The organism is Kitasatospora sp. NPDC092039, assembly GCF_044756065.1.
In the GTDB taxonomy this organism is placed as follows: Bacteria; Actinomycetota; Actinomycetes; order Streptomycetales; family Streptomycetaceae; genus Kitasatospora.
Map to the genome: position 1 here is coordinate 189,598 of NZ_JBIVSD010000009.1, position 57,671 is coordinate 247,268.

Genomic DNA, 57,671 nt, shown 5'->3' on the forward strand with positions numbered 1-57,671 from the left:
AACAACCGCCCCCCCGCACACCCCCCCCCGCCGGCGCCGCCCCCCCCCCCCCCGCCCGCCCCCCCCCCCCCCCGCCCCCCCCGGGGGCCCGCCGGGCCCCCCCCCCCCCCCGGCGCCCCCCCCCACCGGCGGTTGGCGCTTCACAGACCGGGCAACCCCGAGGTCTCCACGCCCTGGCACCGCATGCCCTGCGGCGCTGAGGATATTCTTCGCGGCATTCACATCAGCGTGTTCGGCATGTCCGCAGGCAGCGCATCGGAAGTCGGCTTGGCTCTTGCGCGACTTCCGGTCCAGATGCCCGCACACATTGCATTGCTGGGATGTGTACGCCGGGTTCACCAGCACGACGAGTGTGCCGGTGGTGCGCCCTTTGTTGCGAAGCGCGAGTTCGAACAGCTTCCACCCCTTGTCAAGGATGGACCGATTGAGGCCGGCTTTCTGCCTGACGTTTCGGCCCGGTTCTTCGACTGTTCCGGATGCGCTGGCGGTCATGGACTTGATGCGCAGATCCTCCAGAGCCACCAGTGCGTTCCGGTTCGCGATCGTGTTCGCCGTCCAGGCGCAGAAGTCCGCGCGTCGGTTACGAGCCCGAGTCGTCAGAGCGCGGATCGCCGCCACCGTTTCTCGGCGGCGGTTACTGCCCTTCCTCTGCCGCGCCAGTTTTTGCTGTAGCCGACGCATTCTTGCGGCCTCGCCCGGCGTGACAAATGGTCGATCGTAGAACTCGCCGTCCGATGTCGTCACGGCCACCTTCACCCCTCTGTCGATGCCGATGGCGCGACCAGGCAACGGGTGCCCCATCGGGGCGGGCTGCCCGTCCTCGATCTGAAACGAGATGAACCAGTGCCGCCCCCGACGAGTCACCGTCGCCGACCTGACACAACCGCCAAGCGGTCGAGACCAGCGGAACCGAACCCAACCGAGCTTGGGGAGCCGCACACGGCCCCATTTGCGGCCAATCCTCTCAACCGCGATCTGCTTCGCGTCCGGGAAGCGGAACGATGGCGACCACCGCTTCCTGGACCGCCACCGCACGCCGAACGTCCCGCGCTCCCGGCAGGCTCGTTCAAGGTCTCGCAGGGTCTGCTGAAGAATATGGGAGGGGGCCGCTGCCAGCCATGGGAACTCTCGCTTGGCCTCGGCCAGCTCCGCCGCCTGCGGCACGTAGTTCATCCATGCGTCGCGCCGCCGGTACTCACGTCGCTGTTCCAAGGCAGTGTTCCACACGGCCCGACAGATATCGCCAAAGGTGCCACACAGCTCGGCCTGACCATTCGTCACCTCAAGTCGATATCGCCGCCCGAACAACATAGTCGCAGACCCCGTTAAAACCGTGAATCCGTAAGGTCGACCCCAATCTAGCCGACAAGGTACCCAGACGGCACCGGCGATAGAAATCGCCCACAGGCTGGACGCAAGTCACCGAAAATGTCCAACGTTGCGTTATCGTGCCGCCGGGTCAGCCGGCGACCGGCGCGAAGCGGACCGGCAGGTGCATCAGCGCCCGGTGGAACGGGCCCGGACGCCAGAGCAGCTCCTCGGCGGGGGTGGACAGTTCGAGGTCGCTGAGGCGGCTGCCCAGCTGCTCGATGGCGGTGATCGCGATCAGCAGGGCCGGGTCCCGGGCCGGACAGGCGTGCGGCCCGGCCGCCCAGGCCAGGTGGGCGCTCTCGCCGCTGCGCAGCCCGCCGTCGCCGGTGGGCGGCGCGGCCTGGGAGTTGGCGGCCGCGTACGAGACCAGGACCAGCGTGCCCGCCTTGATCTCCCGGCCGTGGAAGGTGATGTCGTACCGCGGGTAGTGCGCCGAGAGGTTGGCCATCGGCGGCTCGTGCCAGAGCACCTCGTCGATCGCCTGGTGGGCGGTCATCGCGCCGCCGAACAGCGAACCGGCGTAGCGGGCGTCGGTGAGCAGGCGCAGCAGGGCGTTGCCGATCAGGTTGGTGGTCGGCTCGTGCCCGGCGATCAGGGTCAGGGTGATCTGCCGGATCACCTCGTCGTCGTCCAGGCCGACCGGGTGGGTGACGTACCAGGAGGCGAGGTCGTGCCGGGGGCGCTCGCGGCGCTCGGCGACCATCGCGGTGACCACCGCCAGGAGCTTGCCGTACGAGGCGCCGGCCTTCGCGGTGGACTCGATCAGCCCTGTGATCGCGGCCACCACCTCGGCCCGCTGCTCCTCCGGCACCCCGAACCAGGTGGTGAGCACGAAGGCGGGCAGCTGGCGGGCGTACTCGGCGATCAGGTCGGCGTGCCCGACGGCGGCGAAGCGGTCGATCAGCCGGTGCGCGGTCTCGGCGACCTGGCGCTGGAGCCGGTGCGGTTCGAACAGCGCGAGGGCGTCGGTGATCACCGCCCGGTAGCGGGCGTGCGTCTCGCCGTCGCTGAACAGCGCGGTCGGGCGGTAGCCGAGCACCGGCAGCAGCGGGGAGTCCGGCGGGACGGTCCGCTGCCAGGCCCGGGAGTCCTTGGAGAAGGTGTCGGTGTCGCGCAGCAGGTCCAGCGCGGCCTGGTAGTCGGTGACCAGCAGGGCGTCGACGCCGGGCGCGACCTCCACCGGGGCGACCGCGCCGTGCCGCCGCAACCGCTCGTAGACCGGCTGGGGGTCGGCGGCGAAGGCCGGGCCGTGGATCGGGGTCGGGCGGGACTCGGCGGTCACGGCTGCTCCGGGGTGGCGGGGGCGGCGGGCAGGGCGTCCAGGACGTGCTCGGCCAGCGCGATCAGCGTGTCCAGGCTGCTGTCGCGGTCCCGGGCGTCGCAGAGCAGCAGCGGGGTGGCGGCGTGCAGGTCCAGGTGGGTGCGCAGCACCTCGACCGGGTGGTCCGGTGCGTCCGGGAAGCGGTTGACGGCGACGGCGTACGGCAGGCCCTGCTCCTCGACCATGTCCATGATCTCGAAGGAGTCGGCCAGCCTGCGGGTGTCGGCGAGCACCAGGGCGCCCACGGCGCCGCGGGCGATGTCCTGCCAGAGCGGGAAGAAGCGGCGCTGTCCGGGGGTGCCGAACATGTAGAGCACGACGTTGCCGGGCAGGGTGAGCCGGCCGAAGTCGACGGCGACGGTGGTGGTGCTCTTCCCCGGCAGGCCGGCCAGGTCGTCCACCGGGCGGCCGGTCTCGGTCATCGCCTCCTCGGTGTGCAGGGTGGCGATCTCGGAGAGGGTGCGGATCAGGGTGGTCTTGCCGACCCCGAACGGGCCGGCCACCACCAGCTTCATCAGCGTCTGGTCCCGGTCGGGCAGGTAGCCGATCCGGCCCGGCTGCTCCGTCCCTCCGGGCCGTCCTGTCTGGTCTTCCGGGCCCGGCCGTCCGGCCGGGTCACCGGAGCGCACGGAGTCCAACGAGGAGCCTCTCGACGATGGAACGGTCGGTCTGCTGGGCACGCGGGATCGGCGCGCGGGCGTGCAGGCAGCCCGCCTCGACCAGGTCGGCCGCGAGGAAGACGGTGGCGCTGACCGGCAGGCGCAGGTGCGCGGCGGCCTCCACCACGGTCAGCGCGCCGGGGCGCAGCAGCTCCCAGAGCCGGCGGTGTTCGGGTTCGAGCGCGTCCGGCGGGTCGGCGCGGTCGGCGAACAGCACGGTCAGCCGCTCGAAGCCCTTGGTTCCGGGGCGGCTGCGGCCGCCGGTGGCCAGGTAGGCGGGCACCATCCGCCTGCGGGGGGCGGCGGTCATGACCGGTCGTCGTCCTCCTGCCGCCGGGCCGGGCTCGCGAGCGCGCGACCGAGGGCGGCGACCTGCAGCTGCATCTGGTAGGCCACGTTGCCGAGCTGGGCGTCCGGAGAGGTGAACACGGCGAGCGAGGTGTTCTCCCCGGCGGGCACCACGACGGCGTAGCCGAGATCGGACTCCACCACGGTCTGGGCCAGCCGGGGCCGCTCGGCGTCGGTGAACGCGGCGGTGAAGGCCCGGGCGGCGGCGTGCACGGTGGCGGTCATCGCGGCGACCCGCTCGGCCGAGGCGCGCTCCAGACCGTCCGAGGCGCCCTCGACCAGGCCGTCCCCGGTGGCGATGACCGCGTGCAGCACCCCCGGCAGCTCCAGCAGCGGGGTCAGCACCCACGAGATCTCGTCGGTGGCGGTCGGGCTGGGCGTGCTGCTCACTGCTCGGCTCCTTCTGGGGTCGGACCGGCGGCGCGGACACCGGGGGCGCGGTCGGCGGTGGTGTCGCCGGGGGCGCGGCCGGGGGTGGCGTCGCCGGGAGTGGTGTCGCCGGAGGTGGCGGGGGTGCCGGTGGTGCTGTCGCCGCTTGCGGGGGCTGCGGGGCCGGGCGCGGCACCGGCGGCGGCCTCCTCCCGAGTGGCCCGGGCCACGGCGGCCCGGCCGGAGTCGGTGCCCCGCTGCAGCGCCTGCCAGTGGGCGGCGGCCTGCTCGGGGGTGCGTTCGGCGGCGGCGGGGGTGGGGGCGGGCTCCCCGGCGGCCGGCCCTTCGGCGGTCAGCGGACGGCGGCGGCGCCGGGTGGGCAGGCCGGTGCCGTCGTCGGCCGCGGGGGTCTCGGCCGTGGGGGTCTCGGGCGCGGGGGTGCCCGTCCCGGGAGTGTCGGCCGCGGGGGTGCCCGTCGCGGGAGTGTCGGCCGCGGGGCCGTCCGCCGCGCGCCCGTCCGCGACCGGATCGGGGACCACGCGGATGGCCGGCGCCGGGTGCGGGCCCGGCTGGTCGTGGCGGTCGGCGAGCCGCGGGCCGTCCGGCTCCTCCGCGTCGCGCATCGGCGGGACGGCCGCGACGGTGGGCGCCGGGGCCGGCCCGGCACCGGCCCGCAGCGGCAGCGGGGTGAGCACCGACAGCGGCTGCTCGTCGTCCACCACGGTCACCAGCGCCGCCGGGATGCGCAGGATGGTCCGCATGCCGCCGTACGGCGAGGGCTCGATGTGACAGGAGAAGCCGTACTGCCGGGCCAGCTTGCCGATCACCGCGAAGCCGGTCTTGGGCGGGTTGCCGAGCTCGGTGAGCAGCATGTCCGGCGGGCCGGCCAGCAGCCGGCGGGCGCGGCGCAGCTGGTCCTCGTCCATGCCGATGCCGCTGTCGTCGATGATCACGAGCGCGCCGCGGCCGCCCTGCTGGACGGTGACCGGGACGTCGGTCTCCGGGTGGGAGTACGCGGTGGCGTTGGCGAGCAGCTCGGCGATGGTGACGGCGACCGGCTCGGCGGCCCGGGCGACCACGGCGAGGCGCTGCTCGCGCAGGTGGTTGGCGACCTTGATCCGGGCGTAGCCGGGCACCCGGGAGAGCGCGCCGACCACCACCTCGGCGAGCGGCGAGTCGGTGCGGGCCAGGCCCGGCCAGGCCTCGCAGAGCACCGCCACGGTCTGGATCCGGCGCAGCGCGACCTCGTTGCGGAAGTCGACCTCCAGCAGCCGGGGGTCGTCGTTCTCGTGCTGGAGCTGCTGGACCAGGCTCTGGATCTGGTACAGCAGGGTCTGGATCCGGGAGGTGGCGCCGCGCATGGCGGCGCGGGCGGCGGCGTCCACCCGTTCGCGCTCGTCGGCGAGCGCGGCCTGGGCGGCGTCCAGCACGGCCTGCAGTGCCCGGACGGCCTCGGGGCCGACGGCCTGCGGGTCCAGCGGGCCGACCAGCGGGGCGTTGGTGTGGGTGAGCCGTACGGCGGTGGCGGCGACCCGCTCCTGGGCGAGGTGGCCGATCTCGGCGAGCAGTGCGGCGCCGCGGGCCTCGGCCTCGGCGAGCGCGCGGTCGGCCTGCTCGGCCCGGGCGGTCGCGGCGGCGCCCTGCCGCACGGCGTCCCGGGCGGTGTCCTCGGCCTGCCGGGCCGCCTCCCGCGCCTCGCGGGCACCGTCCTCCGCGGCCCGGGCGCGCTCCTCCGCCCGCCGGGCCTCCTCGGCGGAGCGACGGGCGGCCTCCTGCGCCTCGCGCTGCTGCTGCTCGGCGCGGGCGAGCCGGCCCTCGGCGGCCCGGGTGCGCTCCTCGCCCCGGTCGAGCGCGGCCTCGGCGGCCGTCGCCCGGGCGACGGCCCCGGCCCGGCCGCGGGCGAGCACGGCCGCGGCCACGGCGGCGACCAGCGCCACGACGATCAGCGCGATCTGCGTCATCGGAGTCCTCGGGGTGCGTGCTGCGGGTCGGACCGGGCGCTGCGGCCGGGCCCGCCGGGCCTGTCGGGCTGGTGGTGGGGAGGGGGCGCGGGCCGGGTCAGTTCCGGACGGTGCGCGGGCGCGGGGCGCGGGCGGCGTCCTCGGCCAGCTCCCGGGCCACCAGGGCGACCTGGCCCAGGGCCTCCAGGGCGCCCGGGGCCGCCGAGCCGTCCAGGTGCCGGTACTCGGCCGCGACGGTGAGCACCAGCCGCTCCGGCAGGCCGAGTTCGGGATGGCGCTGCTCGGCGATCACCCGTCGGGCGGCGTCCAGGGCGGGTATCCCGGCGGCGTGCAGGGTGTGGGCGCGCTCGCGGACGTAGGCGAGGTAGCCGATGTGCTGCTGGACGCCGTCGCGGTCGAGCACCGGGCCGTGGCCTGGCACGAAGATCTCCGCACCGGTGGCCAAGGCCTGCTCGCAGGCGCCGATGACGTTCTCCAGCGGTCCGGCCCAGTGCGAGGGGTGGTCGCCGGGCTGCTCGGGCGTCGAGGAGAAGATCACGTCGCCGGTGAACACCGTGCGCTGGTGCGGGAGGTGGACCATCAGGTCGCCGCCGGTGTGGGCGGCGGGCAGGCTGGTGATCCGCACCGGGTAGCGGCCGACGGTCAGCTCCAGCTCGCCGGTGAAGACGGTGTCGGGGCGCACCGGCTCGGTGCTGGACCAGTCGAACCCCCCGAAGTGCTCCTTCAGGTAGCCGCCGAGCGGCGAGTCCGGGTCGCTGTTGGCGACCAGCGCGTGCTGCTGCTGCGGGGTGGGCTCCCAGTGGATGTGCTCCAGCGCCTCGCGGGTGGCGATCACCTCGGCCTCCGGCAGCACCCCGGCGCCCCACAGGTGGTCCCCGTTGGCGTGGGTGACGACCACCCGGTCGATCCCGACCCCGTCGGGCAGCAGCCGCCGGCTCGCGGCGAGGAACTCCCCGGCCATCGAGGGGTCGTACGGCGTGTCGATCCAGAGCGCGGTGGTCTCCGAGGCCAGCAGCCCACAGTTGGCCAGGCCCCAGCCCCGCTTCGGCGGGAGCCACACGTACAGGTCCTCGGCAATCGCGCTCACGTTCGCACGGCTGATCGTCATGTGCGCGATTATCCCCATCCGGTGACAGGAGTGGAGCAAAACCATTGCGGTTCAAGCCACTTCACGCCCGGAGCAACCCGGACCGTCCCGATTCGTCCCACCTGGTCTGGACCACATCTGGCCGAAGTGGCTCGGCCCGCCGGCCGCGGGCGGGCACGGGCCGGTCCAGCCCCGGCCGCGGCCCTTCCCCGCCGCCGTCCCCGCCCGCGGCCGGGCACGCCGGCCCGGCACGCCGGGCCGGAGCGTCAGCCCTCCTGCACCGACGGCCGCTCCAGCCGCTTGACGCCCTTGCGCTCCCCCGCGCAGCGCTCGTACCCGAGCCAGGCGTTGATCGCCAGCATCGGCCCGTTGGTCGTGTCGTTGCTGGTGTACGCGTACCGGTGGCCCGCCGCCGCGGCGAGCCGCAGCGACTCCAGCTTGGCCAGCTTGGTCAGCCCCCGGCCGCGGAACTCCCGGCGGCAGGCGGTGAACGCCGACCAGTAGCGGCCCTCCCCGTCGGTCTGCGCCATGCTGAACGCGGCCGGCCGACCGTCCACCACGGCCACGACGCTCAGCGCCAGGTCCCGGTCCGGCCGGGACCAGTCGTCGCGCAGCCAGTCCTCGTACTCCAGGGCGTCCATCGGCACCTCGCTGCCGGGCTCGTCCAGGATGGCGTCCGCCTCGACCAGGAACACCGGGTGCGGGTCGGCCGCCCAGTCGGCGGCCGGGCGCAGCTCGACACCGGCCGGCCGTACCGGCGCGGGCGGCAGCGGGAGCGCCAGGTCCCGTCCGGCGAAGTGCATGGCGCGCCCGAGCCGGTAGCCCCGGGCGGTGGCGAAGGCCAGCGAGGCGGGCTCGTCGTCCAGCCAGGTGTGCAGCTCGGTCACCCCGTGGCCGGTCAGGTGCCGCTCGGCCGCGGCCAGCAGCGCCGAGGCCGCGCCGCGCCGCCGGAACCCGGGCAGCACGCTGCCGTTGGCGTAGCCGACGCCCGCGGTCGTCGTCCCGAGCACCACCCCGCAGCGCACCGCGCCGACCACCCGGCCGTCCAGCTCGGCGACGAAGGTGCGGAAGTGCTCCTCGGGGCTGGGCCGGGCGTTCAGCCAGACCAGGGCCTCGGCGGAGAGCACCAGGTGCTCGCGCCCGGCCCGGTGGGCCGCGACCACGGCCTCGGCGTCCCCGGGCTGGAAGTCACGGACCGTCAAGGAAGAAGAAGAGGAAGAAGTCATGGATTCCCACGCTAGCCCCGCCCGCCCGTCCGACGCCTCCGATTTTCCCGCCGGAAGGGCGCCCCACCTGCGCGGACGGCCCGGGCTCGGGACCAAAGTCCCTCACCCCCGGGCCGACATGCTCAAATAATGCTCTGAGAAGACCGGGTGGGGCTTGGCAGCCACCCCGCCCGGGGACATTCTCAGCAGCACGGCCGCGCGGTTCCGGCGACGACGCCCGCACCGGTCGACGGCCCTCCCACCCGGCCCTCCGAAGGGGGCGAACCGATGACTTCCCCTGCCCTGGAACTGCCCCGCGCCGCCGCCGTGCCCGTGAACGGCGCGCTCCGAGCGGCCGCCGGCCGCGAAACGCCGTCCCGACTGGGCGTCGGCCTGGGCTGGCGCAGCGAGATCGACACCGTGGTCGAGCGCCAGCCCGGCCTGGACTGGGTCGAGGTCGTCGCCGAGAACATCTGCGCCGACCACCTGCCCGACTCCCTGACCGTGCTGCGCGAACGCGGCGTCACCGTCGTCCCGCACGGCGTCGGCCTCGGCCTCGGCGGCGCCGACCTGCCCGACCCCGGCCGCCTCGACCGGCTCGCCGGGGCCGCGCTGGCGCTCGGCTCCCCGCTGGTCACCGAGCACCTGGCGTTCGTCCGGGCCGGCGGCCTGGAGGCGGGCCACCTGCTGCCCGTCCCCCGCACCCGGGACTCGCTGCGGGTGATCGCCGAGAACGTCCGGATCGCCCAGGACCACCTGCCGGTGCCGCTCGCCCTGGAGAACGTCGCCGCCCAGCTCGCCTGGCCGGACGACGAGTTCACCGAGGGCCAGTTCCTCGCCGAGCTGGTCGAGCGCACCGGTGTCCGGCTGCTGATCGACGTCGCCAACCTGCACACCAACCGGGTCAACCTCGGCATCGACCCGGCCGCCGAGCTCGACCGCCTGCCGCTGGAGGCGCTCGCCTACGTCCACGTCGCGGGCGGCACCCTGGTCGACGGCGTCTGGCACGACACCCACGCCCACCCCGTCACCGAACCGGTGCTGGAGGTGCTGGCCGAACTCTGCGCGCGGGTCGCCCCGCCCGGGGTGCTGCTGGAGCGGGACGCCAACTTCCCGCCGCCCAGCGAGCTGGCCGGTGAACTGGACGCCATCCGCCGGGTGCTGGAGGGGAGCACCCCGCGATGAGCGACCTGACGACACCGGCACGGCGGGACGCCGACCGGGCCCCCGCCGCCGACCAGGACACCGCCGCCGCCCGGCGGCGCCTGGCCCGGCGCCAGGAGGAGCTGCTGGCCGCCCTGGTGGCCGGCGGGCCCGTCCCGCCCGGCTTCGACGAGCGCCAGGTCCGCGCCCAGTCCACCGGCCTGGCCGCCAAGCGGCGGGACACCACCGCCAAGGTGGCCCCGGACCTGCCCCGCCTGCTCGGGGAGCGGTACGGGCCGCTCTTCCTCGGCTACGCCCGCTCCCACCCGCAGACCGGCGGCTACCGCGCCGATGCCCGGGCCTTCGCGCGGTGGGCGCTCACCGACGGCGGCCCGCTCGCCGCCGACCACCGCCGGGCCCTGGAGCAGTGGCTCCGCCCGGCACCGGCACGACCGCCGGGCCCGCTCGCGCGTCTGCGCCGGGCCCTGCGCCGGCAGCCGGCCACCGGCGGCCACGGCGCCACCGCATCCTGACCAACCGTCACCACCCCGGGGGAAACCGCCCATGTGGCACAACGACTACTTCATCGTCCCGGCCGCCCTGCTGGTGGCCGCCGCCCTGTACGCCGCCCAGACCCGGCAGCGCATCGGCCGGGTCCGGTACGCCAAGGGCCTGCCCGGCCGCGGCCTGCCGCTGCTCGACACCGCGTTCCTGTCCGGCGGGCCCGGGCGGGTGGTCGACACCGCCCTGGTCCGGATGCACCTGGCCGAGCAGGCCGTGATCAGCCGCTCCGGCCTGGTCACGCTCACCGGCGGCAAGCCGTACGACGCGGTCGACCAGGCCGTCCAGGACGCCGTCGGCCCGACCGGCAGCCGTCAACTCGGCCCGCTGCGGCGCACGGTGATGCGCTCCGCCGCCGTCCAGGAGATCGGCGACCGGCTCGCCGACCGCGGCCTGCTGCGCCGCCCCGAGCGGCTGCGGCGGGCCCGAACCGCCCGCCGGCTGCTCTGGCTCGCGATGCTCGTCGTAGTGGCCTCGGCCGCGGCCGCCCTGCTGCTCGACGACGGCGCCGCCGGCCACGAGCGCCCGAACCTCTGGGTTCCGGGCCTCCTGCTGGCCGGCGGCTTCGTCTCGCTGCTCGCCACCCCGCCGGTCAAGGGCCGGATCACCCCGGCCGGGCAGCGCCAGCTCTCCCTGATGCAGGGCCGCCCGTGGACGCCCAACTCCGGGCTGCCGCCCCGGCTGGCCGGCGGCGCGCTGCTGGGCGCGCTCGCGCTCGGCGGCCTGGCCGCCGCCGGGCTGGAGAACCCGGAGCTGGAGGCCGCGATGCTGGCCGCGTCGGCCGAGGAGGAGGCCGTACGGCAAGCGGTCACCGCGAACGCCTCCGCATCGTCCTCGTCCTCGTCCTCGTCGTCGGGCTCCTCGTGCTCCTCCGCCTCCTGGTGCGGCTCCTCCGACTCCGGCTCCGGCTCCTCCCACTCCGGCTGCGGCTCGTCCAGCGGCGGGTCGTCCTCGTCGAGCTGTGGCTCCTCGTCCTCCTCCAGCTGCGGTTCCAGCTCCTCCAGCTGCGGCTCCTCGTCCTCCTCCAGCTGCGGTTCCAGCTGCGGCGGCGGCTGCGGCTCCTGAGGCCCGCCGGGCCGGCCGGGGGCGCTCGGCGGCCCGGTTCCGCGCACCTCCGACGCCACCGCCGGACGTCACAGTTCGGTATCGCGGACCGGGAAGGCGTTCCGCGCGCCGTCGACGCAGGCATACAACAAGCCCATGTGGTTGCTGTTCCTCATACCGGCCTGTGTCGCGGCGGTCCTGTCCTGCCTCCGACTGGTCCGGATGACCGCCACCGCCGACGCCCTCACCGACCAGAGCGGTCTGCGGCCCCCCGAAGCCGTCGGCATCGGCCTCTACGAGACCGCCTACCTGGCTGGCGGCCCGGACCGGGTGGTCGAACTCGCGCTCGTCCTGATGGCCGGCCGCGGCCGGCTGCACCTGGCGCACACCGGCTGGACGACCGTGGTCGACCCCAAGGGCCGCAGCCGCCTGGAGCGGGCGGTCATCGCCACCGTCGGCTCCGAGGGCCAGTGCCGGACCGACGAGCTGCGCCGGGCGATGGCCGAGCACCCCACCGTGCTGGAGATCGGCGCCCGGCTCGCCCTGGCGGGTCTGGCCACCCCGGCCCTGGTGCAGCGCAACACCGTGGTGGTGATCCGGCAGGTCCGGCACGCACTGCTGCTGGCGCTGGTCATGCTGGCCGCCTCGCTGGCCCTCGGCGGCCTCACCGGCGGTGACACCCTCGCCCCGCTCGCCTGGTTCTCACTGCCGCTGGTGCTCACCTCGGGCACCCTGCTGATGGCCCGGGTCGACGTCTACCCGTACACCCGCTGGGCCTCCCCGACCGGCCAGGACGTGCTGCGCGAGGTCCGCCCGGCCCGCCAGCGCGGCCTGGCCGACGACGAGGAGCGCGAGCTGCTCACCGCCGTCGCCATGAACGGCCCGGCCGTCCTGCCCGACGCCCGGCTCCGCGCCGCCCTGCGCCCGCACCGGCCCTGAGCCCGCGGCCCTCGCCGCGCCCGCCGCGGCTGCCCGAACGCCGTGGAGGCCGGCTCCCCCTGATCCGGGGAACCGGCCTCCACGTCGACTGGCACCGACCGGTCGCTCAGACCAGGCCGTTCAGCAGCTCGCCGACCGGCTTGCGGCGGCCGGTGAAGAACGGCACCTCCTCGCGGACGTGCAGCCGGGCCCGCGACGGGCGCAGGTCGCGCATCAGGTCGACGATCCGGTGCAGCTCGTCCGCCTCGAAGGCGAGCAGCCACTCGTAGTCGCCGAGCGCGAACGAGGCCACCGTGTTGGCCCGCACGTCCGGGTATCCGCGCGCCATCATGCCGTGCTCGGCGAGCATCGCGCGCCGCTCCTCGTCCGGCAGCAGGTACCACTCGTAGGAGCGGACGAACGGGTACACGCAGACGTAGTCGCGCGGGCGCTCGTCGGCCAGGAAGGCCGGGATGTGCGACTTGTTGAACTCGGCCGGGCGGTGCAGCGCCATGTTCGACCAGACCGGCTCCAGCAGCCGGCCCAGGCCGGTGCGGCGGAAGCGGTTGTACGCCTCCTGGAGGTCGTCCGAGTCGGCGGCGTGCCACCAGACCAGGATGTCGGCGTCCGCGCGCAGACCGGAGACGTCGTACGTGCCGCGCACGGTCACGTCCTTGGCGTCCAGCTGGGCGAACAGCTCGTCCACCTCGGCGGCCAGCGCGGTGCGGTCCTCGGGCAGGGCGCCCTTGAGCTTGAACACCGACCACATGGTGTAGCGGATGACCTGGTTCAGGTCGCGTGCCTTCTTCTTCTCGGGCCGCTGCTCCGGCTCCCGCTCAACGCTCTCAGTCATGCGCCCATTGTCCTCTCCGTGGAACCTTCCCCGGTCGCCGGGGTCAACAGTCTGTCGACGGCCGCGGCGGCGGCCGCCGCCGAACCGATGCACGCCGGGATGCCCACCCCGTCGTACGCGGCGCCGCACAGCGCCAGCGCGCCCACCCGCCCGGCCGCCGCCCGCACCCGGGCCACCCGGTCCAGGTGCCCCACCGGGTACTGCGGCAGACCGGCCGAGAAGCGGGAGACGAAGGTGTCGTACGGCCTGGCGGTCAGCCCGACCGCCTCCTCCAGGTCCGCCAGCGAGCGGGCCACCAGCTCCTCGTCCGCCAGCCCCAGCGCCTCCTCCTCGCGGTACCGGCCGAGCGAGGTGCGCAGCAGGAACGCGTCCGGCGCGGAACGCTCCAGCCAGCCCCACTTGTTGGAGGAGAACGTCGAGGCCTTGATCCGCCGCCCGTCCACCGGCGGCACCAGGAAGCCGCTGCCGCTCGGGAGTTCGGCCAGGTCGGCGCGGCGGAAGGCGAGGGTCACCAGGGCCATGCCCGCGTACTCGACGGCGTCCAGCTCGGCGGCGGCCGCCGGGGCGTCCTCGCGCAGCAGCCGGGCCGCGGCGGGGGCCGGGACGGCCAGCACCACGGCGTCCGCGTGCAGCACCTCGCCGCCGGTCACCACCCGCCAGCCGCCGGGGGTGCGTCGCAGCTCGTCCACCGGGGCGTCGGTGCGCACGTCCACCCCCGCCTCGACGCAGGCCGCGGCCACCGCGCCGGGCAGGGTGCCGAGGCCGCCGCGCAGGCCCTGGAACACCGGGGTGCCGACCACCTTCGGCCGCGAGGCCAGCTCGTGCACCCCCTCGACCAGCGAGCCGCCGCCACGCGCGATGGACAGCAGCTGCGGGACGGCGGCACGCAGTGAGATCTCGTCGGCGCGGCCGGCGTAGACGCCGCCGAGCAGCGGCTCGACCAGCCGGTCCACCACCTCCTGGCCCAGCCGGTCGGCGACGTAGCGGCCGATCGCGACGTCGTCGCCGACCTCGGTGGCCTGTTCGTGCCGGGCCCGCTCCAGTCCTCCGTCGGTCAGCACCCCGGAGGCGGCCAGCGCCGCCAGGTCACCCGGGACGCCCATCACCTGCCCGCCGGGCAGCGGCCGCAGCGCGCCGCGGGTCCAGATCGCGGCCTTCGCGGTGGTCGGCGGCTCCAGCTCCTCGCCGAGTCCGACCGCCCGCGCCAGCTCCACCGCCTCCGGCCGCCGGGCCAGCACCGACTCGGCCCCGAGGTCCACCCGGACCCCGCCGACCTCACCGCCCCACAGCTTCCCGCCGACCCGCGCGGACGCCTCCAGCACCGTCACCCGCGTCCGCGCCGGCCCCCCGGCCGCCCCACTCAGGAAGGCGGCCGCAGCCAGCCCCGCGATCCCACCACCGACGACGACGACCTGTGCATCCGACATGCTCCGCAGTCTCGCAGGTCCTTACGCCGAACCCTCAATCCCCCGCACGCCCGAGGTCGACGGCGATCGGGAACGGCACCGGCCGTTCGAGCCCGCCCCGGAGGATCCCGGCCGGGACGCAGGAGGAAGTCGGGACGTCCAGCTCGTGGACGTGCACGCCCGGCAAGCCGTCGTCCTCCTCCTCGACGATCCAGTAGTGCGGAATACCTGCTTCGGCGTACTCGCGGACCTTGACCGTACGGTCGCGGTGTGCGGACTCCGGCGAGACGACCTCGACGACGAGCAGGACCTCGTCAGGAGTGAACTGCGACGAGTCCCCGCTTAATCTGTGTGCTGTGGAACCGATCGTGGTGAGCGCGTGTCTGGCCGGGATTCCGTGCCGGTACGACGGGCGGGCGAAGACCTCCGACGGCGCCGTGCGGCTGGTCGGGGACGGCCGTGCCGTGGTGGTGTGCCCGGAGGGGGCCGGCGGGCTGCCGACGCCGCGGCCGCCGGCGGAGATCGTGGGCGGGGACGGCGCGGACGTGCTGGACGGGCGGGCCCGGGTGGTGGACGCCACCGGCACCGACTGCACCGAGGAGTTCCTGGCCGGCGCCCGGGCGGCGCTGGCCGCCGCCGAGGAGGCGGGGGCGCGGCGGGCGGTGCTGATGGCGCGCAGCCCGTCCTGCGGCTGCGGGCAGGTCTACGACGGGACGTTCACCGGGCAGCTGCGCCCCGGCGACGGGGTGACGGCGGCGCTGCTGCGCCGGGCCGGGATCGAGGTCACGGCCGGGTAGGGCCTGCCGTCGTCCCGCGGCGGCGGGTCCGAGGGCAGGCCGGGCGGCGGGCCCCGGAGCCGGGGGCCCGCCACCGGGAGGTCAGCGCGCGCTGGCCTCGTGGACGAAGGCGACCAGGCGGCTGAGCGCGTCCGGGTCCATGGACGGCAGCACGCCGTGGCCGAGGTTGAAGATGTGGCCGCTGGTGCCGAGCGCCTGGGCGGCGTGCAGCACCTCGCGGGCCTTGGTCTCCACGACCTTGGTGGGCGCGAACAGCACCGCCGGGTCGAGGTTGCCCTGCAGGCCCTTGCCCGGGCCGACCCGTTCGGCGGCGACGTTGAGCGGCACCCGCCAGTCGACGCCGACGATGTCGGCGCCGGCCGCGCCCATCAGGCCGAGCAGTTCGCCGGTGCCGACGCCGAAGTGGATCCGCGGCACGCCGTAGCCGGCGACGGCGTCGAAGACCTTGGTGCTGGCCGGCATCACCGAGCGGCGGTAGTCGTCCGGTGCGAGCGCGCCGACCCAGGAGTCGAACAGCTGGACCGCCGAGGCGCCGGCCTCGATCTGCACCTTGAGGAAGGCCGAGGTGATGTCCGCGAGCCGGTCCACCAGGGCGGCCCACAGCTCGGGCTGGCCGTACATCATGGCCTTGGTGTTCTCGTGGTTCTTGGACGGGCCGCCCTCGACCAGGTAGCTGGCCAGCGTGTAGGGCGCCCCCGCGAAGCCGATCAGCGGCGTCTCGCCGAGCTCGTCCACCAGCAGGCCGACGGCCTCGGTGATGTAGGGGACGTCGTCCGGCTCCAGCGGGCGCAGCCGCTTCAGGTCCTCGGCGGTGCGGATCGGGTCGGCGATCACCGGGCCGATGCCGGGCTTGATGTCGACGTCGATGCCGACGGCCTTGAGCGGCACCACGATGTCGCTGAAGAAGATCGCCGCGTCCACCTTGTGCCGGCGCACCGGCTGCAGGGTGATCTCCTTGACCAGCTCGGGCCGCATGCAGGACTCCAGCATGGGGATGCCCTCGCGGACCTTCAGGTACTCGGGCAGCGAGCGGCCGGCCTGGCGCATGAACCACACCGGGGTGTGCGGCACGGGCTCGTGCCGGCAGGCGCGCAGGAACGCGGAGTCGTGCGCGGCGCCGCGGCGCGCGGGGGTGGTCGGGCCGTCGTGGGTGGCCGCCGTCGTGTCTGCCGTAGTCTCGCTCACGCGTCAAATCTTCGCACGCGTGCCGGGCCCGGTTTCCCGGCCGGTCTCGTCGGTTCCTCCAAGATCTGTCCGGGTTTGCCGTTCCGGCACGCCGCTGGGAGAGAAGTTGCGGCGATAACCCCGAGCTTCGACCTAGTCTTCGGGACATGGCAGCGGTCGGAGGGCACCCCGCGCAGGGTGGCGGAGCAGGTGGCGGAGCGGGTCGCGAGGGGGCGCCGAGCGAGTTCCGGGCGGCCGTGGCGGCCCTGGACGGGGCGCGGCTGCGGCCCGAGGTGCAGCTCTCCCCCGCGCCGGCCCCGCGCCGGCTGGCCCCGCACTCGTTCGCGGTGACCGCCTCGGTCGAGGTGGACGGCGAGGAGCTGGCGGACGGCCGGCTGGTGCTGCTGTACGACCCGGCCGGGCAGGAGGCCTGGAACGGGGAGTTCCGGGTGGTCACGATGACCAGGGCGGAGCTGGAGCCGGAGATGGCCGGCGACCCGATGCTCTCGGAGGTCGGCTGGGCCTGGCTGCTGGACGCCCTGCAGGCGCACGGCGCCGGGTACGCGGAGCCGTCCGGCACGGTGACCCTGGCCGCCTCCCAGTACTTCGGCGGTCTGGCGGACCGCCCGTCCTCGACCGAGATCGAGATCCGGGCCTCCTGGACCCCGGCCGACGGCCGCTTCGAGCGGCACCTGGCGGCCTGGGCGGACCTGCTGTGCATCAGCGCCGGCCTGCCGCCGGCCGCCCCGGCCCCGCAGGGACCCGCCGAGGTTCCTTCACTCGGTGGAGTGGTCCCGATGCCGGCCCGGCGACGCCCCCGGTCGCACTGACGGGTGGCGTGCGGTCCGGACGGCGCCCGGACGGCCGGACGCCACCCCCAGGGCTGACGGGGCGCCCCCGGGGCTGACGGAGTGTGACTTCGGACCCCGCTCTGTGTCAATTCATCGGTCGATACTGACCAATCGGCACCGAATCTGATCGATTTTGTACGAATACCGGGCATGTCGCATCAATCATTTGCGCGATTTGTCCGTATTGTTACTCACTAGATCGTGATCTTTCGCTAAAGCCGGGCGCGGTTGCTGCCGAAGCAGACTGTGACCCTTTCCGAACGCGGAACACTCCGACCGCCCCCATCGGGGTTCCGTCCGCCACTCCCCGCAGGAGGCCTGGTGTCGGTCCTTCTTGAGCACCCCGCAAACGTGGTCGCCTACCGGCCGACCAAGCCCACCGCCATGGTGGTCATCGCCGATCCCCGCGTCCGAAACACCGTCACCCGCCACCTGTGGGCACTCGGTGTCCGGGACGTGATCGAGGTGTCCTCGATCGCCGAGGCCCGCCCCCGGGTCTCCACCCCTCGTGACATCTGTGTCGCCGACGTCCACCTCCCGGACGGCTCCGGGCTGACCATCCTCGCCGAGACCCGCGCCGCGGGCTGGCCCAACGGCCTGGCGCTGTCCGCCGCCGACGACATCGGCGCGGTCCGCAGCGCGCTGGCCGGCGGCGTCAAGGGATACGTGGTGACCGGCACCCGGACGAACGTCGCGATGACGGGCCGCCCGGGCCTGCCGCTCGGCGCCGCCGGGCTGGCCGGCCGGATGCGCCGCCCCGGGATGCCGGGCATGCCGGGCGCGGCCGGCGCTCCGGGCGCCCCCGGAGCCCCCGGAGCGCCGGGCGCGCAACAGGCCGCCTACCGCGAACTCTCCGGCCGCGAGGTCGAGGTGCTTCGCCTGGTCGCCGAAGGGCAGTCCAACAAGGCGATCGGCGTGGCGATGGGCCTGTCGGCACTCACCGTCAAGAGCCACCTCGCCCGGATCGCCCGCAAGCTGGGCACCGGCGACCGCGCCGGCATGGTCGCGGTCGCGCTGCGCACCGGCATCATCCACTGAGCCGGACGCTCCGGACCGCTGCGGCGGCCGAGGAGGAACGTTTCCTCCTCGGCCGCCGCAGTGCTGTCCCCGGGGCCCGCGACACGCGGGTCGCGCCGCCGGGGCGGGCGGGCGTTCCCCCGGCCGGGTGGCAGTCTGACCAGTCCGACAACACTCCCGGCCGCGAGGACCGTCGTACCCTTGGGGGGTGACCGACGCCGTAGCAGCCATCCCAGAAGAAGCAGCCCCGGTCCCGCTCCTCGAGCCGAGGGAGGGGATCCCGCCCGTGGTGGCGGACGAGCAGGCGCTGGCCGACGTCGTCGCGGCCTTCGCCGCGGGCACCGGACCGGTGGCCGTCGACGCCGAACGGGCCTCCGGCTACCGCTACGGGCAGCGCGCCTACCTCATCCAGTTGCGCCGCGCGGGTTCCGGCTCCGCCCTGATCGACCCGATCGCCTGCCCGGACCTCAGCGCCCTCGGCAAGGCCGTCGAGGACGCCGAATGGGTGGTCCACGCGGCCTCCCAGGACCTGCCCTGCCTGGCCGAGGTCGGCATGAGACCCCGGCAGCTGTTCGACACCGAGCTGGCCGGGCGGATCGCCGGCTTCGCCCGGGTCGGCCTCGGGCCGATGACCGAGAACGTGCTCGGCCTGAGCCTGGCCAAGGAGCACTCCGCGGTCGACTGGTCCACCCGCCCGCTTCCCGAGCCGTGGCTGCGCTACGCCGCTCTGGACGTCGAGGTGCTGGTCGAGCTGCGCGACGCACTCGAACAGGAGCTGGACGCCCAGGGCAAGCTCGGTTGGGCGCTGGAGGAGTTCGCCGCGATCGCCGCCGCTCCCCGCCCGGCCCCGCGCACCGACCCGTGGCGCCGCACCTCGCAGCTGCACAAGATCCGCCGCCGCCGTCAGCTGGCCGTGGTGCGCGAGCTGTGGCTCGTCCGCGACCGGATGGCGCAGGACCGCGACGTCTCCCCCGGCCGGGTGCTCGCGGACGCCGCGATCGTCAACGCCGCGCTGGCCATGCCGCTGAACATCGCCGCCCTGCAGGCCGTCCAGGGCTTCGGCCCACGGGTGCACCGGCGCCAGCTGGAGCAGTGGCTGGCGGCCGTGCAGCGCGCCCGGGAGATCCCGGAGAACCTGCTGCCGCCGGCCGCCGCGCCGCACGACGGACCGCCGCCGCCGCGGGCCTGGGCCGAGAAGGACCCGGTGGCCGCCGCCCGGCTCTCCGGCGCGCGCAGCGCGATCAGCGAGCTGGCCGAGCGGTACCACCTGCCGGCCGAGAACCTGATCACCCCGGACCTGGTCCGGCGGGTCTCCTGGCAGCCGCCGGCCGACCCGGACCCGGAGAGCGTGGCCGCCGCGCTGCGCGGGCTCGGCGCCCGGCAGTGGCAGGTGGACCTGGTGGCGCCGGCGATGGCCGCCGCGTTCGCCGCGGCCGCGACCGCGACCCAGGGCTGACCACCCGGGTCCGGGCGCGGCGCGGGGCCGCCGCGGTCCGGGCCGACCGGCAGCACCACGAAGGGGATGTCGTCCGTTCGGGCGACATCCCCTTCGTGGTCCCCGGGAACGGCAGTGCTGGTGGGACGGGGCGGGAACGTGTCCGGGGACACATGGTCGGATCCCTCCGAGGGGCCTGGGCAGGTTGGTTACCGGCGGGTAGCATGACCGTGATGCGGCGCCGCTCGGGTCTTCGACGGCGGCAGTCCGCCCACCTCAAATGTTGGTCCCTGGGAGGAGAGCCCCCGTGCCTCGTACCGCGAGGGATGTCGTCTTCGTCGATGGCGTCCGCACCCCGTTCGGCAAGGCCGGCCCGAAGGGCATCTACCACGAGACGCGCGCCGACGACCTGGTCGTCAAGTGCATCCGGGAGCTCGTGCGCCGTAACCCGAACCTGCCCGTCGAGCGCATCGACGAGGTCGCCGTCGCGGCCACCACGCAGATCGGCGACCAGGGTCTGACCATCGGGCGCACCGCCGCCCTGCTGTCCGGCCTGCCGAAGTCCGTCCCCGGGTACGCGATCGACCGCATGTGCGCCGGCGCGCTGACCGCCGTGACCACCACCGCCGGCGGCATCGCCTTCGGCGCGTACGACGTGGTCGTGGCCGGCGGCGTCGAGCACATGGGCCGCCACCCGATGGGCGAGGGCGTCGACCCGAACCCGCGCTTCGTCTCCGAGAAGCTGGTCGACGAGTCCGCCCTGTTCATGGGCATGACCGCGGAGAACCTGCACGACCGCTTCCCGCACCTGACCAAGGAGCGCTGCGACGCCTACGCCGTGCGCTCGCAGGAGAAGGCCGCCAAGGCGTACGCCAACGGCGACATCCAGCCGGACCTGGTGCCGATCTCGATCCGCAACACCAACCCCGAGGTCGGCGAGACCGGCTGGGGCCTGGCCACCGTGGACGAGCCGCTGCGCCCGGGCACCACGATGGAGAGCCTGGCGGGCCTCAAGACCCCGTTCCGCCCGCACGGCAACATCACCGCGGGCAACTCGGCCGGTCTGAACGACGGTGCCACCGCCTCGCTGCTGGCCGCCGAGGACGTCGCCGAGGAGCTCGGCCTCCCGGTCAAGATGCGCCTGGTCTCGTTCGCCTTCGCGGGCGTCGAGCCCGAGGTCATGGGCATCGGCCCGGTGCCGGCCACCGAGAAGGCGCTGGCCAAGGCCGGTCTGACCATCGACGACATCGGCGCGTTCGAGGTCAACGAGGCCTTCGCCGTCCAGGTCCTGGCCTTCCTCGACCACTACGGCATCGCGGACGACGACGAGCGGGTCAACCCGTACGGCGGCGCGATCGCCTTCGGCCACCCGCTGGCCTCCTCCGGCGTGCGCCTGATGAACCAGCTGGCCCGCCGCTTCGAGCAGCGCCCGGACGTCCGCTACGGCCTCACCACGATGTGCATCGGCTTCGGCATGGGCGGCACCATCATCTGGGAGAACCCGCATTGGAGCGGAGCGGAAAAGTCGTCTGCGTTCGAGGGTGGTAAGTGACGATGAGCAACACCACTGAGCTGCTCCAGCGCGGCGCCGAGCTGTTCCCGGGCGAGGTCGTCACGACCGCGCACGTCCGCCACCTGGACCTGCCGCTGCAGGCCGGCAGGCTGGCGCTGATCACCCTGGACAACGGCTTCGACCACACCAAGCCGACCACCTTCGGCCCGGGCTCGCTGCTCAAGCTGGACGAGGCGCTGGACCAGGTCGAGGCCGAGGCCGCCGAGGGCAGGATCGTCGGTGCCGCGATCACCGGCAAGCCGTTCATCTTCGCGGTCGGCGCCGACCTCAAGGGCGTCGAGGTGCTCCAGCACCACGCGGACGCGCTGGCCATCGGCAAGGGCGGCCACGAGGTCTTCAAGCGGATCGCCGCGCTGCCCGTCCCCACCTTCGCCTTCTACAACGGCGCGGCGATGGGCGGCGGCGTCGAGGTCGGCCTGCACTGCGACTACCGCACGGTGTCGGCGGGCGTCCCGGCCTTCTCGCTGCCCGAGGTCTTCCTCGGCCTCGTCCCCGGCTGGGGCGGCTGCACCATCCTGCCGAACCTGATCGGTGCCGGTAAGGCCGTCAAGGTCATCATCGAGAACTCGATGAACCAGAACAAGCAGCTCAAGGGCAAGGACGTGTTCGAGCTGGGGATCGCCGACGCGATCTTCGAGCCGGCCGACTTCCTGGAGCAGTCGCTGCTGTGGGCCGCCAAGGTCCTCAAGGGCGACCACGTCGTCGAGCGCGAGGCGATCGACCGCGGCAAGGCCTGGGACGACGCCGTCCTCTGGGGCCGCATGGTCGCCGACGGCAAGGTGCACGGCGCCGCCCCGGCCGCCTACAAGGCGCTGGACATCATCGCCGCCGCCAAGGACTTCGACCTCGCGGACAAGGCCGGCCTGCAGGCCGGCTTCGACGCCGAGGACGCGGCCCTGGCCGACCTCATCATGAGCGGCGAGCTGCGCAGCGGCATCTACGCCTTCAACCTGGTGCAGCGCCGGGCCAAGCGCCCGGTCGGCGCGCCGGACAAGTCGCTGGCCCGCCCGGTCACCAAGGTCGGCGTCGTCGGCGCCGGTCTGATGGCCTCCCAGCTGGCGCTGCTGTTCGCCCGCCGTCTGGAGGTGCCGGTGGTCCTCACCGACATCGACCAGGAGCGCGTCGACAAGGGCGTCGGCTACGTCCACGCCGAGATCGACAAGCTGCTCGGCAAGGGCCGGATCGGCAAGGACAAGGCCAACCGCCTCAAGGGCCTGGTCTCCGGCTCGCTGGACAAGGCCGCCGCCTTCGGCGACGCGGACTTCGTCATCGAGGCCGTGTTCGAGGAGATGGGCGTCAAGCAGGCCGTCTTCGCGGACCTGGAGGACGTCGTCTCGCCGACCTGCGTGCTGGCGACCAACACCTCCTCGCTGTCGGTCACCGAGATGGCCTCGAAGCTGAAGCACCCCGAGCGGGTCGTCGGCTTCCACTTCTTCAACCCGGTCGCGATCCTGCCGCTGCTGGAGATCGTCCGCGGCGACTCGACCGACGACGCCTCGCTGGCCACCGCCTTCGCGGTGTCCAAGAAGCTGAAGAAGACCTCGGTCCTCTGCAAGGACCGCCCGGCGTTCGTGGTGAACCGGATCCTGACCCGCTTCATGGGCGAGATCCAGAGCATCATCGACGAGGGCACCCCGATCGCCGACGTCGAGAAGGCCGTCGAGCCGCTCGGCCTGCCGATGTCCCCGATCGTGCTGCTGGAGCTGGTCGGCCCGGCCATCGCCCTGCACGTCTCGGAGACCCTGCACGGCGCCTTCCCGGAGCGGTTCACCGTCTCGGAGAACCTCGCCAAGGTGGTCAAGGCCGGCAAGCGCGGCTTCTACACCTGGACGGACGGCCAGCAGGTCCTCGACCCCGAGGTGCTGGAGCTGCTGACCTTCGGCGACTCGGTGCTCACCGAGGAGCAGGTCCGCGCCCGCGCCCTGGACGCCGTCGCGCAGGAGATCGGCCTGATGCTGGAGGAGGGTGTCGTCGCCGAGGCGCAGGACATCGACCTCTGCATGATCACCGGTGCCGGCTGGCCCTTCCACCTGGGCGGGATCACCCCGTACCTGGACCGTGAGGGCGTCTCGGAGCGGGTGAACGGCAAGCGCTTCCTCGCCCCCGGCGTGGCCTCGGTGCCCGCGTAAGGCACACCCGGCCCGTCCACGGAGGAGCCCCGGTGACCGCATGGTCGCCGGGGCTCCTCCGTGTGTACGGAGCTGCCGCCAGGGTGCCGTGTGTACGGGCTGGATGCCTGTGTGCGGAGCCGCCGAGGGACGGGTGTGTACGGAGTGGTCGCCCGACCGGCCGCGGACCGGGGCCTCAGTGCTTGAGGCGGTAGACCACGGTGTCGGCGAAGACGCCGACCATCTCGTAGTGGGTGTCCAGCAGGTTCTCGATCCGCGGGACCATCACCGGCTGGTACGGGGCGATGCCGGAGTCGTCGACCACGACCTCGGGCAGGCCGTTGGCCAGCTCCTTGTCGAAGGTCTGCCAGGCGTTGGCGACGCTGAACTGCTCCCCGACGTTCTGGTTGCCGTCCTTGCCGCCGCTGTAGTTGGTGAGGAAGCCGGCCGTCAGGTAGCGGGTGGCGGGCTTGCGGTCGGCCAGCCAGTACAGCTCGGGGTGCATCCCCCAGACCAGCAGCGTGTCCTTGGGGGTGGTCTGGGCGGCGATGGCGGTGGCGACCTCGGTGGTGCGGTTGAGCCGCTCCCCCGGCCAGGCCAGCGCCAGGCCCCAGAACACCGTCGCGGCGGCCGTGGTGTACACCAGGACGGGCTTCCAGCGGACCGCCGAGGTGGCGACCGCCCCGGTGCCCAGCAGCACCAGCGGCGGCATCAGCTGGAGGTAGTAGTGGCCGAAGAAGTGGAAGCCCACGCTGACCGCGACGACCGAGGAGAGCAGCCAGACCCACAGGTCGGTGGTCGAGCCGTGCTCCTCACCGGCCACCGGCAGCGGGCGGTGCCGGCGCTTGAGCCAGAGCCGGCGCCCGACCGGGAGCAGGAAGCCCAGGCCGGCCCCGGCCAGGATGGCCGAGTTGCCGAGCGCCCGGCCGACCATCTGGAGCCAGGCGCCGCCGAAGGAGGCGTAGTCGCCGCTGCCGGTGACCACCCAGAAGAGGAAGCCCTTGGGCTTGGTGAGGATCACCGCGACCAGCGCTATCGGCAGGATGAAGCCGAACCCGATCTTGAACAGCGCGGGCGGCCAGCGCACCCCGCGCCGGCGGGTGTCCTGGAACAGCATCCAGAGCACCGGAAGCAGCACCGCGCCGCCGGTCTGCTTGGTCAGTGAGCACAGCGCGACCGCGATGCCCGCGGCCAGCCAGCGGCGCCGTTCGGCGTACCGGAAGGCGGCCACCATGGCGGGCAGCATGAAGACCTCGAAGGTCGCCGCCTGGGTGTCCTCCGGGGAGAGCCCGATGGAGACCAGCAGGTAGAGCAGCCCGGCCCCGGCGCCGGCCCGGTTGCCCCAGCGGCCGCGGGCGATCGAGGCCAGCAGGATCGCGGTGACCAGGTGGGCCACCACCGCCAGGGTGCGCAGCGGCCAGAGCGAGGCGGAGCCGAAGACCGCGAAGCAGGCCTGGTAGAGCCAGGGCAGCAGCGGCGGCTTGCGGTCCACCACGGTGTCGTACAGCACTCCGCCGTCCGCCAGCATCCGGGCCTGGGTGGCCAGGAAGCCCTCGTCCGGGCTCCAGACGGGCCGGGCGAAGGAGGGGATGTGGGTGAGCAGCGCGACCAGCGCGAGCACCGGCACCAGCCTGGTCCAGTACCCGGTGAGCACACGGGTACGGACGCGCTCGGGCAGGCGCTCGGCCAGTCCGGTGAGGCGGAGGCGGGTGGGGGTCGGCACGGGTGACAACCTACCGGGCGGGATCGGCGCCGGTGGCGCCGGTCCCGCCTTTCAGTGCGATTGTCAGCTTGTTTCGTGACGAACTGTTACGAAGTTACGACGAACAGTCGGCGGCGGAACGGGTGACCGGTCCGACACGAACGGACCGCCGGTCCCTTCGGCGTGCCCGGTGCGGGCCTTCCACCGGCGCTTTCGTCCGCCGTGTCCGTCAGGCCTCGACCGGCGCCGCGTCCAGCTTGGCGACCAGGGTCTCCACCTTCCGGGCGATGTCCGGCCCGTTCAGGCCGATCTCGGCCAGGATCTCGGCCCGGCTGGCGTGGTCCAGGAACTCCTGCGGGATGCCGAAGTCGCGCACCGGCAGGTCCACGTCCGCGTCCCGCAGCGCCTGCGCCACGGCCGCGCCGACGCCGCCCACCCGGCCGTTGTCCTCGATCGTGACGACCACCCGGTGCTCGGCGGCCAGGCCCGGCAGGGCCGGGTCCACCGGCTTGACCCAGCGCGGGTCCACCACGGTGGCGGTGATGCCCTGGGCGGCCAGCAGGTCGGCGACCTCCAGGCTGGTGGGGGCCATCGCGCCGACCGAGACGATCAGCACGTCGGCGCGGTGGGCGCCGGAGGGCTCCTCGGCGGCGCGCAGCACGTCCATGCCGCCGATCCGGCCGACCGCGGGGACGGCCGGGCCGACCGTGCCCTTGGAGTAGCGGACCACGGTCGGGGCGTCCTTGACCTCGACGGCCTCGCGCAGCAGCGCGCGGACCTGCTCGGCGTCGCGCGGGGCGGCCAGCCGCAGGGTCGGGATGATCTGCAGCATCGACATGTCCCACATGCCGTTGTGCGAGGCGCCGTCGTCGCCGGTGACCCCCGCCCGGTCCAGCACGAAGGTGACGCCCAGCTTGTGCAGGGCGACGTCCATCAGGACCTGGTCGAAGGCCCGGTTCAGGAACGTCGCGTAGACCGCGAAGACCGGGTGCAGGCCGTTGGTGGCCAGGCCGGCGGCGCTGGTGACGGCGTGCTGCTCGGCGATGCCGACGTCGAAGATGCGGTCCGGGAAGGCCTCGGCGAACGGGGCCAGGCCGACCGGGTGGAGCATGGCGGCGGTGATGCCGACGATGTCCTCGCGCTCGTGGCCGAGCGCGACCATCTCCTCCGCGAAGACCGAGGTCCAGCTCCGCCCGCCGCCGCTCTGGATCGGCAGGCCGGTCTCCGGGTGGATCTTGCCGACCGCGTGGAAGCGGTCCTCGTCGTTGTTCTCGGCGGCGTGGTAGCCGCGGCCCTTCTCGGTGAGGCAGTGCACGATCACCGGGCCGCCGAAGCCGCGCGCCTTGGTCAGCGCGGACTCCAGGGCGGTCAGGTCGTGGCCGTCGATCGGGCCGATGTACTTGAGGCCGAGGTCCTCGAACATGCCCTGCGGGGCGATGAAGTCCTTGAGGCCCTTCTTGGCGCCGTGCAGCGTCTCGAACAGCTGCTGGCCGACCACCGGGGTGCGCTGCAGCGCCTCCTTGCCCCAGGACAGGAAGCGCTCGTAGCCCTGGGTGGTGCGCAGGGTGGCGAGGTGGTTGGCCAGGCCGCCGATGGTCGGCGAGTACGAGCGCTCGTTGTCGTTGACGACGATGACGAGCGGGCGGTCCTTGGCGTCGGCGATGTTGTTGAGCGCCTCCCAGGCCATGCCGCCGGTGAGCGCGCCGTCGCCGATCACCGCGACGACCGGGTCGCTCTTGCCCAGCAGCTGGTTGGCCTTGGCCAGGCCGTCGGCGTACGAGAGCACCGTGGAGGCGTGCGAGTTCTCGATCACGTCGTGCTCGGACTCGGCGCGGGACGGGTAGCCGGACAGGCCGCCCTTCATCCGCAGCCGGGAGAAGTCCTGGCGGCCGGTGAGCAGCTTGTGGACGTAGCTCTGGTGGCCGGTGTCGAAGAGGATGCGGTCGCGCGGCGAGTCGAAGACCCGGTGCAGCGCGATGGTGAGCTCGACCACGCCGAGGTTGGGGCCGAGGTGTCCGCCCGTCTTGGAGACCTCGGTCACCAGGAAGGTCCGGATCTCCTGGGCCAGTGCGGCCAGCTGTCCGGGCGTGAGCCGGTCGAGATCGCGCGGTCCCCGAATGCGGGTCAGCAGGGCCACCCGTTCCTCCTCGTTCAGTGTTCGCGGACCACGGCCGGTCCGACGGGCGTCGCTGCCCGGTCCGGCGGCAGGCCGACGGTCCCGGCCGGTGCCGACCGGTCGAGTCTAATGTCCGCCTGCCGGACACCGAGCGGCGCGCCCGGTGCCACGGTTCGGTTACCGCCATTCCGGGAGGTCGGGCCGGGGAGGCGGGTCACCCCGGTTTGACGGACGGGCGTTCGGCCCTGCTCGTCCGGTCGGCGCGGCTGTTCGAGCGCGACCCCGGGCGGCTCACCCCGCGCTGCCGCGCCGCCGCCGGCCTCAGGCGCGGCCCAGCGCGCCGGACTCCCCCATCTCGCTCATCACCAGGGCCAGCGCGCCGAGCACCTCGGCCCGGCCGCCGAGGGTGCCGGGGACGACCGAGAGCTGCCGGGCGGCGCTCGGGATCGCGTAGCGGGCCACCGAGTCCCGGATCGGGGAGAGCACCAGCTCACCGGCCTCGGCGAGGTCCCCGCCGAGGATCACCCGGCGGGGGTTGAGCAGGTTGCACAGGGTCGCGACGCCGGTGCCGATCTGCCGGCCCGCGTCGGCGATCACCCGTCGGCAGCCGAGGTCGCCCTGGTGGGCCAGCTCGACCACCCGGGGCAGGCTGAGGTCCGGGCCGAGGGTGGAGACGAGCAGCGAGAGCAGGTAGCGGGAGCCGACGAAGGTCTCCAGGCAGCCGCGGTTGCCGCAGCGGCAGACCGGCCCGGCCTCGTCCAGGGTGATGTGCCCGATCTCACCCGCGGTGCCGCCCGGGCCGCGGTAGATCTGGCCGTTCACCACCAGCCCGGCGCCGACGCCGCTGGCGACCTTGATGTAGGCGAGGTCGCTCAGCCCGCGGCCCGCGCCCCAGACCAGCTCGCCGAGCGCGCCCAGGTTGGCGTCGTTGTCCACGTGCACCGGCATGCCGAGCCGCTCGGCCAGCTCCCGGCCCGGGGCGATGCCCGTCCAGCCGGGCAGGATCGCGGTGGAGCCGAGCGCGCCCGTCTCCACGTCGATCGGGCCGGGCACGCCGAGGCCGACGCCGATCACCTTGTCGGGGCGGAACCCGGCCTGCGCCAGCAGCCGCTCCACCATCGCCTCGGCGCGGTCGAAGCCCTGCTGGGCGGAGACGTCGACGTCGATCGGGGCGCTCTCCTCGGCCAGCACCCGGTGGGCCAGGTTGCCGACCGCGACGCGCAGGTGGGTGTGGCCGAAGTCGATGCCGACCACGATGCCGGCGTCCCCGCTGAGCGAGACGCTGCGGGCACGGCGGCCGCCGGAGGAGGTGTCGGCGACCACGACGGTGCCGCTCTCCTTCAACTCCCGCACGATGTTGGAGACGGTGGCCGCGGACAGGCCGGTGCCGCGGGCGATCTCGGCCTGGGTGAGCGAGCCGGCCATCCGCACCGCGCGGAGCACCCGTTCCAGGTTCGCCCGGTGCAGCGAGGACTGCGAGCCCGGTGTGTCCGTCGACATGATCCACCCTCCCAGGGCGGGGACCCCTCCGCCGGGCGTCCCCTTCAACTCCTGAAGGGTACGGCCCGGGCGCCCGGACGGGGGCCCCGGCGGGAGTCTGCGGGCGCACGGGGAGCGCGGACGGCGGGCCACCGGCGCGGACCGTGGCGCGGGGCGCGGGCGTGGCGGCGCGGTGATCGGGGGGTGAAGGTGTTGCACGGCCTGGACCTGCGAGGACGGCGATCCGCGGTCCTGGCGGCGGCGCAAATCCGCACACCACTACCATGGTGCCCAATTCTCACCCGTCCCACCGGAGCCGTGGACGGCACCGGCAGGGGGACGCTTCCAGACATGACGGGGAATCAGATGGCAGGGGATCACCCTACGCCGGGGGCAGGCGAAACGCCCGGCAGCGGTCCGCAGGACAACCGGGGCGTCTCGTTCGGGCGCCCGCCGGGCGGTGGTGTCGATCCGGCCGCCGTCGCGGACCAGATGACGCAGCTCGACGGCGCGGCCGTTCCGGGCCCGGCCGCACCCGCGGGCCCGCCGCCCGCCCAGCCGCCGGCACCACCCGCGCAGCCGCCCGTCGGCAGCCCGGAGTACGCGGCGTACGCGCCGACCGCGACCGGGTTCCCCACCCAGGCCCCGCCGCCGCCCGGCGCCGCGCCGGTCGGCCCGTACGACCCGGTCCCCGGCGCCCCGTACGGCGCGCCGGACGCCGGGCAGGGCTACAACGCCGGCGGCTACAACTACCAGCAGCAGCCCGGGTACGGCTACCCGGTCGCGCCCGTCGCGCCCAAGCAGCGCAACCCCGTGATGCTGTGGGGCGGGATCATCGGCGGCGTGCTGGCGATCTCGATCGTGATCGCCCTGGTCGTCCTGCTCAAGGACCCCGATCCCAAGCCCGACCCGGGCCCGGGCCCGGTCGCCGCCGGGGGCACCGACAACGGCGGGTCCACCGGCGGCCCCGGCCCCGGCACCAAGGGCGGCACCTTCACCGTCGCCTGGAGCGCACCCAAGCCGGCCACCTCGGACAGCTCCAGCCAGCTGCTCGGCGTCTGGGGCACCGACAAGCTCGCCGTGCGCGCCGACAGCTCCGGCATCAAGGCCTACAACCTGACCGACGGCAAGGAGGCCTGGACCATCCCCGTCCCGGCCGGCAGCAAGGAGATGTGCACCGCCTCGTACGGCGCCAACTCCAAGGGCATCGCCGCCGTCTCCTTCAACACCGGCGACAGCGACTGCTCCACCGTCGGCGCCGTCGACCTGGCGCAGGGCAAGCTGCTCTGGAGCGTCAAGGTCTCGGCCGACCGGATGTCCTCGCCGACCCTCAGCGTCACCGAGAACGTGGTCGCCGTCGGCGGCAACATGGTCGGCGCCCTGAGCATCGCCAACGGCCAGCCGGCCTGGCAGTACCAGCCCCGCGACAAGGACTGCGTCCTGCGCGCCAAGGCGGCCGGCACCCAGATCGCGGTCAGCGACCGCTGCTACGGCACCAGCGGCCCGAAGTCCCAGCTGGTGATCGTCAACGCCGAGACCGGCAAGCCGGCCAGCACCCCGATCACCCTCACCGGCAGCATCGAGGAGGTCGACGCGGTCGTCCAGGACAAGCCGCTGGTGCTGCTGATGACCAACGGTCCGCAGGGCGACTACGTCCTGCCGTTCGACAAGGACAACAAGCCGGGCAACCAGATGTCCGTCAAGGAGCCCGGTTCGGACAGCCTGCGGCTCTCCGGCCAGGACGAGGCCGTCACCCGCAACGTGGTCAGCGGCACCACGCTGTACGTCCAGGTCAGCGGCAGCAAGTCGGGCATCAACGCCTACGACCTGAACACCGGCAAGCGGCTGTGGGCGGCCAACTCCGGTACGGCCAGCAACGACATGCGCCTGGTGGCCGGGACCGACAAGGACGGCAAGGTCCGCGCGATCGTCGACCAGGGCTACAGCAAGCCGGCCCGCCTCGTGACGCTCTCGCCGACCGACGGCTCGCTGTCCGACCTCGGCACCCTGGCCATGCCGAGCAGCATGAGCATCGGCAGCAGCAGCACCGAGTACCTGATCTCGGACGACGGCGCCGCGGTCTACGCGTTCCGCCGCTACAGCGCCAGCGACGGTCCGCTGACCAAGTGGAAGAAGTGACGCCGGGGGCGTGCAGCCCCCGACGTGGACCGACACGGTGACCCACCCGGGCGGGGTGGGCCGGGGCTGATCGCCCGGGCCCGCCCCGCCCGCGATTTTCCGGCCGCCCGGTCCGCTGGACGTGCGAGGATTCGGACCATCAGTCTGACAAAGGAGTGCAGCGAGTGCCCGGCACAAACCTGACCCGTGAGGAGGCCCGCACCCGGGCCGACCTCCTCCACGTGGACGCGTACGACATCGAGCTCGACCTCGGTTCGGCCCGCGAGGGCGGTACCTTCCGGTCCACCACCGTGGTCCGGTTCACCGCCACCACCCCCGGCGCGGACACCTTCATCGACCTCGTCGCCCCGAGCGTCGAGGAGATCACCCTCAACGGCGTGCGGCTGGACCCGGCGAGCTTCGCCGACAGCCGCATCCCGCTGCCGGGCCTGGCGGCCGAGAACGAGCTGCGGGTCGTCGCGAACTGCGAGTACACCAACACCGGTGAGGGCCTGCACCGGTTCGTCGACCCGGTCGACGGCGAGACCTACCTGTACACCCAGTTCGAGGTGCCGGACGCCCGCCGGGTCTTCGCCAACTTCGAGCAGCCCGACCTGAAGGCCGCGTTCGCGTTCACCGTGACCGCGCCCGCGGGCTGGGTCGTGGTCTCCAACTCGCCGACCCCGGAGCCGGTCGGCGAGGGCGACACCCGGGTCTGGACGTTCGAGCCCACCGGCCGGATCTCCAGCTACATCACCGCGCTCGTCGCCGGCCCGTACGTCGGCGTCTTCGACACCTACGAGAACGGCGAGCAGAAGGTGCCGCTGGGCGTCTACTGCCGGCCCTCGCTGCGCGAGTACCTGGACCCGGAGGCCGTCTTCGAGGTCACCAAGCAGGGCTTCGACTACTTCCAGGAGAAGTTCGACTTCCCGTACCCGTTCGCCAAGTACGACCAGCTCTTCGTCCCGGAGTTCAACGCCGGCGCGATGGAGAACGCGGGCGCCGTCACCCTGCGCGACCAGTACGTGTTCCGCTCCAAGGTCACCGACGCCGCCTACGAGGCCCGCGCCGCGACGATCCTGCACGAGCTCGCCCACATGTGGTTCGGCGACCTCGTCACCATGGAGTGGTGGAACGACCTCTGGCTCAACGAGTCCTTCGCGACCTTCGCCGAGGCCGTCTGCCAGGCCGAGGCCCCCGGCTCCAGGTGGCCGCACTCCTGGACCACCTTCGCCAACCAGATGAAGACCTGGGCGTACCGGCAGGACCAGCTGCCGTCCACCCACCCGATCATGGCGGAGATCAACGACCTGGAGGACGTCCAGGTCAACTTCGACGGCATCACCTACGCCAAGGGCGCCTCGGTGCTCAAGCAGCTGGTGGCGTACGTCGGCCAGGACGCCTTCTTCCAGGGCGTCCAGGCGTACTTCAAGCGCCACGCCTGGGGCAACACCCGGCTCAGCGACCTGCTCGGCGCCCTGGAGGAGGCCAGCGGCCGCGACCTCAAGGCCTGGTCCAAGGCCTGGCTGGAGACCGCCGGCATCAACGTGCTGCGGCCGTCCGTCGTGCTGAACACCGACGGCGAGATCGAGTCCTTCGCGGTGCTCCAGGAGGCCCCCGCGCTGCCCGCCGGCGCCAAGGGCGAGGCCGTGCTGCGCCCGCACCGCATCGCGATCGGCCTGTACGAGCTCAACGGCGACGCGCTGGTGCGCACCGACCGGATCGAGCTGGACGTCGACGGCCCGCGCACCGAGGTGCCCGAGCTGGTCGGCCGGCACCGCCCGGCCGTCGTGCTGCTGAACGACGACGACCTCTCGTACGCCAAGATCCGGCTCGACGAGGACTCGCTGGCCGTCGTCACCGAGAACCTCGGCGGCTTCACCGAGTCGCTGCCGCGCGCGCTGTGCTGGGCCTCCGCCTGGGACATGACCCGCGACGGCGAGCTGGCCGCCCGCGACTACCTGTCGCTGGCGCTGTCCGGCATCGGGCGGGAGAGCGACATCGGCGTGGTGCAGTCCGTGCAGCGCCAGGTCAAGCTCGCCCTCGACGCCTACGCCGACCCGGCGTGGCGCGAGGAGGGCCTCGACCGCTGGGCCGCCGCCGCGGAGGAGCACCTGCGCGCCGCCGAGCCCGGCAGCGACCACCAGCTGGCCTGGGCCCGCGCCCTCGCCGCGGTCGCCCGTACGGACGGTCAGCTGGGCCTGCTCGCCGGGCTGCTGGACGGCTCGGCCGAGGTCAAGGGCCTCGCGGTGGACACCGAGCTGCGCTGGACCCTGCTGGTGCGCCTCGCGGCCACCGGCCGGGCCGACGAGGCCGCCATCGCCGCCGAGCTGGAGCGGGACAACACCGCGGCCGGCCAGGAGCACGCGGCCACCTGCCGCGCCGCCCGGCCGACCGCCGAGGCCAAGGCGGAGGCCTGGGCGTCGGTGGTGGAGTCCGACAAGCTGACGAACTATGTGCAGGAGGCCGTCATCGCCGGCTTCCAGCAGTCCGACCAGCGCGAGCTGCTCGCGCCGTACGCGGCGAAGTACTTCGCGGCGGTGAAGCACGTCTGGGAGACCCGCAGCCACGAGATCTCGCAGCAGATCATCGTCGGGCTGTACCCGGCCCTGCAGGTGACGGCCTCGACCCTGGAGGCCACCGACGCGTGGCTGGCCTCGGCCGAGCCGGCGCCGGCGCTGCGGCGCCAGGTCGTCGAGGCGCGGGCGGGCGTCGAGCGCGCGCTCAGGGCGCAGGCGGCCGACCGTGCGGCGGGGGCCCGCTGACGGGCCCCCGGAACCACGGAGGGGCGCCGGACGGGATCGTCCGGCGCCCCTTCGGGGTCGTGCGGGTCCTGGTGGACGCGACGGTCGGCCTGCTCCGAGGAGATGCCTTGAGGAGGTGCCTTGAGGCGTCGCCTATAGGAGGTGCCTCGAGGAGTTACTTCTTCTTGCCCTTGCCGTACGGCAGGCCGGCCAGCCCGGCGATCAGCGCGAAGGCCACGAGCGGCAGAAACACGTACAGGCCGAGGGTCTCACCGACGCTCAAGCCGGAGCCCGGGTCGTCACCGTCGTCCCGGGCGAAGGCCATGGCGGGCGACGTCAGCAGCATCATCAGCGTGACCGTTGCGGAGACCGCGCCGGCTCGCAAAGCGTTCCTCTTGTCCACGTTTCCAACTTACCCGCCGCTTACGGGACGGCGCGCGTCGGGGTCGGCCTGACGGAGACGGCCGGGGCGAGGAGCTGGGAGAGCAGGCCGGCGGCGGGCGCGGCGGCGAGGCGTTCCAGGGTGACCGGCGCACCGGAGCCGTCGGCGACCGGAAGGCGCCAGTTCGGGTACTGGTCCCAGGTGCCGGGCAGGTTCTGCGGGCGCGGGTCGCCGACCAGGTCCGGCAGCCAGACCCCGACCAGCTCCGCCGGGGTGGCCCGCAGGAAGCGGTACAGCAGCGGCGCCGTCAGCGGCTCGTCCTCGGCGAGCAGCCCCAGCCGCGCCAGCTCGGCCCGCCAGTCCGCCAGCTCCGCCGCCGCCTGCGCCTGCTCCTCCGCCAGCGGCCGGGCCAGCAGGCCCAGCCGGTGCCGCAGCTCGACGTGCTCGCCGGAGAGCCGGGCCGCCGTGCTGGGCAGGTCGTGGGTGGTGAGGGTGGCCAGGCAGCCCGGCCGCCAGCGGTCCGGGCCGAGGACCGGCGCCCCGTCCGCCTGCCAGTCCCGCTCGAACCAGAGGACGGAGGTGCCGAGCACCCCGCGCGCCGCCAGCTCCTCCCGCACACCCGGCTCCACCGTGCCGAGGTCCTCGCCGATCACCGCCGTCCCGGCCCGGTGCGCCTCCAGCGCCAGAACGCCGAGCATCGCCTCCGCGTCGTAGCGCACGTACGCGCCCTCGGTCGGCGGGTGGCCCTCCGGCACCCACCAGAGCCGGAACAGGCCCATCACGTGGTCGATCCGCACCGCCCCGGCGTGCCGGGCGGTGGCCCGCAGCAGCTCCGCGAACGGGGCGTAGCCGGCCTCGGCCAGCGCGTCCGGGCGCCAGGGCGGCAGGCCCCAGTCCTGGCCCTGGGCGTTGAAGGCGTCCGGCGGGGCGCCGACCGAGATGCCGCCGGCCAGCACGTCCTGCAGCGCCCAGGCGTCCGCGCCGTCCGGGTGGACACCGACCGCCAGGTCGTGGATCAGGCCGACCGGCATGCCGGCGTCCCGGGCCGCCCGCTGGGCCTGGGCGAGCTGCTGGTCGACCTGCCAGGCGAGCCAGCGGTGGAACCCGACCCGCTCCGCGAGCTCCTTCTCGGCCCGCTCGACCTGCGGGCCGTCCGGGTGACGCAGACCCTTCGGCCAGTGGTGCCAGTCCGGGCCGTGCTCCTCGGCCAGCGCGTTCCACAGCGCGTGCCGGCGCAGCCACTCGCCCTCGCGGCGCCGGAACGCCTCGTACTCGGCCTGCCGCCCCGGGCCGCGCGGCACCTCGTGCAGCAGCTCCAGGGCCTCGCGCTTGAGCCGCCACACGGCGTCCCGGTCGATCAGGGCGTCGTGGACGAGCACCTCCGCGCGCAGCCGGGCGGCGCGGCGGCTCAGCTCCTCGGCGCTCCGCCGCTGCTCCGCGGTCAGATAGGCGTACTCGAGGACGGCCTCGACCCGCAGGTGCACCGGGTCGGCGAAGCGGCGCGAGGACGGGCGGTACGGGGAGGGGTCGGAGGGGCTGGTGGGCACGCCCGTGTGCAGCGGGTTGATCTGCACGAAGCCCGCCCCGAGACCGGCCCCCGCCCACCGGACCAGCTCACCGAGGTCGCCGAGGTCGCCCATGCCCCAGGAGCGCTCGGACAGCACCGAGTACAGCTGGGTGAGGAACCCCCAACTACGGCCGGGCAGTTGCGGCAACCGCTCGGGCGCGACGACCAGCGCGGCCCGGGCGGTCCTGCCCTCGCTCTCCGCCGTGAGCACGTGGCGCCCCAGCGGCAGGTCCCCCGGCACCCAGTGCGAGTGCCCCCGCGGCAGGTCCCAACTGCCGCCGCCCTCCAGCTCCACCCGCAACCGGGCGTCCGCCGGCACGTCCAGCGCCGTCCGCCTCCCCTGCCGCACCACCACGCACGGCGGCAGCAACCGGCCCCGCTGCCCGGCCCGGTGACGCTCCAACGCCTCCCGCACCTCCTGCGGCGACCCGGCCGCCACCCCCATCGCCCCCAGCACCGCGACCAGCGTCCGCGCCCCCACCGCCTGCCCGCCCGGCCCCGGGTACCGGGTGTCCACCCCGTACGCCTGCGCCAGCGCCACCAGTTCGGCGGGCGGCGGCGGAGCATCCTGCGCCGGCACCTGCTCGGCTCCGTCACTGTCGTGGTAAGCGGCCACTCGCGGCTCCTGCGATGTCTCGGCGATGCCCGGTCGGGACAGCCACAGTCCTACCCGCGTGACGCCTCGATCACCCAGCGCGACACGACGGCCGGTCCAACCTGCCGGGCCGGGCCCCGCCGGTCCCGCGCGCGGGACCGGTGCCGACACCGAGGGCGGCGGTGCTGCCGGCTCCGCGCGCTCCTGACCTTCGGGGCCGGGTAGGCGTCGGGGCTCGTGTCGTCTGGGACGCGGGCCCTGACGTGGCGTCGGGGGCGGCGCGGGCCCTGACGTGGTGTCGGAGGTGGTTCGGGTGGAGAGACAAATCGGGGCAAGCTGGGAATAGCCGTCGGCGGCGTTGACACCCGGGTTGGCCAGCTGGTGGGGTTGCGGCGATGTGGTCGTGGCCTGGCGAGGAGGCTCCTGTGCAAGCCCGAGTGTCCGTTGTGGCCGGGCGGCGGCTGCGGTCGCAGTTGGAGCAGAGTCCGGCGTTGCGGGAGGTGTTGCAGCACCCCGCGGCGGTGGTGGCGCGGCGGGCCACGGCGCGGACGTGCCGTCAGCTGGCGCCGCGGACGGCGGACCGGCTGATCGCCGATCTCAAGGGGACGGAGCCGCTGTTGGCGTCGGTGCGGGAGGCCCGCCCGGGCCGGCGGACGATGCAGATCGCCGCCGGGGTCGCGGCCGCGGCGGTGGTCGGCGGGCTGCTGGCGGGCTCGTTGCCGTCGACGGCGTACGCGGCGGCCTCGGCGCCCGATGTGGTGAGCACCGCGCCGCAGACGCCGCTGGGCAGCGTGACCGACCCGAAGGTGTTCCCGAAGCCGCAGCAGCAGACCGTGGCGGGCCGGCCCGTCGCGGTGCCCTCCGCGGTGACGCTGGTGACCGCCCCCAAGGTGGACCTCGGGGCGGTGCACGCCGTCCGGGAGGTGCTGGAGGTCGCCGGGGCGGGCGAGGTGACGCCGCAGCCGGACGGCGGGACGCCGGCCGCCGGCGCGCTGGTGGTGTACGTCGGCGGGCCCGCCGAGGGCGCCGACGGGGAGGTGGACCGGGTGCTGCGGCAGCTGTCCGCGGCGGCCGGCGGGAAGGACGGCACCGGGCCGACGACCGCGGGGATGCCGGCCGGCGGCTACGTGCTGGCGGCCGGTCAGCTGCCCGCCCAGGGCGGCGGGACGTACGGCGCCGTGGTGCTGTCCGGCGTGGACGCCACCGGTACCTTCTACGCCGCGCAGAGCCTGCGTCAGCTGCTCGCCGCCGTACCGGCCGGGCAGGGCCAGGCGCCCGGCGCGGCCGGGCTCGGACTGCCCGGGATCACGCTGCGGGACTGGCCGACCGGCGCCCCGGTGCGCGGCACCGCGGAGGCCTTCTACGGCACCCCGTGGACCGCCCAGCAGCGGCTGGAGCAGGTCGACTTCCTGGGCCGCTCCAAGCAGAACTTCTACCTCTACGCCCCCGGTGACGACCCGTACCGGCTCTCCCGCTGGCGCGACGCCTACCCCGAGGCGCAGGCCGAGGAGCTGCGCGAGCTGGGCTTCCGGGCGCGGCAGAACCACGTCACGCTCGGCTACGCGATCGACCCGGGCCAGTCCTTCTGCTTCAGCTCGGGCAAGGACGTCGACGCCCTGGTGAACAAGCTGGACGGGCTGCGCAAGCTCGGCTTCACCGCCTTCCAGCTGCAGTTCCTGGACGTCAGCTACGACGAGTGGCACTGCGACGACGACAGTGACGAGTACGGCAACGGGCCCACCGCCGCCGCCAAGGCGCAGGCCGCGCTGGTGCGGAAGGTGCAGGACCGGCTGATCGCGCGGAACCCGGGCCTGGCGCCGCTGTCCGTCGTCCCCACCGAGTACCACCAGCAGGGCTCCACCCCGTACCGAAAGGCCCTGGCGGCGGCGCTGCCGGAGGGCGTGCAGGTGGCCTGGAGCGGGGTCGGGGTGATCCCGGAGAAGATCACCGGCGCCCAGGCCTCGGACACCGCCGGGCTGTACGGGCGTCCGCTGCTCACCCTGGACAACTACCCGGTCAACGACGCCAGCCCGGACCGGCTCTTCCTCGGCGCCTACAGCGGGCGCGACCCGGAGGTGGCCACCCGCTCGGCGGCGCTGCTGACCGGCGCCATGCGGCAGCCGGTGGCCTCCCGGATCGCCGTCTCGACGGCCGGTGACTTCGCCTGGAACCCGGCCGGGTACCAGCCGCAGGAGTCCTGGCAGGCCGCCGTGCGCTCGCTGGCCGGGCCGACCGGCGCCGCCCCGACGCCCGCCGGGACGGCGCTGTCCGCGGTCACCGCGCTGGCCGGGAACAGCACCTCCTCGCCGCTGTCCAAGCAGGAGTCCGGCTATCTGACGCCGCTGCTGGACCGGTTCTGGGCGGCCGCCGAGCCCACCTCCGGCAGCACCCCCGACCTGGCCAGGCTGATCGAGGCCGCCGCCCCGCTGCGGGACGCCTTCGCCACCATGGCCACCGCCCAGCAGACCCTGGCCGGCACCCCGGCCACCACCCAGCTGGCCGCCGAGGCCGCGCCCTGGCTGGGCCCGCTGCGCGACTACGGGCTGGCCGGGCAGGCCGCCCTGGACATGCTGCTGGCGCAGCACGGCGGCGACGGCACCGCGGCCTGGAAGGCCCGGGTCGAGCTCAACCGGCTGCGCGAGCAGCTGGACCGGGCCCCGGCCACCGTCGGTGCCGGGGTGCTCGCCCCGTTCCTGGAGCGCGCCGTGCGCGCCGCCGACAACTGGTCGGGCGTGGGAGGCGGCGCGGTCGCCCCGACCACCACCATGGGCACCGCGCAGGACCACCTGCCCGCGCTGATGACCGACGGCGTGGCCGACACCTTCTACTGGAGCTCCGCTCCCCCGCAGCCCGGCGACGCGGTCGGCCTGGACCTCGGCGCGGGCCGCCCGGTCAGCGGCGTGACCGTGCTGATGGGCGGCTGGGGCAACGGCCCGGACGCCCGGACCGCCACGGACGACTACATCCGCGACGGCGTGCTGGAGTACTCCACCGGCGAGGGCGGCTGGAAGCAGCTCGCCACCGTCAGGAACCAGAAGACGGTCAGCGCCCAGCTCCCGCCGGGCACCGTGGTACGGGCCGTGCGGCTGCGGGCCACCGCCGCGCAGAAGACCGCCGTCGCGGTGCGCGAGTTCACCGTCACCGCCCCGGACGAGTCCCCGGCCAGCGTCAGCGGCGGTCCCGACGCGGCGCCCGGCTCCTCCGCCGCCGCCGTGCTGGACGGCAACCCGGACACCGCGTACCGGGCCGCCAACGCGCCGACCGCACTGGACGAGCCGCTCGTCGTCGAGCTCGGCGCGGCCCGTCCGCTGGACCGGCTCACCGTGCTGACCGACCCGGCCGTGCGCGCCACCGCCACCGTCGCGGTGCGCCGGGCCGACGGCACCTGGGCCGACATCGGCACCGTGCAGCCCGGCTACAACGAGCTGCCGGCCGGCGGGCTGGCCGCCGACGCCTTCCGGCTGACCTGGCGGCCCGGCGGCGACCCGCCGGTGGTCAACCAGGTGATCCCCTGGTACGCGGACGCCCCGGCGGCCCGGCTCAGCCTCTCCGACCCGGCCCTGGACGTGGTCACCGGCGCCTCCGCGCCCGTGCAGACCCGGGCCACCGTGGAGGCCGGCCGTCCCGAGGGCACCACCGGCGAGCTGCGCACCGAGGTGCCGGCCGCCGCCAAGGGCCTGACCGTGACCCCGGCCGGCCCGGTGACCGTGCCGCGCGGCGGCCGGGTGGGCGTGCCGCTGCTGGTCAACGCCACCGCGGAGACGCCGTCCGGGACGTACCAGGTACCGGTGCAGTTCGTGGCCGACGGGACCACCGTCCGGCAGGTGCTCCAGGTGCACGTGGTGCCGCCCACCGGCGGTCCGGACCTGGCGGTCGGCGCGAAGGCCACCTCCTCGGGCGACGAGACGGCGAACTTCCCGGCCTCGGCGGTCACCGACGGCGATCCGAAGACCCGCTGGTCCTCGCCCGCCAAGGACGACGCCTGGGTGCGGCTGGAGCTGCCGCAGGCGACCCGGCTGGGCGCGGCGGTGCTGCACTGGCAGGCCGCGTACGCCGCCTCGTACCGGATCCAGGTCTCGGCGGACGGGAACACCTGGACCGACGCGGCGACGGTGGACGGCGGCAAGGGCGGCGACGAGACGGTGCGCTTCGACGCGCCCGGCGTCCGGTACGTCCGGGTGCAGGGCGTGGCGCGGGCGACCAAGTACGGCTACTCGCTGTGGGGCGTCGAGCTGTACGCGGTGGCCCCGCCGGCCGCGCCGCAGCCCCCGGCCGGACAGCCGGCCCAGCCGGGCGGCGCGCCGGTCGCCCCCGCGGCGCCCGCGGCGGGCGGGACCGCGCCCAAGCAGTAGCCGGGGCCCGGTGACAGCCCCCCGGGAACGCGGCGGGCCGCCGGCTCCCCGCTGCGGGGGGCTCGGCGGCCCATGAGGCGCGTACCGACGGTGTGACGGGCGGCCCTTGTGGAGCTGGGTCAGGCGGAGAGCGGTTCGGGCTGCTCGCCGCGGCGGACGGGGGCGGGGTGGGCGGCGTGCGCCCGGCCGAGCGGGACGGGGTGGACCGGCTGCTCGGTATGGTCGTGGTGCTCGTACTCGCCCCACTGCGGGGCGCGCAGCTGGTCACCGCCGCCGTAGGGTTCCAGGTAGGGCCGCCACCGCGGGTCCTTGATCCCGGTGCCGATGATGCGCCAGGCCAGGCCGCTGGGCGGCGCGGGTGGTCGTTTCATCCGCCAGCCGAGCTCGGTGAGGTGGCGGTCGGCCTTGGTGTGGTTGCAGCGGCGGCAGGCCGCCACCACGTTGTCCCACCGGTGCTGGCCCCCGCGGCTGCGCGGGATGACGTGGTCGACGCTGGTGGCGGCGGCCCCGCAGTAGACGCAGCGGCCGTGGTCGCGGGCGAACAGCGCCCGGCGGGTGAGCGGGACGGGCCCGCAGAACGGGACCCGCACGAAGCGGGTCAGACGGACGACGGACGGCGCCGGAAGGGCGCTGGTGGCGCTGTGCAGAGTGACTCCCGAGTCCTCCAGGCTGACCGCCTTGTGGTTGAGGACCAGGATGAGTGCGCGGCGCATCGATACGACGCCGAGCGGCTCGTAGGACGCGTTGAGGACCAGGACATGCGGCACGGATGCCTCCTTGGACGCCTGCGGCGCGTGGCTCGCGCCGGGACGAGCGGTTGGACCGCGCCACGCGTGCGCGATCTCCCCCAGTGTCGCCTTACGCCTTTGTACGGCGCCACCACTCCTGTGTAACGGACCTGACGCGAACTCCGGGTGTGGTCTCTGTCATAGCCGGTATGCCCGGGGGAAGGTCGGGTTGCACCCGGGTGGCGGTGCGGCCCGCCCCGGTGACCCTGCCGGGTGGCCCTCCGGGGGCGGGGTTCGGCCGTCCGGAGCAGCGCCCCGAGTGGCCCCGGACGGCCGCGGACGGCCCCGGACGGCTTCGCGGCCCAGGTGGAGGGGGAGCGTACGGGGGCGTTGACGGGGCGTTCGGGACGCCCCGTACGCCCTCGGGCACGCTCGTGGGGGGTTCCCCGCGCGTCCCGGCGTGCATCGTGCGGCGGATAGGCTAGCGCTCACGGTCCGCGGGCCGCTCGTCGGCGGTGCGGACCGCCACGCACCCAGCCAGGAAGGTCCGCACGTGTTCAGCTCCGGTGCCACCGGTCCGTCCGACGCGTCCGCCGCGCTCGCCACCCCGACGCCGACCCCAAGCCCCACCGCGCAGCTGCCCGAGTTCGACCTGCGGATCCCGACCAGCGCGCAGGAGGTCTCGGACACCACCCGGCAGGCCGCCAGCTGGTTCGACACCCACTGGCAGGGCTGGCTGGCCTCCGGGCTGCGGATCGTCTTCATCATCGTGCTGGCCCTGGTGCTGCGGGCCGTGGTGCGCAAGCTCATCACCCAGCTGATAGGGCGGATGGCGCGCACCTCCGAGCACCAGGAGGAGAGCCGGCTGGGCGGGCTGCTGGCCAACACCGGGGTGGTGAACACGGAGCGGCGCCAGCAGCGCTCGGAGGCGATCGGCTCGGTGCTGCGCAGCGTGGCCTCCTTCACCATCCTGGGCACGGCGGCGCTGATGGTGCTGTCCGCACTGGGGGTGAACCTGGCGCCGCTGCTGGCGAGCGCCGGTGTGGCCGGTGTGGCGATCGGTTTCGGCGCCCGCAACCTGGTCACCGACTTCCTCTCCGGGGTCTTCATGATCATGGAGGACCAGTACGGCGTCGGCGACGAGATCGACACCGGGGTGGCCACCGGCACCGTGCTGGAGGTCGGCCTGCGGGTGACCAAGCTGCGCGGCGCGAACGGCGAGATCTGGTACATCCGCAACGGCGAGGTGAAGCGGATCGCCAACATGAGCCAGGGCTGGGCGACCGCCTCGGTGGACGTGCAGGTCGGGTACAAGGAGGACCTCGTCCAGGTCGAGGACCTGATCCTGGCGACGGCCGAGCTGATGGCCAAGGAGGCCCCGTACGACGAGCTGATCTGGGCGCCGGTGTCGATCCTGGGCGTGGAGTCGGTCGCCCCGGACTCGGTGGTGCTGCGGGTCGAGGCCCGGACGGCCCCGGGCAAGGCCCTCTCCGTCTCCCGGGCGCTGCGCCAGCGGCTGAAGACGGCCTTCGACCGGGCCGGCATCAAGGTCAAGGAGGAGGTCCCGGCGGCCGCGGCGGCGGGGGCGACCGGCGTGGTGATCGCGCCCTCCCCGGTGCCCGCCGCCGAGCAGGCGGCGCCGTCCGCGCTCGCCGACCCGAACTCGGCCCGCTTCAAGGCCGCCGAGCCGATCCCGTCCGCGAAGGGCGGGGACGACGCGGCGAAGGCGTAGCGGCTCCCCGACGGACCTGACGAAGGCCCCGCTCCCACCCGGGCACGGTGGGGGCGGGGCCTTCGCGCGGTCCGGTAACGCTTCGGCATCCTCCGCTCCACCCACCATTGACACCCCGACGACACGGCCCTTACGGTCCTTGCCAAGCGACTGGAAAGTTTCCTAACAGTTCACCGGAGCGAGCCGAAAGAGGAGGATTCCGGGCATGACCAAGAGCTCCGCCAAGGCCCCCCTCGCCGGCACCCCCAGCCTGCTGCGCGCCATCAACGACCGCGCCGCCCTCGAACTGCTGCTGGAGAACGGGCCGCTCTCGCGCACCCAGATCGGCACCCTCACCGGGCTCTCCAAGCCCACCGCCTCCCAGTTGCTGGCCCGGCTGGAGGCGGCCGGGCTGGTCCTGCCGGTCGGCACCACGGCTGGCGGCCCCGGGCCCAACGCCCGGCTGTACCAGGTGAATCCGGCCGCCGGGTACGTCGCCGGACTGGACGTCACCAACAGCGAGATCCGGGTCGCCGTCGCCGACATCACCGGCACCACGCTGGCCGAGCACACCGTGCCGACCAAGGGCGTCCCGGCCGCCGGGACCGTCCCGGCCGTGGCCGCCGCGGTGGCCGCGGCCGTCCGGGCCGCCGGCCTCCCCGAGGGTTCGCTGCGCACCGTCGCGGTCGGGGTCGGCGGCGCTCCCGACCCGGTCACCGGCAGGCTGCGCTATGCCTCCCACCTGCCGGGCTGGCACTCGCCGCGGCTGGTCGAGGAGCTGACCGCGGCGATCGGCGCGCCGGTGTCGATCGAGAACGACGTGAACCTGGCCGCCGTCGCCGAGCGGTCCTCGGGCGCCGCGGCCGGCTTCGAGGACTTCGTCCTGCTCTGGGCCGGGGCGGGGGTCGGTGCGGCGATCGTGATCGCCGGGCGGCTGCACCGCGGCTTCACCGGCGGCGCCGGGGAGGTCGGCTACATGCCGCTGCCCGACTCCCCGGTCGAGTGGGACGCCCGCCGCCGCAAGTTCGGCGGGTTCCAGGCCCTGGTCGGCGCCCCCGCCGTCCGGGCCCTAGCCCGGGAGCACGGGCTCGGCGCGGCCACCGCGCAGGAGTCCATCGCCAAGGCGCTGGCCACCCCCGGCGCCGGCGACGCCTTCCTCGCCGAGCTGGCCGGGCGGCTCGCCGTCGGGCTGGCGGTGATCGTCGCCGTCGTCGACCCCCAGCTGGTGGTCCTCTCCGGCGTGGTGCCGAGCGCGGGCGGCGAGCGCCTGCGCGCCCTCGTCGAGGACGAACTGGCGCGGATCTCCATCGCCCGGCCGGAGGTCCGCAGCAGCGCCCTGCCCGGCTCACCGGTCCTGCTCGGCGCCCTGCAACGTGCCCTGTCCGACGCCCGCGAGGCGGTCTTCTCCACCCACTGACGTCCACCCACTGATCACCGCCGATCCACCGCCGGTCCACCCACCGACGTCCACGCACCGACGTCCGCCCACCGACGCTCCCCCTGTCACCTCGCCCACCTGCACCCACCTCTCCCCAACCCCCGAACGCGGGACCCGAGGCAACGAGGCCTGCCCGCGCACTCCCAGGAGGATCCCGAAGTGCACGCCACCACCTCCCGCCGAGGCCGTCGCACGATCGCCGCCGTCGCCGGCAGCGCCGTCCTGGCCCTGCTCGCCTCCGCCTGCACCGGTTCCAGCGACTCGGGCGGCACCGACGACTCGGCCAGCGGCAAGGACGTCACCATCACCTTCTGGCACGGCTGGAGCCAGGACAACGAGACCAAGGCGATCAACGACAACATCGCCGCCTTCGAGAAGGCCCACCCCAACATCCACGTCAAGGCCGTGGGCAACATCCCGGACGACAAGGTCAACCAGGCGCTGCGGGCCGGCGGTGACAGCGCGCCGGACGTGGTCTCCTCCTTCACCACCAACAACGTCGGCATGTTCTGCTCGACCAAGGCCTTCGCCGACCTCAAGCCGATGCTCGACAAGAGCGGCATCGACCCGGCCAAGACCTTCCCGGCCGCGATGCTCGCCTACACCCAGTTCAAGGGCAACCAGTGCTCGCTGCCGCTGCTCGGCGACGCGTACGGCCTGTACTACAACAAGAAGGCCTTCGCCGACGCCGGCATCGCCAACCCCCCGAAGACCTTCAGCGAGTTCGCCGAGGACGCCGTCAAGCTGACCCAGGCCGACGGCGACTCGTACAAGCAGCTCGGCTTCATGCCGCTGTACCACGGCTACGAGTCCACCACCGAGCACTACCTCGGCCAGTACGGGCCGAGCTACTTCGGCGCCGACGGCAAGTCGAGCATCGCCGCCGACCCGAAGGTCGCCGCGATGCTCAAGTGGCAGAAGGGCCTGGTCGACCAGCTCGGCGGCTACGCCAAGCTGGAGAAGTACCGCGCCACCTTCGGCGAGGAGTTCAGCGCCAAGAACCCCTTCCACACCGGCCAGGTCGCGATGATCCTCGACGGCGAGTGGCGCACCGCCTCGCTCGCCGAGAACAAGCCCGGCTTCGAGTGGGCCACCGCCGCCTTCCCGGTCCCGGACGACCAGGCGGACACCTACGGCCGCGGCTACCAGACCGGCACCATCGTCGGCATCGCCAGCACCAGCAAGAAGCAGGCCGCCGCCTGGGAGTTCGTCAAGTACCTGACCACGGACACCGACGCGGTGGTGAACTTCGCCAACGCGATCCACAACGTGCCGAGCACCTTCGACGCGCTCAACTCGCCGAAGCTGGTCTCCGACGAGAACTTCAAGACCTTCCTGGACGTCGCCAAGAACCCCCACTCCGGCACCACCCCGCCGGCCGCCAACGGCGGCGCCTACATCGTGACCCTGCAGAACCTCGGCTACGACTACGAGTCCGGCAAGCAGACCGACGTCCAGGCGGGCCTGGCCGCCGCGGCCAAGCAGATCGACACCGACATCGCCCAGGCCAAGTAGGCCCGGGAACGGTCCACGGAGCTCCCATGTCACTCGCGTTCGGCACCCGCAAGGGAAACGACGAGGCCGACGCGGCACCGACCGACCCGGCGGCGCCCGGCACGCAGCACCTGCTGCGCCGCAAGCGCCGCCGGGAGGCGGCCCGCACCCTCGCCTTCCTCTCCCCCTGGCTGATCGGTTTCAGCGTCTTCTTCGCCTACCCGCTGATCTCCACCGCCTACTTCTCCTTCACCTCCTACAACGGCTTCGGCAACCCGAGCTTCAACGGCCTGAAGAACTGGGACTACGTCTTCAACCACCTGCCGACCTTCTGGCAGGGCCTGCGCAACACCGTGTGGCTGGTCGTCGTGATGGTGAGCCTGCGGGTCGCCTTCGGCCTGGGCATCGGGATGCTCATCACCAGGGTGAAGACCGGCGCGGGCTTCTTCCGCACCGCGTTCTACCTGCCGTACCTGGCCCCGCCGGTGGCCGCGACCGTCGCCTTCGCCTTCCTGTTCAACCCCGGCACCGGCCCGGTCAACCACCTGCTCGGCGACCTCGGCCTGCCGCAGCCCGGCTGGTTCGCCTCCGAGGACTGGTCCAAGCCCGCGCTCACCCTGCTCGCCATGTGGGGCGTCGGCGACCTGATGGTCATCTTCATGGCCTCGCTGCTGGACGTCCCCCGGGAGCAGTACGAGGCGGCCCAGCTGGACGGCGCCGGCCCCTTCCAGCGGTTCCGGTACGTCACGCTGCCGAACATCTCGCCGATCATCATGTTCGCGGTGGTCACCGGGGTGATCCAGACCATGCAGTACTACACCCAGGCGTACGTCGCCGGGAAGGTCGCCAGCGGCATCGCGGGCAACTCCGGGCAGCAGTTCGAGCCCGGCTACCCGGGCGGCTCCACCTGGACCCTGCCGCAGATGGTCTACAAGCTCGGCTTCCAGAGCTACAACTACGGCGCGGCCTGCGTCGTCGCCCTGGTGCTGTTCGCCATCTCGATGGCCGTCACCTCGATCCTGCTCCGCCGCCGCTCCGGCTTCATGGCGAGCGACGACTAGGGCGTGTCCGACAAGCCCAGTCGGGCTCGCGACGCGAATCGTCAGACACGCCCGGGGCCCGGGAGGACCCGATCATGACCCTTGGCACCACACTCACCGCGGGGCCGGCCACGGCCGTCCCCTCCCGGTCCGGCGGCCCCGCCGCCCGGGCCGCCCGCCGCCGCGCGTTCCTCCACTGGGTGGCCGTGCACACCGTGGCGATCGCCGCCGCGCTGTTCTTCCTGCTGCCCTTCGTCTTCGTCTTCCTCACCTCGGTGATGTCGGACGGGCAGGCGCTCACCACCGACTACTGGCCGACCGACTGGCACTGGGGCAACTACAGCAAGGTCTGGAACACCCCCGGCTTCCTCACCTGGTGGCGCAACACCCTGCTGTACGCCGGGTTCGGCACCCTGCTGACCGTCGTCTCCAGCCTCCCGGTGGCCTACGCCCTCGCCAAGTTCCGCTTCCGCGGCCGCAACCTGGCCCTGATGGGGGTCGTCGCGATGATGATGCTGCCCCCGCAGGTCACCGTCATCCCGATGTTCCTGTTCTGGTCCAAGCAGATGGGCATGGACGGCTCGCTCTGGCCGCTGATCATCCCGATGGCCTTCGGCGACGCGTTCTCCATCTTCCTGCTGCGCCAGTTCCTGATGACCATCCCCAAGGAGTACATCGAGGCCGCCCGGATCGACGGCTGCGGCGACCTGCGCACCCTGCTGCGGGTGGTCCTGCCGATGGCGAAGCCGGCCGTCGCGGCGGTCGCGCTGTTCCAGTTCTTCTACTGCTGGAACGACTACTTCGGCCCGCAGATCTACGCCAGCAACAACCACGAGGCCTGGACGCTCAGTTACGGACTGGAGTCCTTCAAGGCCGCCCACCACACCAACTGGAACCTCACCATGGCCGCCACCCTGCTGGTGATGGCACCGGTGATCGTCCTCTTCTTCTTCGCTCAGAAGGCCTTCATCGAAGGCGTGACACTGACAGGGGTCAAGGGCTGATGTCCGCACTCAAGTTGGCAATCGTCGGCGGCGGTTCGACGTACACCCCGGAGCTGATCGACGGCTTCGCCCGGCTGCGCGACACCCTGCCGGTCGGCGAGCTGGTGCTGATCGACCCGGCCGCCGACCGCCTGGAGCTGATCGGCGGCCTCGCCCGGCGGATCTTCGCCCGGCAGGGCCACGCCGCGGCCGTCACCGTCACCACCGACCTGGCGGCGGGCGTCGCGGACGCCGACGCCGTACTGCTCCAGCTGCGCGTCGGCGGGCAGGCGGCCCGCGACCGGGACGAGACCTGGCCGCTGGAGTGCGGCTGCGTCGGGCAGGAGACCACCGGCGCCGGCGGCCTCGCCAAGGCGCTGCGCACCGTCCCGGTGGTGCTGGACATCGCCGAGCAGGTCCGCCGGGCCAACCCGGACGCCTGGATCGTGGACTTCACCAACCCGGTCGGCATCGTCACCCGGGCCCTGCGGAACGCCGGGCACAAGGCCGTCGGGCTGTGCAACGTCGCGATCGGCTTCCAGCGCAGGTTCGCCGGGCACCTGGGCGTGGACCCGGAGCTGGTCCGGCTCGACCACGTCGGGCTCAACCACCTGACCTGGGAGCGCGGGGTGACCCTGCTGGACGCCCCGGGTGCCGCGACCGGTCGCGAGGTGCTCCCGGAGCTGCTGGCCTCGCACGGCAAGGAGATCGCCGAGGACCTCCACCTGCCGCAGGCCCTCGTCGAGCGGCTCGGCGTGGTGCCGTCCTACTACCTGCGGTACTTCTACCAGCACGACGCGGTGGTGGCCGAGCTGCGGGAGCAGGGCTCGCGCGCCGCGCAGGTCGCCGAGATCGAGCGGCAGCTGCTGGAGCTGTACGCCGACCCGGCCCTGGACACCAAGCCCGAACTGCTCGGCAAGCGCGGCGGCGCCTTCTACTCGGAGGCGGCCGTCCAGCTGATCGCCGCGCTGCTCGGCACCGGCGGCGGGACGTCCGTGCAGGTGGTGAACACCCGCAACGACGGCGTGCTGCCGTTCCTGCCGGACGACGCCGTCATCGAGGTCCCGGCGGAGGTGGATGCGCGGGGGGTGCGCCCGCTGCCGCAGCGGCCCGTCGAGCCGCTGTACGCCGGCCTGATCGCCGCCGTCACCGCGTACGAGCACCTCGCCCTCGACGCCGCCCTGCGCGGCGGCCGGGACCGGGTCTTCGACGCCCTGCTCGCCCACCCGCTGGTCGGCCAGATCGAACTCGCCGACCAGCTGACGGACCGGCTGCTCGCCCACAACCGCGAGCACCTCGCCTGGGCCTGACCCGGCCCGCGACTCCCCCGCCCGGCGACCGCGGAAGGCCGCCGGGCGGGCAGCGCGAGGAGACCGTCCACCCCCGGCCGGGGACCCTCCGGCCGGGCCCCCGGCCGCGACCACGGCCGGGCACCCGGCCGACGACCACGGCCCGGGCCACGTACGAGCCGCGGGGACCTGATGACCCACCAGTCCGAACCACTCCTGCCCGGCGTCCTCGCCATCGACGCGGGGAACTCCAAGACCGACGTCGCCCTGATCGGCACCGACGGCAGCGTCCTCGGCACCGCCCGCGGCGGCGGCTTCGAGCCGCAGAAGATCGGCGGCGCGGCGGCCGTGGCGGGCCTCGCCCCGCTGGTCGAGCAGGCCGCCGCCGCGGCCGGCCACCCGTCCTGGCGCGGCGTGCTCACCAGCCACGTCAGCGCCTGCCTGGCCAACGCCGACCTGCCGGTCGAGGAGGAGGCGCTGCGCGAGGCGCTGGAGTCCCACCCGTGGGGGGTCGGCAACACCGTCGTCAACGACACCTTCGGCCTGCTGCGGGCCGGCACCGACGGCCCGCGCGGCGTCGCGGTGGTCTGCGGCGCCGGGATCAACTGCGTCGGCCTGCTGCCGGACGGCCGCACCGCCCGCTTCCCCGCCCTCGGCGAGCTCACCGGCGACTGGGGCGGCGGCTCCGGGCTCGCCGTGGCCAGCATGTGGCACGCCGTCCGCGCCGAGGACGGGCGCGGCGGGCCGACCGGCCTCGCCCGGGCCATCGCCGAGCACTTCGGCCTGCCCAGCGCCGGGGCCGTCGCCGAGGCCGTGCACCTCGGGCACCTGCCGAGCGCGCGGCTGCACGAGATCACCCGGGTGCTGTTCGCGGTCGCCGACGAGGGCGACGAGGTGGCGCTGGGGCTGCTCGACCGCCAGGCCGACGAGATCGTCCGGCTGGCGGTGGTGGCGCTCGGCCGCCTGGAGCTGCTGGACACCCCGACCCCGGTGGTGCTGGGCGGCGGCGTGCTCGCCGCCCGGCAGCCGCTGCTGCTGGACAACCTGACCGCCCGGCTCGCCGAGGCCGCGCCGCTGGCCGAGCCGCGCGTCGTCGTCGCTCCGCCGGTGCTCGGCGCGGCGCTGCTCGGCCTCGACCACCTGGCGGCGGGCGAGCGGGCGCAGGCCCGGGTGCGCGAGGCGTACGAGGCGGGCCGGCCGGTGGCGGCCTGACGCCGGCTCACCGACCTCCCTCCCCCCGCCGGACCCGCACGTCCGACGGGGGGAGGGAACCGCGGGCCGGCCCCCGATCGTGTCAATCGGGTACCGACAACCGCCGCCGGCCGGGGAGACTTGTGCCATGGCCCCGCCCCGCACCCTCCTCGCCGCCGCCCTGCTGGCCTGCGGCACCGCAGCCGTCCTGACCGGCTGCACGCCCGCCGACTCCGGCGCCACGGTGGCCGCCGCCTCCGCCGCCGCCATGGCCGACGAGGGCGCGGACGACCTGCTGGACGAGGACGACGACCTCCTCTACGAGGAGGACGAGGAGTCCTACTCCGCCGCGGACGGACCGTCCTGGCCCGCCGCCTCACCCTCCTCCGACGCCTCTTCCTCCGCTTCCCCCGAAGCCCCCGACGGGTCGTCCGACCAGCCCTTCGCCGCGCCGTCCGCCGTACCCGAGTGCGCCGCCCCCACCCTGCTCCCCGGTCACCAGGTCCTGCTCGTCGTCTCCACCGGCCCGGCCGAAGTCACCGCCCGGCCCGCCAGGTTCGGCTGCGGCTCCGCCCGCTACGAGCCGGCCGGCAGCCCCGTCCACTACGGCTTCGCGAGCGCCGGCGTGGCCGCGACCCTGGTCGGCGGTCCGCAGGACGACCCCGCCGGGACCGTCCCCCTCGACGAGCTGATCACCCACATCGCCGACTGCCTGGCCGAACGCGAGCCGGACGCCCCGTACGGCTGCCACGGGAACGCCTACGACGTGGTGCTGGACTCCCACGGCCGGATCATGCGGATCGGCGAGGTCGAGGGCCCCTAGTCCGGGGCAGCGCGGAGAAGGGGGGACCGGGCTACGGGGTGACCAGGCCGAACTCGTAGGCCTGGATGACCAGGTGGACCCGGTCCCGGGCGTCGAGCTTGGTGAACAGCCGGGCCACGTGGGCCTTCGCGGTGGCCACGCTGATGGTGAGCTCCGCGGCGATCTCGGCGTTGGACAGGCCCCGGCCGACCAGGGTGAGCACCTCGCGCTCGCGCCCGGTGACGGCCTCGGCGACGGGTCTGCGGGGCTGGGGCGCCCCGGCCGGGCGGGCGGCGAACTCGCCGATCAGCCGGCGGGTGACGCCGGGCGCCAGCAGGGCGTCCCCGGCGGCGACCACCCGGATGCCGTCCAGGATGGTCTCCAGGGCGAGGTCCTTGACCAGGAAGCCGCTCGCCCCGGCCCGCAGCGCGCCGTAGACGTAGTCGTCGTCGTCGAAGGTGGTGAGGACGAGGACCTGGGTGGGCAGGTCCGGATCGGCGGCGATCCGGCGGGTGGCCTCGATGCCGTCCGTACCGGGCATCCGGATGTCCATCACGGCGACGTCGGGGCGCAGCCGGGCGACCAGCTCCACGGCCTCCGCGCCGTCGCCGGCCTCGCCGACCACCTCCAGGTCGGGGGCGTCGGCGATCAGCACCCGCAGGCCGGTGCGGATGAGCGGCTGGTCGTCGACCAGGACGACGCGGATCACGGTCCCACCTCCACGGGGGTCTCGACGGCGGTGTCGGCCGCGGCCCCGTCGGGGAGCGGCAGTCGGGCGGCGACCAGGAAGCCGCCCCCGGAGCGCGGGCCGGCGCTGAACTCGCCGTCCAGCAGCGCGACCCGCTCGCGCATGCCGGCCAGGCCGTAGCCGGTGCCGTGGCCGGTGCCGTTCCCGGGGCCGAGGGTCGCCGCGCCGGCGCCCAGGTCGAGCACCGTGACGCCGAGTTCCCGCGGACCGTACTCGACGGTGACCCGGCAGTCGCGGGTGCCGGAGTGCTTGACCACGTTGGTGACCGCCTCCTGGACGATCCGGTAGGCGGCCAGGTCCACCTCGGGCGGCAGCGGACAGGCCGCGCCGCGCCGGGTGAGCGCCACCCGGACCCCGGCGCCCGCCGCCCTCGCCACCAGCCGGTCCAACTCGCCCAGCCCGGGCGCCGCTTCGAGCGGCGCGGCCTCCCCCTCGCCCTGCCGCAGCGCGCCCAGCATCCGGCGCAGCCCGGCCAGGGTCTCCCGGCTGGTGGCCTCGATCGCCTCCAGGGCGGCCCGGGTCTCGGCGGGCTGGGTGTCCATGACCCGGCTGCCCATGCCGGCCTGGATCGCGATGATGCCGATGTTGTGGGCCACCATGTCGTGCAGCTCCCGGGCGATCCGCAGCCGTTCGGCGGTGACGGCCTGCTCGTGGGCCCGGCCGCGCAGCGCCTCGGCGTGGGCGCGGCCCTGGTGCACGGTATTGCCGACCAGCCAGGCGATCAGCACGGTGGCGGCGAGGCCCGCGTAGGCGACCGGGTCGACGGCGTAGCCGCTGACGACACCGTGGAGGAACAGCCCCAGGAGGGTGGCGATCGGCAGCACCAGGGCGCTGAGCGACAGGCGGCGGGAGCGGGTGGCCGCGCAGTAGCCGACCACCCCGTCGGCGATCAGGAACTGGAGCGGCGCGGTCTCCGGGACCTGCCACATCCCGAGCGCGTAGACGGCGCCCGCGAGCGCCACCACGACGGCGGCCAGCGGCAGCCGGACCAGCAGCGCCGCGACCAGGGTGGTGACCACCGCGGTGACCACCATCGGCATGTCCTCGGGGTTGCCGTGGTACGAGACCAGGTGGCGCAGCTCGTCCTCGCGGGTGAGGAGGCGGTAGACGATCACGGTCGTCCACAGCGCCCCCACCCACACGCCCGCGGGCAGACGTCTGAGCAGCGGCGGACGGGGTTCGGTGATCATGGCGCGATGGTAGCCGCGGCCCGACGGCGGCACATCGGCCCGGGGGCGTAGTCCCCTGGGCCAGTACGGCGGCCGGCGGTTGTGGCCCGCGGCCCGATGCCCGGGCCGGGTGCCGACCGCCACCGTGGTCCCCGTGATCGAGATCGAACGACTGACCAAGCGGTACGGCGCCACCACGGCCGTCGACCGGCTGAGCTTCACCGTCCGGCCCGGCGTCGTGACCGGCTTCCTCGGCCCCAACGGCGCCGGCAAGTCCACCACCCTGCGGATGGTCCTGGGCCTCAACACCCCCACCGGGGGCACCGTCACCGTGGCCGGGGTGCCCTTCGCCGACCGGCCGCGCGGCCTGCGGCACGTCGGGGCCCTGCTGGACGCGGGCGACGTGCACGGCGGGCGCAGCGCCCGGGCGCACCTGTCGGCGCTGGCCCGCGCCAACCGCGTCCCGCCCGGGCGGGTGGACGAGGTGCTGGCGGAGGTGGGGCTCGGCGCGGCCGCCGGGCGGCGGATCGGCGGCTACTCGCTGGGCATGAGGCAGCGGCTGGGCATCGCCGGCGCGCTGCTCGGCGACCCGCCGGTGCTGCTGTTCGACGAGCCGCTGAACGGGCTGGACCCGGAGGGCGTGCTCTGGGTGCGCGGGCTGTTCCGGCGGCTCGCGGACGAGGGCCGCACGGTGTTCGTCTCCAGCCACATGATGGCGGAGATGGAGCACACCGCCGACCACCTGGTGGTGATCGGACGCGGCCGGCTGCTCGCGGACCAGAGCCTCGCGGAGTTCTCGGCCCGCGACGCGGCCTCCTCGGTGGCCGTCCGGTCGCCCGAACTCCCCGCGCTGGCCGACGTCCTGCGCGCGGAGGGGGCCGAAGTGCGGCTGGCGGAGCCGCGGTTCGGGGTCGTCACCGGCATGCCGGCCGCGCGGATCGGCGAACTCGCGTCGCGGCACGGCGTGGTGCTGCACGAGCTGGCCGTACGGACGTCCTCGCTGGAGTCGGCGTTCCTTTCCCTGACCGCCGACAGCGTCGAGTACCCGGCGGGAGAGGCCCGATGAGCACCGTGACCCCGGCGTCCGCCGAACCCGCGCCCCGGTTCCTCGACCTGCTCGCCGCCGAGTGGACCAAACTCCGCTCGCTGCGCTCCACCTACTGGGTGCTGGCGCTGGCCTCGCTGGTGGCGATCGCGGTGAACGTGAACGCCGTCCACAACGACCTCTCCTACCTCGACCAGCCGCCGCCGCTGCCGCCCGGCGGGGCGCCGTACCCGTACGACCCGCTGTTCCACGGCCTCGGCGGCATCGCGAGCGACCTGATGGCGATCGCGGCCGGCAGCCTCGGGGCGATCACCGTGTTCGGCGAGTACACCACCGGCCTGATCCGCACCACCTTCGCCGCCGTGCCGGACCGACGGGGCGTGATCGCGGCGAAGGTGCTGCTGATCGGCGGGATCACCGCGCTCGCCGGGGCCGTGGTCTCGGCGGGCTCGTTCCTCGCCGTCAACGCGATGCTGGCCTCCCGGCACCTCGGGCTCTCCGTCACCGACCCGGGCTGCCTGCGGGCGGTACTGGGCTACGCGGCGGTCGTGCCGGTCTGCGCGCTGATCGGGATGGCGCTGGGCGCGCTGCTGCGGCACGCCACCGCCTCGATCGTGTCGCTGGTGCTGCTGCTGCTCGTGCTGCCGATGGTGTTCGGCGGGGACCGCTACCGGTGGCTGAAGGAGATCGGCACCCACCTGCCGCTGGCCACCGTGCAGCGGCTCACCATCAGGCCCGGCTCCCCGGTCACGATGGGGAAGTACGCGCCGGGCGTGCTGGACTCCTGGATCACCATGGGGGTGTGGGGCGCGGCCGCCGTGGTGGTGACGGTGGCCGTGGTGCGGCGGCGGGACGTCTGATCCGCCCGCTCAGCCGAGGCCGAGCCGCCGCGCGGTCGCGGCGGCCGGCCGGTACGGGCGCTCGGGCGGCAGCAGCCGCTGCGCCTTCGCCGCCTGCCCGCCGCGGACCAGCGCGGCGATCCGCCGCACCTGCGGGGTGAGGTCGGTGAGGTCGACGACCCACTCCTCGGCGAAGGCGCGGATCAGCGACCGGCCGACGCCCACCTGGATGCTGTAGTGGTTCAGCGCCGCCCCGCGCAGCGACCGCTCAGGGTCCCACTGCACGTGGACCGCGGCGTCCGCCAGCTCGTCCGGGTGCGCGGTGGTCGGCACGGCGCGGGCGAGCGCCTCCTCCCAGCCCTCCCGGGTGATCCGGACCGCCAGCACCCTGGTCTGGCCGGGCTTCTGCGCCCAGTTGCTGCGGTGCATCAGCCAGCGGAACGAGGGCTTGATCCAGGTCATCCGGTGGAAGCCGAACGGCGCCACGAACCGGCCGGCCGCCAGCGCCGCGTCGGCGACGGCCGACGGGTAGGCCTGGTAGAGCACGATCGTCCGGTCGTCGTGGTCGGCACGGATCTCGCGCAGTGCGGTCATCTCGCGGCACCCCCTCGACCCGGCACGCTGCCAGGGCGGGCGGCGCGGTGCAACGGGATTACCAGGCGGCGCCGGGGCGGCTCAGGCCACGGCCGCCTTGCTGCGGAAGGCGCCGAGGGTGGCCGCCGGGACGCCGCAGCCGGGGAGGAAGGAGGCCGCGCCGCCGTAGTGGGTGCGGACGCGGTCGAGGAAGACCGACATGGCCTCGGCCGGGGCCTCCAGCAGGGGCGCGGGGATGGTGAGGTTGCGGCCCCGGGAGTCGGTGACGCGGGAGGTGGAACGGTCGTTGAGGGCGGTGCGGTGGCGTTCGGCGAGGCCGGCGAAGATCTGCGGGAGCGCGTCGGCGGTGCGGGTGTAGTCGGCGACGATGCGCTCGGCGGGGACGCCGAGGAGGTCCAGCAGGAGGGCGGTGAGCAGCCCGGTGCGGTCCTTGCCGGCGGCGCAGTGGAGCAGGACCGCGCCGGGGCGGACGGTGGCGTCGACGGCGGCGGCCACCGCCTCGGGCGCGGACTCCGCCAGCAGGACGTAGAAGTCGCCGAGGTCGGCGGCCGTGGCCATGGTGCCCATTCGCGCGGTGAGGACGTCCGTGGCGGGGTTCACGGGGGCGGCGACGACGGCTATCCCGGCGGCCTCGGCGGCGGCCCAGTCCCGGGGGTCGGTCTCGCGCGGGTCCCGCAGGTCCACGATGGTGCGGATGTCGCAGCCGCGCAGCTGGGCGACGGTGGCCTCGTCGGCGGCCGGGAACGGCTGGGCGGAGCGGTACAGCACACCGGGGCGGACCCGTCGGCCCTCGGGGTCGCCGAGGACGGCGGCGTCGCGGAAGTTGACCAGGGACATGCGGGAGGCCTTTCGGTGGTGCCGCACCGGGGACGAGACGGGTCATCCGGAGGGCGGAGACATCTAGACGTCTAGATGTGTAACCCCTCCGGGGCCGCCGGGCAAGCCTCGGTGGCGCAGATCCCGGCAGCACGGGCCCCGGCAGCACGGGCCCCGGCGGCGCGGGCCCGCGCCGCGGCGCGCGTCTCGATCGGTGCATCCCTCCATCCCACTCCCATCGCCCGGCCCCGGCGACCCGGGCCGTACGGCGCCCGACCGGCCCGGTCCATCCGGTCCGCTCCGTAGGATCGGGCCCGTGGCGACGAACCCCCCGAGCTCCCCGAACACCCCGGTGTACCGCCGTCTGGCCCGCCGGCTCCAGGAGCGCATCGACGCCGGCACCTACCCGGCGGGCGCCCGGCTGCCCAGCGAGCCCGAGCTGAGCGCCGAGTTCGGGGTGAACCGGCTGACCGTGCGGCAGGCGGTGGCGGAGCTGGAGCGGGCCGCCGTGGTGGAGATCCGCCGGGGCGTGGGCACCTTCGTCCGCCCGCCCGCCGTCCGGGTGTCGATCGCCGTGGACCCGCGCAGCCAGCGCTTCGACCTCGGCAGCGTGCCCACCGCGCTGCCGAACGAGGCCCGCGCGGACGGGGAGTTCGTGGTGGCCGCCCCGTCCGTCCTCGGCTCGGCGCAGGACGCGGAAGCGGCCCGCCAACTGGGCCGCGCCCCGGCGGAGCTGTCCCGGGTGGACTCGGTGATCCGGCTGGGCGGGCGGCCCCGGGCGGCGTGCAGCTACTGGGTGCCGTTCGGCCCGCTGCCCGCCGAACTGCTCCGGCCGGGGCGCCCCGGGAACCTGGTGCCGGCCCTGGCGCGGGCCGCCGGGGTGGAGCTGGAGTACGACTGGCGGGCCTTCGGCGCCGTCGGCGCGGACCTCGCGGACGCCGAACTGCTGGGCGTCCCGCCGGGCACCGCGCTGCTGGTGCGCGAGGGCGTCAGCTGCACCCCGGACGGCGCCCCGGCGCTGTACGTACGGCGGCGGATCGACGGCAGCAGCGCACGCTTCGTCCTGCACTTCCGAGACCGGTAGCGCGGGCCGGTCCGCGCACCCGTCCTGATAGGTTCGGCGCCGGAATACCAGGTCGCACGGGGGTTGGCAGGACATTGGTGACCGAGGGGCCCGACCACGACATACCCGCCGAGCTGGCCGAGGTCTACCTCGTCCTGCTCGGCGACGTCTCCCGTACCGGCCGGCTGCTGCGCCGCGAGGAGCTGGAGCGCCTGCGCAGGCTCGGCGAGCACTGCGCCGAGGCCGGGTACGGGCTGCGCGAGGTGGTGTCGCACTGCCTGGCCGCCGCCCGGCGCGCCTGGCAGACGCTGCCCGGGACGACCGCCGCGAGCAGCGTCAACGAGCTGCGCCGCACGGGCGACGCGGTGCTGTCCGCCACCGACGCCGCGCTGGCCGCGCTGGGCGAGGGCCACGAGCGGGCGCAGCGCCTGGCCGTGCGCCAGGAGGAGGCGGCCCGGCGGGAGTTCGTCGACGA

At 74.3% G+C, this 57,671-nt stretch carries 43 protein-coding genes and 3 pseudogenes (1 of these 46 running past the window's edge); 24 read left to right on the forward strand and 22 right to left on the reverse strand.

Annotated features, from left to right (window positions below):
• The 8 genes from ACIQI7_RS19655 to ACIQI7_RS19690 all read right to left on the reverse strand — a co-directional run.
• A partial coding sequence (locus ACIQI7_RS19655; RefSeq protein WP_401111736.1) for an RNA-guided endonuclease InsQ/TnpB family protein occupies window positions 1–1,311 on the reverse strand: 1,311 nt, incomplete at its 3' end.
• A 148-nt stretch (window positions 1,312–1,459) separates the two neighbouring features.
• Window positions 1,460–2,653 (reverse strand): cytochrome P450, encoded by a 1,194-nt coding sequence (locus ACIQI7_RS19660; protein ID WP_401111442.1) that lies wholly within the window; start codon window positions 2,651–2,653, stop codon window positions 1,460–1,462.
• Window positions 2,650–3,207 (reverse strand): ATP/GTP-binding protein, encoded by a 558-nt coding sequence (locus ACIQI7_RS19665; protein ID WP_387757964.1) that lies wholly within the window; start codon window positions 3,205–3,207, stop codon window positions 2,650–2,652. The genes ACIQI7_RS19660 and ACIQI7_RS19665 overlap by 4 nt, the downstream gene beginning before the upstream one ends.
• A 100-nt stretch (window positions 3,208–3,307) precedes the next feature.
• Window positions 3,308–3,661, reverse strand: coding sequence for a DUF742 domain-containing protein (locus tag ACIQI7_RS19670; RefSeq protein WP_387757962.1), 354 nt, complete (start codon window positions 3,659–3,661; stop codon window positions 3,308–3,310).
• Window positions 3,658–4,089 (reverse strand): roadblock/LC7 domain-containing protein, encoded by a 432-nt coding sequence (locus tag ACIQI7_RS19675; protein ID WP_401111446.1) that lies wholly within the window; start codon window positions 4,087–4,089, stop codon window positions 3,658–3,660. The genes ACIQI7_RS19670 and ACIQI7_RS19675 overlap by 4 nt, the downstream gene beginning before the upstream one ends.
• On the reverse strand, window positions 4,086–6,029 hold the full coding sequence (locus tag ACIQI7_RS19680; protein WP_401111449.1) for an ATP-binding protein: 1,944 nt from the start codon (window positions 6,027–6,029) through the stop codon (window positions 4,086–4,088). The genes ACIQI7_RS19675 and ACIQI7_RS19680 overlap by 4 nt, the downstream gene beginning before the upstream one ends.
• A 97-nt stretch (window positions 6,030–6,126) precedes the next feature.
• On the reverse strand, window positions 6,127–7,137 hold the full coding sequence (locus ACIQI7_RS19685) for an MBL fold metallo-hydrolase (RefSeq protein ID WP_401111452.1): 1,011 nt from the start codon (window positions 7,135–7,137) through the stop codon (window positions 6,127–6,129).
• A 245-nt stretch (window positions 7,138–7,382) separates the two neighbouring features.
• Complete coding sequence (locus tag ACIQI7_RS19690; RefSeq protein WP_401111455.1) at window positions 7,383–8,318, reverse strand: GNAT family N-acetyltransferase; 936 nt, start codon at window positions 8,316–8,318, stop codon at window positions 7,383–7,385.
• 291 nt (window positions 8,319–8,609) lie between these two features.
• On the opposite strand from ACIQI7_RS19690, the pseudogene ACIQI7_RS19695 reads away from it, so the two are divergent.
• From ACIQI7_RS19695 to ACIQI7_RS19705, 3 genes and pseudogenes are all read left to right on the forward strand, one after another.
• Window positions 8,610–9,997 (forward strand): annotated as a pseudogene (locus tag ACIQI7_RS19695) (DUF692 domain-containing protein).
• Window positions 9,998–10,028: 31 nt separating this feature from the next.
• A complete protein-coding gene (locus ACIQI7_RS19700; RefSeq protein WP_401111458.1) occupies window positions 10,029–11,090 on the forward strand; it encodes a TIGR04222 domain-containing membrane protein in 1,062 nt (353 codons plus the stop codon).
• A gap of 135 nt (window positions 11,091–11,225) precedes the next feature.
• A complete protein-coding gene (locus ACIQI7_RS19705) occupies window positions 11,226–12,008 on the forward strand; it encodes a TIGR04222 domain-containing membrane protein (RefSeq protein WP_401111461.1) in 783 nt (260 codons plus the stop codon).
• 106 nt (window positions 12,009–12,114) lie between these two features.
• Here the strand turns inward: ACIQI7_RS19705 and hemQ are convergent, their stop codons facing one another.
• The 3 genes and pseudogenes from hemQ to ACIQI7_RS19720 form a co-directional block, all read right to left on the reverse strand.
• Complete coding sequence (hemQ, locus tag ACIQI7_RS19710) at window positions 12,115–12,840, reverse strand: hydrogen peroxide-dependent heme synthase (RefSeq protein WP_387757951.1); 726 nt, start codon at window positions 12,838–12,840, stop codon at window positions 12,115–12,117.
• On the reverse strand, window positions 12,837–14,267 hold the full coding sequence (hemG, locus tag ACIQI7_RS19715) for a protoporphyrinogen oxidase (protein WP_401111465.1): 1,431 nt from the start codon (window positions 14,265–14,267) through the stop codon (window positions 12,837–12,839). The genes hemQ and hemG overlap by 4 nt, the downstream gene beginning before the upstream one ends.
• Window positions 14,268–14,301: 34 nt before the next feature.
• Window positions 14,302–14,583, reverse strand: a pseudogene (locus tag ACIQI7_RS19720) (Uma2 family endonuclease); the annotation flags it as partial.
• Window positions 14,584–14,602: 19 nt separating this feature from the next.
• On the opposite strand from ACIQI7_RS19720, the gene ACIQI7_RS19725 reads away from it, so the two are divergent.
• A complete protein-coding gene (locus ACIQI7_RS19725; protein ID WP_401111468.1) occupies window positions 14,603–15,043 on the forward strand; it encodes a DUF523 domain-containing protein in 441 nt (146 codons plus the stop codon).
• A gap of 81 nt (window positions 15,044–15,124) precedes the next feature.
• Here ACIQI7_RS19725 and hemE read toward each other — a convergent pair whose 3' ends face one another.
• On the reverse strand, window positions 15,125–16,138 hold the full coding sequence (hemE, locus tag ACIQI7_RS19730; protein ID WP_401111740.1) for a uroporphyrinogen decarboxylase: 1,014 nt from the start codon (window positions 16,136–16,138) through the stop codon (window positions 15,125–15,127).
• Window positions 16,139–16,374: 236 nt separating this feature from the next.
• Here hemE and ACIQI7_RS19735 point away from each other — a divergent pair, with 236 nt between their 5' ends.
• The 5 genes from ACIQI7_RS19735 to ACIQI7_RS19755 all read left to right on the forward strand — a co-directional run bounded on the left by ACIQI7_RS19735 (window position 16,375) and on the right by ACIQI7_RS19755 (window position 23,212).
• Window positions 16,375–17,037 carry a DUF3000 domain-containing protein gene (locus ACIQI7_RS19735; RefSeq protein ID WP_401111470.1) on the forward strand — a complete coding sequence of 221 codons (663 nt, stop codon included), beginning with the start codon at window positions 16,375–16,377 and terminating at the stop codon, window positions 17,035–17,037.
• Between the two features lie 342 nt (window positions 17,038–17,379).
• Window positions 17,380–18,096: a LuxR C-terminal-related transcriptional regulator gene (locus ACIQI7_RS19740; protein ID WP_401111472.1), complete on the forward strand. Its 717-nt coding sequence runs from the start codon at window positions 17,380–17,382 to the stop codon at window positions 18,094–18,096.
• Window positions 18,097–18,283: 187 nt separating this feature from the next.
• The gene (locus ACIQI7_RS19745; protein WP_401111475.1) at window positions 18,284–19,531 is read left to right on the forward strand and encodes a ribonuclease D; all 1,248 of its coding nucleotides are present in this window, start codon (window positions 18,284–18,286) and stop codon (window positions 19,529–19,531) included.
• Between the two features lie 286 nt (window positions 19,532–19,817).
• Window positions 19,818–21,062, forward strand: coding sequence for a thiolase family protein (locus tag ACIQI7_RS19750; RefSeq protein ID WP_401111478.1), 1,245 nt, complete (start codon window positions 19,818–19,820; stop codon window positions 21,060–21,062).
• A 2-nt stretch (window positions 21,063–21,064) separates the two neighbouring features.
• A complete protein-coding gene (locus tag ACIQI7_RS19755) occupies window positions 21,065–23,212 on the forward strand; it encodes a 3-hydroxyacyl-CoA dehydrogenase NAD-binding domain-containing protein (RefSeq protein ID WP_401111481.1) in 2,148 nt (715 codons plus the stop codon).
• A gap of 175 nt (window positions 23,213–23,387) precedes the next feature.
• On the opposite strand, the gene ACIQI7_RS19760 is transcribed toward ACIQI7_RS19755, so the two are convergent.
• The 3 genes from ACIQI7_RS19760 to ACIQI7_RS19770 all read right to left on the reverse strand — a co-directional run bounded on the left by ACIQI7_RS19760 (window position 23,388) and on the right by ACIQI7_RS19770 (window position 28,509).
• Window positions 23,388–24,914: an ArnT family glycosyltransferase gene (locus ACIQI7_RS19760; protein WP_387757936.1), complete on the reverse strand. Its 1,527-nt coding sequence runs from the start codon at window positions 24,912–24,914 to the stop codon at window positions 23,388–23,390.
• Between the two features lie 208 nt (window positions 24,915–25,122).
• Window positions 25,123–27,030, reverse strand: a complete 1,908-nt coding sequence (gene dxs, locus ACIQI7_RS19765; protein WP_401111484.1) for a 1-deoxy-D-xylulose-5-phosphate synthase — start codon at window positions 27,028–27,030, stop codon at window positions 25,123–25,125.
• Between the two features lie 300 nt (window positions 27,031–27,330).
• The gene (locus ACIQI7_RS19770) at window positions 27,331–28,509 is read right to left on the reverse strand and encodes an ROK family protein (RefSeq protein WP_387757932.1); all 1,179 of its coding nucleotides are present in this window, start codon (window positions 28,507–28,509) and stop codon (window positions 27,331–27,333) included.
• A gap of 471 nt (window positions 28,510–28,980) precedes the next feature.
• On the opposite strand from ACIQI7_RS19770, the gene ACIQI7_RS19775 reads away from it, so the two are divergent.
• On the forward strand, window positions 28,981–30,627 hold the full coding sequence (locus ACIQI7_RS19775; RefSeq protein WP_401111487.1) for a PQQ-binding-like beta-propeller repeat protein: 1,647 nt from the start codon (window positions 28,981–28,983) through the stop codon (window positions 30,625–30,627).
• A 164-nt stretch (window positions 30,628–30,791) separates the two neighbouring features.
• The gene (gene pepN / locus ACIQI7_RS19780) at window positions 30,792–33,371 is read left to right on the forward strand and encodes an aminopeptidase N (RefSeq protein WP_401111490.1); all 2,580 of its coding nucleotides are present in this window, start codon (window positions 30,792–30,794) and stop codon (window positions 33,369–33,371) included.
• 154 nt (window positions 33,372–33,525) lie between these two features.
• Here pepN and ACIQI7_RS19785 read toward each other — a convergent pair whose 3' ends face one another.
• Window positions 33,526–33,753, reverse strand: a complete 228-nt coding sequence (locus ACIQI7_RS19785) for a hypothetical protein (protein ID WP_387757927.1) — start codon at window positions 33,751–33,753, stop codon at window positions 33,526–33,528.
• A 20-nt stretch (window positions 33,754–33,773) separates the two neighbouring features.
• On the reverse strand, window positions 33,774–35,879 hold the full coding sequence (gene malQ, locus ACIQI7_RS19790) for a 4-alpha-glucanotransferase (RefSeq protein WP_401111743.1): 2,106 nt from the start codon (window positions 35,877–35,879) through the stop codon (window positions 33,774–33,776).
• Between the two features lie 440 nt (window positions 35,880–36,319).
• On the opposite strand from malQ, the gene ACIQI7_RS19795 reads away from it, so the two are divergent.
• Window positions 36,320–40,246: a beta-N-acetylglucosaminidase domain-containing protein gene (locus tag ACIQI7_RS19795; RefSeq protein ID WP_401111493.1), complete on the forward strand. Its 3,927-nt coding sequence runs from the start codon at window positions 36,320–36,322 to the stop codon at window positions 40,244–40,246.
• Window positions 40,247–40,509: 263 nt separating this feature from the next.
• Here ACIQI7_RS19795 and ACIQI7_RS19800 read toward each other — a convergent pair.
• A pseudogene (locus ACIQI7_RS19800) lies at window positions 40,510–41,013 on the reverse strand (HNH endonuclease); the annotation flags it as partial.
• A gap of 514 nt (window positions 41,014–41,527) precedes the next feature.
• On the opposite strand from ACIQI7_RS19800, the gene ACIQI7_RS19805 reads away from it, so the two are divergent.
• From ACIQI7_RS19805 to ACIQI7_RS19840, 8 genes are all read left to right on the forward strand, one after another.
• Window positions 41,528–42,706 carry a mechanosensitive ion channel family protein gene (locus ACIQI7_RS19805; protein ID WP_401111495.1) on the forward strand — a complete coding sequence of 393 codons (1,179 nt, stop codon included), beginning with the start codon at window positions 41,528–41,530 and terminating at the stop codon, window positions 42,704–42,706.
• A 205-nt stretch (window positions 42,707–42,911) separates the two neighbouring features.
• Window positions 42,912–44,102, forward strand: coding sequence for an ROK family transcriptional regulator (locus ACIQI7_RS19810; protein ID WP_401111498.1), 1,191 nt, complete (start codon window positions 42,912–42,914; stop codon window positions 44,100–44,102).
• Window positions 44,103–44,282: 180 nt separating this feature from the next.
• Window positions 44,283–45,638, forward strand: a complete 1,356-nt coding sequence (locus tag ACIQI7_RS19815; protein ID WP_401111499.1) for an ABC transporter substrate-binding protein — start codon at window positions 44,283–44,285, stop codon at window positions 45,636–45,638.
• A gap of 26 nt (window positions 45,639–45,664) precedes the next feature.
• The gene (locus ACIQI7_RS19820) at window positions 45,665–46,678 is read left to right on the forward strand and encodes a carbohydrate ABC transporter permease (RefSeq protein WP_401111501.1); all 1,014 of its coding nucleotides are present in this window, start codon (window positions 45,665–45,667) and stop codon (window positions 46,676–46,678) included.
• 74 nt (window positions 46,679–46,752) lie between these two features.
• Entirely contained in the window at window positions 46,753–47,661 is a 909-nt protein-coding gene (locus ACIQI7_RS19825) for a carbohydrate ABC transporter permease (RefSeq protein WP_401111504.1), read from the forward strand.
• Window positions 47,661–48,950, forward strand: a complete 1,290-nt coding sequence (locus ACIQI7_RS19830; RefSeq protein ID WP_401111507.1) for a 6-phospho-beta-glucosidase — start codon at window positions 47,661–47,663, stop codon at window positions 48,948–48,950. The genes ACIQI7_RS19825 and ACIQI7_RS19830 overlap by 1 nt, the downstream gene beginning before the upstream one ends.
• 171 nt (window positions 48,951–49,121) lie before the next feature.
• The gene (locus ACIQI7_RS19835; RefSeq protein ID WP_401111510.1) at window positions 49,122–50,141 is read left to right on the forward strand and encodes an N-acetylglucosamine kinase; all 1,020 of its coding nucleotides are present in this window, start codon (window positions 49,122–49,124) and stop codon (window positions 50,139–50,141) included.
• 127 nt (window positions 50,142–50,268) lie between these two features.
• Window positions 50,269–50,943, forward strand: coding sequence for a hypothetical protein (locus tag ACIQI7_RS19840; RefSeq protein WP_401111512.1), 675 nt, complete (start codon window positions 50,269–50,271; stop codon window positions 50,941–50,943).
• 31 nt (window positions 50,944–50,974) lie between these two features.
• Here ACIQI7_RS19840 and ACIQI7_RS19845 read toward each other — a convergent pair whose 3' ends face one another.
• Together ACIQI7_RS19845 and ACIQI7_RS19850 are read right to left on the reverse strand one after the other, a co-directional pair.
• On the reverse strand, window positions 50,975–51,631 hold the full coding sequence (locus tag ACIQI7_RS19845; protein ID WP_401111515.1) for a response regulator: 657 nt from the start codon (window positions 51,629–51,631) through the stop codon (window positions 50,975–50,977).
• Window positions 51,628–52,860, reverse strand: coding sequence for a sensor histidine kinase (locus ACIQI7_RS19850; RefSeq protein ID WP_401111517.1), 1,233 nt, complete (start codon window positions 52,858–52,860; stop codon window positions 51,628–51,630). The genes ACIQI7_RS19845 and ACIQI7_RS19850 overlap by 4 nt, the downstream gene beginning before the upstream one ends.
• A gap of 133 nt (window positions 52,861–52,993) precedes the next feature.
• On the opposite strand from ACIQI7_RS19850, the gene ACIQI7_RS19855 reads away from it, so the two are divergent.
• Together ACIQI7_RS19855 and ACIQI7_RS19860 are read left to right on the forward strand one after the other, a co-directional pair.
• Window positions 52,994–53,905: an ABC transporter ATP-binding protein gene (locus tag ACIQI7_RS19855; RefSeq protein WP_401111520.1), complete on the forward strand. Its 912-nt coding sequence runs from the start codon at window positions 52,994–52,996 to the stop codon at window positions 53,903–53,905.
• Window positions 53,902–54,744, forward strand: coding sequence for an ABC transporter permease (locus ACIQI7_RS19860; protein WP_401111522.1), 843 nt, complete (start codon window positions 53,902–53,904; stop codon window positions 54,742–54,744). Before ACIQI7_RS19855 ends, ACIQI7_RS19860 begins: the two co-directional genes overlap by 4 nt.
• A 9-nt stretch (window positions 54,745–54,753) precedes the next feature.
• Here ACIQI7_RS19860 and ACIQI7_RS19865 read toward each other — a convergent pair whose 3' ends face one another.
• Together ACIQI7_RS19865 and ACIQI7_RS19870 are read right to left on the reverse strand one after the other, a co-directional pair.
• Window positions 54,754–55,317: a DUF4291 domain-containing protein gene (locus tag ACIQI7_RS19865; protein WP_401111524.1), complete on the reverse strand. Its 564-nt coding sequence runs from the start codon at window positions 55,315–55,317 to the stop codon at window positions 54,754–54,756.
• Window positions 55,318–55,398: 81 nt separating this feature from the next.
• Window positions 55,399–56,154, reverse strand: a complete 756-nt coding sequence (locus ACIQI7_RS19870) for a tyrosine-protein phosphatase (protein ID WP_401111526.1) — start codon at window positions 56,152–56,154, stop codon at window positions 55,399–55,401.
• Between the two features lie 295 nt (window positions 56,155–56,449).
• Between ACIQI7_RS19870 and ACIQI7_RS19875 the strand changes: the two genes are divergently transcribed.
• Together ACIQI7_RS19875 and ACIQI7_RS19880 are read left to right on the forward strand one after the other, a co-directional pair.
• The gene (locus ACIQI7_RS19875) at window positions 56,450–57,217 is read left to right on the forward strand and encodes a GntR family transcriptional regulator (protein ID WP_401111528.1); all 768 of its coding nucleotides are present in this window, start codon (window positions 56,450–56,452) and stop codon (window positions 57,215–57,217) included.
• A gap of 77 nt (window positions 57,218–57,294) precedes the next feature.
• Window positions 57,295–57,671, forward strand: partial view of a PucR family transcriptional regulator gene (locus ACIQI7_RS19880; RefSeq protein WP_401111531.1) — the beginning only. The gene runs 739 nt beyond the window's last position; 377 of the gene's 1,116 nt are visible here — the first part of the coding sequence; the start codon lies at window positions 57,295–57,297; its stop codon lies beyond the right edge, outside the window.

Coding starts and splice junctions, on each gene's coding strand:
- ACIQI7_RS19840 (WP_401111512.1), top strand. CDS start 50,269: ATGGCCCCGCCCCGCACCCTCCTCGCCGCCGCCCTGCTGGCCTGCGGC.
- ACIQI7_RS19835 (WP_401111510.1), top strand. CDS start 49,122: ATGACCCACCAGTCCGAACCACTCCTGCCCGGCGTCCTCGCCATCGAC.
- ACIQI7_RS19770 (WP_387757932.1), bottom strand. CDS start 28,509: ATGTCGACGGACACACCGGGCTCGCAGTCCTCGCTGCACCGGGCGAAC.
- ACIQI7_RS19705 (WP_401111461.1), top strand. CDS start 11,226: ATGTGGTTGCTGTTCCTCATACCGGCCTGTGTCGCGGCGGTCCTGTCC.
- ACIQI7_RS19775 (WP_401111487.1), top strand. CDS start 28,981: ATGACGCAGCTCGACGGCGCGGCCGTTCCGGGCCCGGCCGCACCCGCG.
- ACIQI7_RS19820 (WP_401111501.1), top strand. CDS start 45,665: ATGTCACTCGCGTTCGGCACCCGCAAGGGAAACGACGAGGCCGACGCG.
- ACIQI7_RS19850 (WP_401111517.1), bottom strand. CDS start 52,860: ATGATCACCGAACCCCGTCCGCCGCTGCTCAGACGTCTGCCCGCGGGC.
- ACIQI7_RS19685 (WP_401111452.1), bottom strand. CDS start 7,137: ATGACGATCAGCCGTGCGAACGTGAGCGCGATTGCCGAGGACCTGTAC.
- ACIQI7_RS19735 (WP_401111470.1), top strand. CDS start 16,375: ATGGCAGCGGTCGGAGGGCACCCCGCGCAGGGTGGCGGAGCAGGTGGC.
- ACIQI7_RS19870 (WP_401111526.1), bottom strand. CDS start 56,154: ATGTCCCTGGTCAACTTCCGCGACGCCGCCGTCCTCGGCGACCCCGAG.
- ACIQI7_RS19700 (WP_401111458.1), top strand. CDS start 10,029: ATGTGGCACAACGACTACTTCATCGTCCCGGCCGCCCTGCTGGTGGCC.
- ACIQI7_RS19825 (WP_401111504.1), top strand. CDS start 46,753: ATGACCCTTGGCACCACACTCACCGCGGGGCCGGCCACGGCCGTCCCC.
- ACIQI7_RS19865 (WP_401111524.1), bottom strand. CDS start 55,317: ATGACCGCACTGCGCGAGATCCGTGCCGACCACGACGACCGGACGATC.
- ACIQI7_RS19755 (WP_401111481.1), top strand. CDS start 21,065: ATGAGCAACACCACTGAGCTGCTCCAGCGCGGCGCCGAGCTGTTCCCG.
- ACIQI7_RS19810 (WP_401111498.1), top strand. CDS start 42,912: ATGACCAAGAGCTCCGCCAAGGCCCCCCTCGCCGGCACCCCCAGCCTG.
- ACIQI7_RS19860 (WP_401111522.1), top strand. CDS start 53,902: ATGAGCACCGTGACCCCGGCGTCCGCCGAACCCGCGCCCCGGTTCCTC.
- hemQ (WP_387757951.1), bottom strand. CDS start 12,840: ATGACTGAGAGCGTTGAGCGGGAGCCGGAGCAGCGGCCCGAGAAGAAG.
- ACIQI7_RS19665 (WP_387757964.1), bottom strand. CDS start 3,207: ATGAAGCTGGTGGTGGCCGGCCCGTTCGGGGTCGGCAAGACCACCCTG.
- hemG (WP_401111465.1), bottom strand. CDS start 14,267: ATGTCGGATGCACAGGTCGTCGTCGTCGGTGGTGGGATCGCGGGGCTG.
- ACIQI7_RS19830 (WP_401111507.1), top strand. CDS start 47,661: ATGTCCGCACTCAAGTTGGCAATCGTCGGCGGCGGTTCGACGTACACC.
- ACIQI7_RS19680 (WP_401111449.1), bottom strand. CDS start 6,029: ATGACGCAGATCGCGCTGATCGTCGTGGCGCTGGTCGCCGCCGTGGCC.
- ACIQI7_RS19670 (WP_387757962.1), bottom strand. CDS start 3,661: ATGACCGCCGCCCCCCGCAGGCGGATGGTGCCCGCCTACCTGGCCACC.